52 protein-coding genes and 1 riboswitch (2 of these 53 cut by a window edge) are annotated in these 57517 nt (G+C 70.6%); of the genes, 17 read left to right on the top strand and 35 right to left on the bottom strand.

What is annotated here, in order from left to right; all coding sequences use genetic code 11:
• Positions 1-810: the 3' portion of a cation diffusion facilitator family transporter gene (locus B5D66_RS04735; protein WP_078760545.1), read on the top strand. The gene continues 147 nt to the left of window position 1, outside the view; 810 of the gene's 957 nt are visible here — the last part of the coding sequence; the start codon falls outside the window, past its left edge; the stop codon is at positions 808-810.
• A gap of 28 nt (positions 811-838) precedes the next feature.
• Here B5D66_RS04735 and B5D66_RS04730 read toward each other — a convergent pair whose 3' ends face one another.
• The 5 genes from B5D66_RS04730 to B5D66_RS04710 form a co-directional block, all read right to left on the bottom strand.
• On the bottom strand, positions 839-1141 hold the full coding sequence (locus tag B5D66_RS04730; protein ID WP_078760353.1) for a hypothetical protein: 303 nt from the start codon (positions 1139-1141) through the stop codon (positions 839-841).
• Between the two features lie 169 nt (positions 1142-1310).
• Entirely contained in the window at positions 1311-1901 is a 591-nt protein-coding gene (locus B5D66_RS04725) for a GTP-binding protein (protein WP_078760352.1), read from the bottom strand.
• 34 nt (positions 1902-1935) lie between these two features.
• On the bottom strand, positions 1936-2430 hold the full coding sequence (locus tag B5D66_RS04720; RefSeq protein WP_394330028.1) for a DUF742 domain-containing protein: 495 nt from the start codon (positions 2428-2430) through the stop codon (positions 1936-1938).
• A gap of 23 nt (positions 2431-2453) precedes the next feature.
• A complete protein-coding gene (locus B5D66_RS04715; RefSeq protein ID WP_078760350.1) occupies positions 2454-2855 on the bottom strand; it encodes a roadblock/LC7 domain-containing protein in 402 nt (133 codons plus the stop codon).
• 223 nt (positions 2856-3078) lie between these two features.
• On the bottom strand, positions 3079-6204 hold the full coding sequence (locus B5D66_RS04710) for a sensor histidine kinase (protein ID WP_078760349.1): 3126 nt from the start codon (positions 6202-6204) through the stop codon (positions 3079-3081).
• Positions 6205-6683: 479 nt separating this feature from the next.
• On the opposite strand from B5D66_RS04710, the gene B5D66_RS04705 reads away from it, so the two are divergent.
• Positions 6684-7889, top strand: coding sequence for a M15 family metallopeptidase (locus B5D66_RS04705; RefSeq protein ID WP_235000748.1), 1206 nt, complete (start codon positions 6684-6686; stop codon positions 7887-7889).
• A gap of 51 nt (positions 7890-7940) precedes the next feature.
• Here B5D66_RS04705 and B5D66_RS25930 read toward each other — a convergent pair whose 3' ends face one another.
• From B5D66_RS25930 to B5D66_RS04650, 11 genes are all read right to left on the bottom strand, one after another.
• Entirely contained in the window at positions 7941-8144 is a 204-nt protein-coding gene (locus B5D66_RS25930) for a dihydrofolate reductase family protein (protein WP_235000746.1), read from the bottom strand.
• 27 nt (positions 8145-8171) lie between these two features.
• Positions 8172-8462, bottom strand: coding sequence for a dihydrofolate reductase family protein (locus B5D66_RS25925; RefSeq protein ID WP_235000744.1), 291 nt, complete (start codon positions 8460-8462; stop codon positions 8172-8174).
• A 49-nt stretch (positions 8463-8511) separates the two neighbouring features.
• Positions 8512-9243, bottom strand: a complete 732-nt coding sequence (locus B5D66_RS04695) for a hypothetical protein (protein ID WP_327307852.1) — start codon at positions 9241-9243, stop codon at positions 8512-8514.
• A 431-nt stretch (positions 9244-9674) separates the two neighbouring features.
• On the bottom strand, positions 9675-10694 hold the full coding sequence (locus B5D66_RS04685) for a LacI family DNA-binding transcriptional regulator (RefSeq protein WP_078760347.1): 1020 nt from the start codon (positions 10692-10694) through the stop codon (positions 9675-9677).
• A gap of 99 nt (positions 10695-10793) precedes the next feature.
• Positions 10794-12260, bottom strand: a complete 1467-nt coding sequence (locus B5D66_RS04680) for a GH1 family beta-glucosidase (protein ID WP_078760346.1) — start codon at positions 12258-12260, stop codon at positions 10794-10796.
• Positions 12257-13171 (bottom strand): carbohydrate ABC transporter permease, encoded by a 915-nt coding sequence (locus B5D66_RS04675; RefSeq protein WP_078760345.1) that lies wholly within the window; start codon positions 13169-13171, stop codon positions 12257-12259. Before B5D66_RS04675 ends, B5D66_RS04680 begins: the two co-directional genes overlap by 4 nt.
• Positions 13168-14175, bottom strand: coding sequence for a carbohydrate ABC transporter permease (locus tag B5D66_RS04670; protein WP_432936123.1), 1008 nt, complete (start codon positions 14173-14175; stop codon positions 13168-13170). The genes B5D66_RS04675 and B5D66_RS04670 overlap by 4 nt, the downstream gene beginning before the upstream one ends.
• Before the next feature lie 128 nt (positions 14176-14303).
• Entirely contained in the window at positions 14304-15599 is a 1296-nt protein-coding gene (locus B5D66_RS04665) for an extracellular solute-binding protein (RefSeq protein WP_078760344.1), read from the bottom strand.
• Between the two features lie 254 nt (positions 15600-15853).
• Positions 15854-16708 carry a MetQ/NlpA family ABC transporter substrate-binding protein gene (locus B5D66_RS04660; protein WP_078760343.1) on the bottom strand — a complete coding sequence of 285 codons (855 nt, stop codon included), beginning with the start codon at positions 16706-16708 and terminating at the stop codon, positions 15854-15856.
• Between the two features lie 40 nt (positions 16709-16748).
• The gene (locus B5D66_RS04655; RefSeq protein ID WP_078760342.1) at positions 16749-17429 is read right to left on the bottom strand and encodes a methionine ABC transporter permease; all 681 of its coding nucleotides are present in this window, start codon (positions 17427-17429) and stop codon (positions 16749-16751) included.
• Positions 17426-18382, bottom strand: a complete 957-nt coding sequence (locus B5D66_RS04650) for a methionine ABC transporter ATP-binding protein (protein ID WP_078760341.1) — start codon at positions 18380-18382, stop codon at positions 17426-17428. The genes B5D66_RS04655 and B5D66_RS04650 overlap by 4 nt, the downstream gene beginning before the upstream one ends.
• Before the next feature lie 703 nt (positions 18383-19085).
• Here B5D66_RS04650 and B5D66_RS04645 point away from each other — a divergent pair.
• Entirely contained in the window at positions 19086-20120 is a 1035-nt protein-coding gene (locus B5D66_RS04645; protein WP_078760340.1) for a coiled-coil domain-containing protein, read from the top strand.
• Between the two features lie 128 nt (positions 20121-20248).
• Here B5D66_RS04645 and B5D66_RS04640 read toward each other — a convergent pair whose 3' ends face one another.
• Both B5D66_RS04640 and B5D66_RS25645 read right to left on the bottom strand, forming a co-directional pair.
• The gene (locus tag B5D66_RS04640; RefSeq protein WP_078760339.1) at positions 20249-20680 is read right to left on the bottom strand and encodes a PPOX class F420-dependent oxidoreductase; all 432 of its coding nucleotides are present in this window, start codon (positions 20678-20680) and stop codon (positions 20249-20251) included.
• 251 nt (positions 20681-20931) lie between these two features.
• Positions 20932-21105: a hypothetical protein gene (locus B5D66_RS25645; protein ID WP_200813517.1), complete on the bottom strand. Its 174-nt coding sequence runs from the start codon at positions 21103-21105 to the stop codon at positions 20932-20934.
• A 548-nt stretch (positions 21106-21653) separates the two neighbouring features.
• Here B5D66_RS25645 and B5D66_RS04635 point away from each other — a divergent pair.
• Positions 21654-22742: a hypothetical protein gene (locus tag B5D66_RS04635; RefSeq protein WP_235000793.1), complete on the top strand. Its 1089-nt coding sequence runs from the start codon at positions 21654-21656 to the stop codon at positions 22740-22742.
• A 307-nt stretch (positions 22743-23049) separates the two neighbouring features.
• Positions 23050-24006, top strand: a complete 957-nt coding sequence (locus B5D66_RS04630; protein WP_078760338.1) for a carbohydrate kinase family protein — start codon at positions 23050-23052, stop codon at positions 24004-24006.
• A 342-nt stretch (positions 24007-24348) separates the two neighbouring features.
• Here the strand turns inward: B5D66_RS04630 and metE are convergent, their stop codons facing one another.
• The gene (metE, locus tag B5D66_RS04625) at positions 24349-26625 is read right to left on the bottom strand and encodes a 5-methyltetrahydropteroyltriglutamate--homocysteine S-methyltransferase (RefSeq protein WP_078760337.1); all 2277 of its coding nucleotides are present in this window, start codon (positions 26623-26625) and stop codon (positions 24349-24351) included.
• Positions 26626-26796: 171 nt separating this feature from the next.
• A riboswitch (cobalamin riboswitch) is annotated at positions 26797-27023 on the bottom strand.
• Between the two features lie 356 nt (positions 27024-27379).
• On the opposite strand from metE, the gene B5D66_RS04620 reads away from it, so the two are divergent.
• From B5D66_RS04620 to B5D66_RS04610, 3 genes are all read left to right on the top strand, one after another.
• The gene (locus B5D66_RS04620) at positions 27380-28945 is read left to right on the top strand and encodes a polysaccharide deacetylase family protein (RefSeq protein ID WP_078760336.1); all 1566 of its coding nucleotides are present in this window, start codon (positions 27380-27382) and stop codon (positions 28943-28945) included.
• 91 nt (positions 28946-29036) lie between these two features.
• Positions 29037-29573, top strand: a complete 537-nt coding sequence (locus B5D66_RS04615) for a hypothetical protein (protein ID WP_144389965.1) — start codon at positions 29037-29039, stop codon at positions 29571-29573.
• 114 nt (positions 29574-29687) lie between these two features.
• Positions 29688-30302 (top strand): DUF6461 domain-containing protein, encoded by a 615-nt coding sequence (locus tag B5D66_RS04610; protein ID WP_078760540.1) that lies wholly within the window; start codon positions 29688-29690, stop codon positions 30300-30302.
• Positions 30303-30384: 82 nt separating this feature from the next.
• On the opposite strand, the gene B5D66_RS04605 is transcribed toward B5D66_RS04610, so the two are convergent.
• The 11 genes from B5D66_RS04605 to B5D66_RS04555 form a co-directional block, all read right to left on the bottom strand.
• A complete protein-coding gene (locus B5D66_RS04605) occupies positions 30385-31533 on the bottom strand; it encodes a quinone-dependent dihydroorotate dehydrogenase (protein ID WP_078760334.1) in 1149 nt (382 codons plus the stop codon).
• A complete protein-coding gene (locus B5D66_RS04600; RefSeq protein ID WP_078760333.1) occupies positions 31530-32453 on the bottom strand; it encodes a proteasome assembly chaperone family protein in 924 nt (307 codons plus the stop codon). Before B5D66_RS04600 ends, B5D66_RS04605 begins: the two co-directional genes overlap by 4 nt.
• 347 nt (positions 32454-32800) lie before the next feature.
• The gene (locus B5D66_RS04595; protein WP_078760332.1) at positions 32801-33454 is read right to left on the bottom strand and encodes a GNAT family protein; all 654 of its coding nucleotides are present in this window, start codon (positions 33452-33454) and stop codon (positions 32801-32803) included.
• Positions 33455-33467: 13 nt separating this feature from the next.
• Positions 33468-33977, bottom strand: a complete 510-nt coding sequence (locus B5D66_RS25920) for a DUF4913 domain-containing protein (protein WP_235000742.1) — start codon at positions 33975-33977, stop codon at positions 33468-33470.
• The gene (locus B5D66_RS04585) at positions 33974-35710 is read right to left on the bottom strand and encodes a type IV secretory system conjugative DNA transfer family protein (protein ID WP_078760331.1); all 1737 of its coding nucleotides are present in this window, start codon (positions 35708-35710) and stop codon (positions 33974-33976) included. The genes B5D66_RS25920 and B5D66_RS04585 overlap by 4 nt, the downstream gene beginning before the upstream one ends.
• Position 35711: 1 nt before the next feature.
• On the bottom strand, positions 35712-37274 hold the full coding sequence (locus tag B5D66_RS04580) for an ATP-binding protein (protein ID WP_078760330.1): 1563 nt from the start codon (positions 37272-37274) through the stop codon (positions 35712-35714).
• Positions 37275-37281: 7 nt separating this feature from the next.
• Positions 37282-38784 (bottom strand): SCO6880 family protein, encoded by a 1503-nt coding sequence (locus tag B5D66_RS04575; protein ID WP_235000740.1) that lies wholly within the window; start codon positions 38782-38784, stop codon positions 37282-37284.
• Positions 38771-40327 carry a TrbL/VirB6 family protein gene (locus B5D66_RS04570; RefSeq protein ID WP_144389964.1) on the bottom strand — a complete coding sequence of 519 codons (1557 nt, stop codon included), beginning with the start codon at positions 40325-40327 and terminating at the stop codon, positions 38771-38773. Before B5D66_RS04570 ends, B5D66_RS04575 begins: the two co-directional genes overlap by 14 nt.
• A gap of 76 nt (positions 40328-40403) precedes the next feature.
• The gene (locus B5D66_RS04565) at positions 40404-41210 is read right to left on the bottom strand and encodes a DUF8175 domain-containg protein (protein WP_078760327.1); all 807 of its coding nucleotides are present in this window, start codon (positions 41208-41210) and stop codon (positions 40404-40406) included.
• Between the two features lie 34 nt (positions 41211-41244).
• Positions 41245-41553 carry a hypothetical protein gene (locus B5D66_RS04560; protein ID WP_078760326.1) on the bottom strand — a complete coding sequence of 103 codons (309 nt, stop codon included), beginning with the start codon at positions 41551-41553 and terminating at the stop codon, positions 41245-41247.
• A gap of 27 nt (positions 41554-41580) precedes the next feature.
• A complete protein-coding gene (locus B5D66_RS04555; protein ID WP_235000738.1) occupies positions 41581-42204 on the bottom strand; it encodes a DUF6668 family protein in 624 nt (207 codons plus the stop codon).
• A gap of 270 nt (positions 42205-42474) precedes the next feature.
• Here B5D66_RS04555 and B5D66_RS04550 point away from each other — a divergent pair, with 270 nt between their 5' ends.
• The 5 genes from B5D66_RS04550 to B5D66_RS04525 all read left to right on the top strand — a co-directional run bounded on the left by B5D66_RS04550 (position 42475) and on the right by B5D66_RS04525 (position 47968).
• Entirely contained in the window at positions 42475-43551 is a 1077-nt protein-coding gene (locus B5D66_RS04550; protein WP_078760324.1) for a VldE C-terminal domain-containing protein, read from the top strand.
• Between the two features lie 6 nt (positions 43552-43557).
• Positions 43558-45006 carry a MinD/ParA family ATP-binding protein gene (locus tag B5D66_RS04545; RefSeq protein WP_078760323.1) on the top strand — a complete coding sequence of 483 codons (1449 nt, stop codon included), beginning with the start codon at positions 43558-43560 and terminating at the stop codon, positions 45004-45006.
• Positions 45007-45105: 99 nt separating this feature from the next.
• Positions 45106-45504, top strand: coding sequence for a type II toxin-antitoxin system Phd/YefM family antitoxin (locus B5D66_RS04540; RefSeq protein WP_078760322.1), 399 nt, complete (start codon positions 45106-45108; stop codon positions 45502-45504).
• A complete protein-coding gene (locus tag B5D66_RS04535; protein ID WP_078760321.1) occupies positions 45494-46717 on the top strand; it encodes a zeta toxin family protein in 1224 nt (407 codons plus the stop codon). Before B5D66_RS04540 ends, B5D66_RS04535 begins: the two co-directional genes overlap by 11 nt.
• Before the next feature lie 891 nt (positions 46718-47608).
• A complete protein-coding gene (locus tag B5D66_RS04525) occupies positions 47609-47968 on the top strand; it encodes a hypothetical protein (protein WP_144389963.1) in 360 nt (119 codons plus the stop codon).
• A 103-nt stretch (positions 47969-48071) separates the two neighbouring features.
• On the opposite strand, the gene B5D66_RS04520 is transcribed toward B5D66_RS04525, so the two are convergent.
• From B5D66_RS04520 to B5D66_RS04510, 3 genes are all read right to left on the bottom strand, one after another.
• A complete protein-coding gene (locus B5D66_RS04520; RefSeq protein WP_078760318.1) occupies positions 48072-49832 on the bottom strand; it encodes an ABC-ATPase domain-containing protein in 1761 nt (586 codons plus the stop codon).
• A gap of 106 nt (positions 49833-49938) precedes the next feature.
• Positions 49939-51084 (bottom strand): ADP-ribosylglycohydrolase family protein, encoded by a 1146-nt coding sequence (locus B5D66_RS04515; RefSeq protein ID WP_078760317.1) that lies wholly within the window; start codon positions 51082-51084, stop codon positions 49939-49941.
• Positions 51085-51342: 258 nt separating this feature from the next.
• Complete coding sequence (locus B5D66_RS04510; protein WP_078760316.1) at positions 51343-51792, bottom strand: Lrp/AsnC family transcriptional regulator; 450 nt, start codon at positions 51790-51792, stop codon at positions 51343-51345.
• A gap of 132 nt (positions 51793-51924) precedes the next feature.
• Between B5D66_RS04510 and B5D66_RS04505 the strand changes: the two genes are divergently transcribed.
• The 3 genes from B5D66_RS04505 to B5D66_RS26270 are packed head-to-tail and all read left to right on the top strand — an operon-like array spanning position 51925 to position 55408.
• The gene (locus B5D66_RS04505) at positions 51925-53016 is read left to right on the top strand and encodes a thiamine pyrophosphate-dependent dehydrogenase E1 component subunit alpha (RefSeq protein ID WP_078760315.1); all 1092 of its coding nucleotides are present in this window, start codon (positions 51925-51927) and stop codon (positions 53014-53016) included.
• 2 nt (positions 53017-53018) lie between these two features.
• Positions 53019-54077, top strand: a complete 1059-nt coding sequence (locus B5D66_RS04500) for an alpha-ketoacid dehydrogenase subunit beta (protein WP_078760314.1) — start codon at positions 53019-53021, stop codon at positions 54075-54077.
• On the top strand, positions 54074-55408 hold the full coding sequence (locus tag B5D66_RS26270; protein WP_078760538.1) for a dihydrolipoamide acetyltransferase family protein: 1335 nt from the start codon (positions 54074-54076) through the stop codon (positions 55406-55408). The genes B5D66_RS04500 and B5D66_RS26270 overlap by 4 nt, the downstream gene beginning before the upstream one ends.
• A gap of 57 nt (positions 55409-55465) precedes the next feature.
• Here the strand turns inward: B5D66_RS26270 and B5D66_RS04490 are convergent, their stop codons facing one another.
• Together B5D66_RS04490 and B5D66_RS04485 are read right to left on the bottom strand one after the other, a co-directional pair.
• On the bottom strand, positions 55466-56398 hold the full coding sequence (locus B5D66_RS04490) for a hypothetical protein (protein ID WP_078760313.1): 933 nt from the start codon (positions 56396-56398) through the stop codon (positions 55466-55468).
• 545 nt (positions 56399-56943) lie between these two features.
• Positions 56944-57129 carry a hypothetical protein gene (locus B5D66_RS04485; protein WP_078760312.1) on the bottom strand — a complete coding sequence of 62 codons (186 nt, stop codon included), beginning with the start codon at positions 57127-57129 and terminating at the stop codon, positions 56944-56946.
• A gap of 25 nt (positions 57130-57154) precedes the next feature.
• Here B5D66_RS04485 and B5D66_RS04480 point away from each other — a divergent pair, with 25 nt between their 5' ends.
• On the top strand, positions 57155-57517 hold the 5' portion of the coding sequence (locus B5D66_RS04480; protein WP_078760311.1) for a CGNR zinc finger domain-containing protein. The gene runs 153 nt beyond the window's last position; the window shows 363 of its 516 coding nt (coding positions 1-363); the start codon lies at positions 57155-57157; its stop codon lies off the right edge, out of view.

Here is a 57517-nt window from a genome sequence, read left to right as displayed (position 1 = left end):
CAGGTCCTGCTCCTCGTCGGCGGCCGGCGGGCCCGGCGGCGGGCCACCCCGGAGCATCCCTTCGGCTACGGCCGCGAGCGCTACGTCTACGCCTTCCTCGTCTCGATCGTGCTGTTCGCCCTGGGCGGCCTGTTCGCGTTGTACGAGGCCTGGCACAAGATCAGAGATCCCCACCCGATCACCTCATGGCACTGGGTCCCCATCGTGGTGTTGCTGGTCGCCATGGCGATGGAGGCGACCGCGCTGCGCACGGCGGTCAAGGAGTCCAACGCGGTGCGCGGGGACACCGGCTGGGTGGGGTTCGTACGCCGCTCCAAGGCGCCGGAGCTGCCGGTGATCCTCCTTGAGGACACCGGCGCGCTCCTCGGCCTGGTGTTCGCGCTCGCCGGGGTCACGTTGACGCTGATCACCGGGAACGGCGTGTGGGACGGCCTGGGGACCGCCATGATCGGCCTCCTCCTCGTGGCCATCGCGGTGGTCCTCGCGGTGGAGATGAAGAGCCTGCTGATCGGGGAGGCGGCGAGCGGGGAGCACGTCCGGTTGATCCAGGAGGCCATCGAGACGGGCGCGGACGTGGAGGGGGTCATCCACATGCGCACCATGCACCTGGGCCCCGAGGAACTGCTCGTGGCCGCCAAGATCGCGATCGACGTCGAGGACTCGGCGGTCCAGGTGGCCACGGCGATCGATTCGGCCGAGCGCCGGATACGCGCGGCCGTGCCGATCGCCCGGCTGATCTACCTGGAACCCGACGTACGGCGTTACACCCTCCCGAACGGATCGGGCCCCTCGCCGGCTGGAACGACCTGAGGGAACGGCTCCCCGGCCACTCCCGCGCTCAGGGCTCGGACCGGGACCGGGGCGCGGGCACCGTGGGCGCGCCGTCCCCGGCGGCCGCGGAGTCGTCCTGCCAGTCCAGGAGCAGGTAGGTGGTGTCGAAGTCGCGTCCGCGCCACTGTTCCAGGGACAGGTACAGGCAGTCGTCGGGCTCGTCGGAGAGCGGGATCGTGAACTGGTAGCAGCCGAAGTCGCGCAGGACCTCGCGCAGGGACCTGGCCCGGCGGCGGCGGACACCGGCCGTGTCGGCCTGCCACGCCTCGGGCCGGGAGAGGTCGGTCTCGCGTACGATTCCCCGGATCATGAGTCCCCCCTTCGGCAGGCGCGCCGACCCACGCGAGGCCGGCCTCACGATCGTTGTCCCCGCTCGGGGCGGGCCCCACTCCTCGACCCGGCGGCCGGGCGAACAAGGAACGCGCCGCCTCGCCGATGTCGGCGAGACGGCGCGTACGCGGTCTCCTGGCGCGTGGCCGTCACCGCCAGGAGCTCTGTCCTCCGGTCGAGGTCGGCTGCCCCGCGCTCGCGGCGTCCCCGACGGTGATGGCGTGCTCCACCAGGGTGATGAGCGTCGCCTTCGTGGAGGTGCGGTCACGCGCGTCCACCTGCACGATCGGGATGTTCTCGTTGAGCGTGAGGGCGTCACGGACCTCGGAGGCCGTGTGCGGGTAGTAGCCGTCGAAGCCGTTGATGGCCACGATGAACGGCAGCCGCGCCTCCTCGAAGTAGTCGATGGCCGGGAAGCAGTCGGCCAGCCGGCGGGTGTCGACCAGGACGACGGCGCCGATCGCGCCCTTGACGAGGTCGTCCCACATGAACCAGAAGCGGTGCTGGCCCGGCGTGCCGAACAGGTAGAGGATGAGGTCGGAGTCCAGTGAGACGCGGCCGAAGTCCATCGCCACCGTGGTGGTCTGCTTGTCCGGCGTCTTGGCGAGGTCATCGACCCCGACGCTGGCGCTGGTCATGACGGCTTCGGTGGTCAGCGGCACGATCTCGGAGACGGAGCCCACGAACGTGGTCTTGCCGACGCCGAACCCTCCGGCGACGACGATCTTGACCGACGTCATCGCACTCGCCACAGCACCGCCCTCATCGGCCGCGCTAGAGCTTGCGAAGTCCACTGAGCACCCTTTCAAGCAGGTTGGTGTTGGGCCGGCTGTCGGTGTTGAGCGACGATCTGATCTGGACCAGCCCCTGCTCCGACATGTCCGCCACGAGCACCCGAGCGACACCTAGCGGAATCCGCAGCAGTGCGGAGATCTCCGCGACGGAGCGCCATTCCCGGCACAGATCGCTGATTGCCTGGCATTCGGGGGTCAGGGTCCCGAACTCGTTGCGAGCGGTCGCAGTCGTGGAGATCAGCGCCTCCAGCGGCAGCTGCGACCGCGGTTTGGTACGCCCCCGCGTCACAGCGTAGGGGCGTACGAGCGAACTCGGCGCGCTGTTGGCGGCCGGCCACTGCTGTCGGTCTTGTGGTTGCTGGCCGTGCCGCGGAGCGTCGGCGCCCGACACACCGTCCGTCAGCGCCCGGGAGGCGCCGGCGGGCTGGTGTCCGAACCATGAGGTGCTCCCGGCATCCCTACCGTGAGGTGCCACCACTTCCTCCTGTCGGTGGTGGTTCAGTGGACGCCCGAAGTGCGCGCCGCCGGGGTCAGCGCCCGGCCGGCTCGCTCCACGAGAAGGGTCATCTCGTAGCCGATGAGGCCGAGGTCACACTCCGCCGCGGCGAGGACCGCCAAGCACGAACCATCACTGATCGCCATGATCATCAACAGACCGCGCTCCATCTCCACGACGGTCTGAGCGACCGCGCCGCCCTCGAAGACCCGGGCAGCCCCCTGCGTGAGGCTGGACAGCCCCGAGGCGATCGCCGCGAGCTGGTCGGCGCGGTCCGTGGGAAAGCCCGCGGACGCCGCGAGCGGCAGTCCGTCGGACGACACCACGATCGCGTGCGCGACGTCAGGCACACGGTTAGCGAAGTCAGTGATCAGCCAGTTGAGCTCGTTCACCGGTTGACTCATCTGCTCTCCTGTCGGTCCCAGCCTTCGCATCGGCCGTCGGGGGTGGAGCCGGCCAAAAGCCAAGATTTCATCGTTATCGACTTTATTGCGAGTGAATGTCCAAGAAGTGCGGATGATGCTAATTCATGGCTCATCCGTGATCTACGGCGCCCCCGCCGGCACGGTCCACGGGCCGGCCCCCGGACCATGTCCGGGGAGCGTCTCCCATCGATCCTGGCGACCACTACTTCTCCTTGGACGACTGCTGTTCTCCGGCAATGTTGCGGCCCTGACGGACCCCCTGCTGGAAGCTGGAGAACCTGCTGCGGACCCGCTCGGCGGAACGTGTCGGGATCTGCTTGAAGTTCTCCGGCTGGGGAGCCGTACCGGGAACAAGGTTTGCCTTGGGAACGCGTTTTGGCAAGCCCGCGGACGTCAAGCCACCGGCGACGGGCTCGCTGGCGCTCTTGGCGGCCTTCCATCCGGTGTCGGCCTCCGAGCGCCACTCGTCCTCGGGACGTCCCGAGGAGGGCGCAGCCGGCGGCTCGGGAGCGCTCATCGGCTCGGCCTTGGCTCCGGCCGGCACGCCCGCGCTGTTGGGCGGCGTTCCCAGGCCGATCGGCCCGGTCTCGGGGGCGGTGACGGCCGGACGCACCGTGCGACGGCGGAACCAGTTCGACTCGATCGAGTCGAAGATCGGCAGCGGGCCGCTGTTGTTGTCCGGGGCGGGCGGGACCACGGTCCCGTGGCTTGAGCCGCTGCCGTAGCGCTTCGACAGGTAGGCCGTGGAGCCGTACCCCTCACGGGAGTCCTGTCCGGGCGGGGTGGCCGGCGGCTGGACCTGGTAGGGCTGCGGCGTGGCCGCCTGCTCCTTCCAGGGCCGGGACTCCTCCAGCGGCTGCTGCGGGGAGGACTGGGGCTGCTCCCGCCACAGCGGCTGCTCCTCGACCGGGCGCGGCGTGGCCGCCGGGGGCTCGACCGGACGCTCGGGCTGGAGGGGCTGCGGGGCCTGCGCCGTGGGCTCGGGCCGGGCCGGCTGCGGGGACTGCGCGGGACGCTCGGGCTCGGCAGGCTTCTTCCAGGCGTCGTTCCACAGGTCCTGGCCGCTCGGCGGGTGCTCCTCACGTGCCCGGCCGGCCTGCGCCGGGTCGGGACGCTTGGGCAGGGTCTCGCGCCGGTCCTGTTCCCACAGGGGCCGCTCCTCGCCGGCCGGGGTCTGCCACGCCTCGGCGGGGTCGGAGGGCGCGGGAGCCGAGGCGAAGGCCGCCGTCGCCTCGGCGTAGGTGTCGGGGACGCCGGCGCGCCCGCCGCCCAACGCCGGCGGGGTCGGGTCGACCGGGGTGATCAACAGGTCGGCCGGCAAGACGATCAGCGCGGTGATACCCCCGTTGTGGGCGGGGCGCAGGCGCACCTGGATGCCGTGCCGGTTGGCCAGGCGACTGACGACGAACAGACCCATTCGGCGGGAGACCGCGACGTCGATGACAGGGGGCTCGGCCAGCCGCTGGTTGGTCGCCTCGATCTCGTCGGGCGACATCCCGATGCCGCTGTCGGTCACCTCGACCATCACCTCACCGCCGTCAAGGGCGCGGGCGGTGACCGAGACCTGGGTGTCGTGGGAGGAGAAGGAGGTCGCGTTCTCGACCAGCTCGGCCACGAGGTGGATGACGTCGTTGACCGGCCGGCCCAGGACGGAGATGTGCGAGGGGGCGCGGACGTTGACCCGCTCGTACTGCTCGACCTCGGAGATCGCACCGCGCAAAACGTCCACCAGCGGGATGGGCTGGGCCCACTTGCGGGTGTTGTCCTGACCGGACAGGACGAGCAGGTTCTCGTTGTTGCGGCGCATGCGCGTCGCCAGGTGGTCGAGCTGGAACAGGTCGGCGAGACGGTCGGCGTCCTGCTCGCTCTGCTCCAGACCGTCGATCAGGCGGATCTGCCGTTCGACCAGCGTCTGGCTACGGCGTGAAAGGTTGACGAACATCGAGTTGACGTTGCTGCGCAGCGCGGCCTCGTCGGCGGCCAACCGCAGGGCCACGCGGTGGACCTCGTCGAAGGAGCGCGCCACCTCGCCGATCTCGTCGCTGGAAGCCACGTCGATCGGGGTGATGCGGATGTCGTCGACATCGGCGTTGGTCTCACGCATCCGGTGGATCGCCTCGGGAAGGTCCTGTTCGGCGATCCGCATGGCGCCCTCACGCAGCCGCCGCAGGGGACGGACCATGGAACGGGCGACGAGCATGGTGATGACGATGACCGCGGCGATGACCGCCAGAATCACCAGCGAGTCGAAGATCGCCCGGTTGAGCGCGTTCCCCTTGAGGTCGGCGGCCTGTTGACGGGTGTCGGCGGCGATCTGGGACTCGACCTGCTGCATGAGCCCCAGCGACTCGGTGGAGACCTCCTGGTACTCGGCGGCGCTGTCGCCGGAGGTCAGGCCGGTCAGCTGCTGGTCGGTGTTGGTGCGGATCATCACCCGCAGCCGCATGGTGGCCATGCGGCTGACCTCCAGGCCGGTGAAGGTGTCGTCGTAGATCTTGCGCTGCTCGATCGTCGCGCTGGACTGGAAGTTCTGGAGGTTGTTGTCGTAGCGCGCCCGGGCGCCCTCGATGGACTCCTGGATACCGCCGGACATCGACCCGCGCATCAGGGAGTACAGCATCAGCGAGGACTCGTGGGAGAGCTGGTCGCGCGCCCGGCTGAGTTCGGCGAGGGTGCGGGCGCTCTCGCGCAGCGAGGTGTTGTCGGTTCCTTCGGCGATCGTCTCGGTGAAGCCGACGAGGGTGTTGTTGAGCTGACGGTACTTCGTGACCGCGGGGAGGACCGAGATACGGGTCTCACTCACCTCGTCGCGGATCGTGGACAGGTTCTCCAGGTTCGTCAACATCGCCTGGAGCCGGTTGGAGATCAGCTCGGTGCCGGGGTCTCCAAGCTCGTTGGCGCCGTTGCGCACCTCGTTGACCGCCTGGTCGACGACTTTCTGCTGGTCCTCCAGTTGTTTACCGAGCTCGGGCGAGCGTTCGGCGGGGTTGGGATCGTCGGCGATGTAGGCCGCCGTCAGCAACCGTTCCCGGCCGAGCTCGTTACCAAGCGTGACGACCGTCTCAGTGAGCGCGGCCATACTCTCGATCCGCTCGTGGGTGAGCGTTCCGGAGACGTTCTCCGAGATGCGCAACCCACCGAGCAGCACCGCGACCGCGGTGGGGAGGACGATGAGCGCGACGAGGCGGGATCGCACGCGCCAGTTGCGCGGCGCCCACCAACGGGCCGGACGCTCCGACTGCTCCTCGTCTCCGCCGGCGTGTTCCGCCTGTTCGGGGAGCTCGTCGTGGGCCGAATCGGCTCCAATTCCCGTCGCTCGTGTCGACACGGACCCTCGCAACCTTTCGTGTTACCGCCTCGGGCAACGGACATGGACTCCCTGAGCACGATCCACCCGGCCTGCGTGTGGAGGCCTGAGGGATGCCGGGGACGGCCGATCGGCCTGCCGCACACGGCGATCCGGCGCCGAGAAGGGGGGAAGCTTTCTTCGCCAGGACCCGACTCATGGGGGGGAGAGGCGTCGTCCACCATTAAACCGAAACGGGGGACGTGAGATCGATAGCGTATCAATCCGTCCGGACGTCCGGGATACCTCGATTATCCCTAATGCCGGACTCGATCTGACGATGGATTATTCATCCTCCCTGCTATCCGGTCCAGCACTCTCCCGCATCAGTGAGGTCACGATCCCCCCACCGCTCCGTCCCGCTCTTCGATAACTTTTCGGACACACCCTGAGCTCCCTGTCAACCGATTCCCCGAAGTGGCATTCTGTGTCCGCACACGCACGTTTCGGGGGGAGCGTCTGTGAGGCACGGTGAACGCGCGCGCCCATTCCAGGGCGGATACGGGGGCGTCCGCGCTGCGGCGGTGGTGCTCCTGGGGGCCTGGCTGGCGATCGCGGGGGCCACCCCGACCGCCGCCGGAACACCTCCCGGGCCGGCCAGGCTCGGAGACGACCTGGACGACGGCCCTGGACCACAGGACTCCGTCGGGGCGCTCAAGAGCCGGATCGCGGCGGTACAGGCCCGGCTGGACGACCTTCAGAGCGCGGCGGACCAGGCCATCCTCGACTACCACGGGGAACTGGACCGTCTGGACGAGGCCGAGAAGGCCTATGACAGCGCCCGGAGCAAGGCGGCCAACGCGGGGGAACGCCGTGAGGCGGCGCGCCGCGACGCGGCCCGCTACGCCGCCTCCGCCTACATGGGCGCCGACCTGAGCATGGCGACCGCGTGGGTCTCCCCTGACGGCCCCCAGGAGGTCGCCGACCGCAGCGGCTACCTCCGCCTGCTGGCCGACCGACGGAACGATGTCGTGGACCGGGCGACCGCCTCCAGCACCGCGGCCGACGCGATCGAGGAGCACGCAGCGCAGACCCGCGACAAACAGCGCGAGGCCGCCGACGCCGCCGCAGCGGCCAAGGACAGGGCCCTGGCCGCGGTGCGCGAGCAGGAGGAGTCGATGGAGTCGATCCTGGCCGAGCAGACCGAACTGGAGAACCGGCTCGCCTCCGTCAGCGACGACGCCGGGCAGGAGCGCAAGCGCAGGGCCGCGCTACAACAGGCCCGCGACGCGGCGGAGGGGAGCTCCACCGACGCCGCGTGCGACGGCACCGCCGCCGCCGGCTACGCCAACGGCCAGATCCCCGAGTGGGCGCTGTGCCCGTTGCCCCAGCCGGGTGAACGTCTACGCGCCGACGCCGCCGTCGCCTTCATCGAACTCGACGGCGCGTTCCGCGAGCGGTTCGGGCGTCCGATGTGCGTCACCGACTCCTACCGGCCGCTGGCGGAACAGGTGGCGCTGTTCCACCAGATGCAGGCCGGGATGGCCGCCCGCCCCGGGACCAGCACCCACGGGCTGGGCCTGGCCGTCGACCTGTGCGGCGGGGTCAACGTCCACGGGTCGGTGGAGTACGACTGGATGATGTCCGTCGCGCCCGACTACGGATGGCACAACCCCGCATGGGCGCAGAACGGCTTCGAACCCTGGCACTGGGAGTACCTTCCCTGAGCCCGCGTCCAGGCCGGCTCCCGCGCCATCAGGTGGGAGCCGGCCGCCCGGTCAGCGTGAGACGACGCGGTAGCGCAGGTCCGCGCGTCCGCCCGAGGCGGTGAGCGAAATCGGCTCCAGATGCACCCGCCGGCCGCCGGGAACCTGGAAGAGCCGGATCCCGTCGCCCAGCATGATCGGTGCGACCTGGACGAGGACCTCGTCGACGAGCCCCTCCTCGAAGCACTGCCGAACGGTGTCGGCCCCCGTCACCATGCGGCGGCGAGTGCCCGCTCGACCGCCTCACGGACACCACAGGTGGAAGGTGACCGGGGAGTCCGGCGCGGCCTGGGCGGGTGCCCGATGGGTGAGGACGAACTGGGGCCCCTCCCAGGCGCCCTCGTAGATCTCCTGGGCGTCGCGCAGCCCCACCTCGTAGGTGCGACGGCCGGCGAGCACCGCGCCCGTGGCCCGCATGACCTCGTCGGCGGCCTCGTTCGGCTCCAGGCCGGCGAAGACCCAGTCCATCGCGTCCTCGGGCCCGGCGATGAAGCCGTCCAGGGACATCGTGACGTGGACCAGGACCTTCCCCATGGCCTCATGCCTCTTTCACTCGCGATGGTGGCCGGCCGACGGGGACGGATCAGGCCGCGGCCCCCACCCGGATCTCGAACTCGCCGAGCGTTCCCCCGTCAACGTGGAACTCCTCGCCGGATTCCAGCGGACGGCTCGCAGCGGGCAGGGCGATGGCGATATCGCCCTCGAGCTCCTCGGTCCAGGCGAGCTTACCGTCGAGGGCGGCCGAGGCCACCTCCTCCCCCTCGACCGTCGCCGTGACCGTCAGGTCGGAACCGTCGAACTCGTCGTGGGTGACGATGGCCGGCCCCAGCGTCAGACCGACCGGCTCACCGGTGGAGGACAGCCACAGACAGGCGAGGGTGTATCCCGCGTGCAGTCCCCGCCCCCCGAACAGGGCGGCGACCCCGACCTCGGCCACCAGCGCCCCCACCCCCGCGGGCACCATGATCCCGTCGTCCGTACCGCGGACCAGGTCGGGCGTGATCGCGCACGCCTCGCCGGAGGCCCGGCGCACCATGACGGGGCCGGCCGGCAGGTAGGGCGCGCACAGACGTGTCTCGAACTCCACGATGATCTCGACCGGGGAGGCCAGGGCGCGTTGGAAGGCGTCGGCGAGCGCGTCACGGCTCTCGGCCAGCAGCTCGGGCACGGTCTCCTCACCCGGGTAGCCGAACACGCAGCCGTCGTCGACGACCCCCGGCCGCTCCGCTCCCCCACTGGGGGACAGATAGGTGACCCAGCGCATGAACTCCCCTCCCATGGTGGTCGCGTCGACGAGGCGACCGCTCGGATTCACGGTATCCCGGCGACGAAGGTGGCCTGGCGGCGCGGCTCAGCGCGATCCGGCCGCCGGCGCGTCCAACGGGTTGTGCTCCCGGCCGGTCCCGCCGCACATGCGGCACTCCTCCTCGACCCGGACCCAACCGATCACCCCGTCGGCATCGCGGAGCGGACGTTCGGGACGCCACCGTCTGGTACCGGCGCAGAAACGGCAGGGCCGGCCGGCGCCGGCGCACCATTCACATCCGTCCACCCCGCACCGCTGCCGCGTGCGCCCCACCCGCATCCGCCCCGTTTCCACGTCACGCCGTCGCGCACCGCCGGGCGCGCCCGCCCCGTCCTGTTCCCTCCCGTGCCATGGCATCAGGGAAGGACCGGATTCAGCGTCGCACAGCAGGTGAGGCGGCGTCCAGAGGGTGCCGCGGCCCTACGCCCCGGTAGCCTTCGTCAGGTGGAATCGCGCACGACCAGGTAGGCGTCGAGGATGACCCCGCCCGGTTCGCGCACCTCCCCGGCGAGGCCGTCGGTGAGGATGCGGGCCATCTCCCGTCCCATCCGCTCGATCGGCTGGTGGACCGACGTCAGGGGCGGGTCGGAGTGCAGGGCGAGGTCGGAGTCGTCGTAGCCGATGATGGCGATGTCCTCGGGGACGCGCATACCGGCCTCCTTGACCACCCGCAGCGCGCCGAGCGCCATGAGGTCGGAGGCGGCGAACACCGCGTCGGGACGGGCGGCCAGAAGCTCCCGCATGGCCGCCTCGCCCCCCTCGTAGCTGAAGTCGCCGTAGGCCAGGAGGGCGGGATCGACCCTTCTCCCCACCTCCTCGAGCGCGCCGCGGTAGCCGCGGAGCCGGTCGATGCCGGCGACCATGTCCTGCGGCCCGGCGATGGTGGCCACGCGCTCGCGTCCCCCCTCGACGAGGTACAGGGTCGCCGCGCGGGCGCCGCCGACGTTGTCGGTGTCGACGAAGTGGACGGCCCTCGGCTCGGCGTCCAGTGGCCGCCCGCCGTGCACGTAGGGCACCCCCGCGCGTTCCAGCAGCCCGGGCAGCGGGTCGTCGCTGTGCAGCGACACCGACAGCACACCGTCGACGTGGTGGCCGGTGAGGTACTCGGCCAGGCGTTCGTGTTCGGCCGCGGTCCGGGCCGTGGCCAGGAGCAGCTGCAACCCCCGGTCGTTGAGGACGGAGCTGACGCCACGGACGATGCCCGCGAAGAAGGGCTGGGCGAACAGCCGGTCATCACGCTCGGAGACGACCAGCGCGATCGTGTCGGTGCGCTGGGTGACCAGGGTCCGCGCGGCCTTGTTGGGCACATACCCCAGCTCCCGCACCGCCCTGAGCACCGATTCGCGGGTGGCCTTGCTGACCTGCTGCGAACCGTTGATGACACGGGAGACCGTCCCCCGGCCCACCCCGGCCCGCTCGGCCACCATCTCCAGCGTCGGCCGCTGCCGACGAACGCTCATCTGCCGTCCTCCCATTTCGGGCGCACACACACGGCCGCCCCTCCTCCTCCACCAATAGTGGTACACGAAGGGGCGGCGATGTCCGGTTTCGGGGAAGGTTCAGGACTCCCTGAGCAGTCCTCCCCTGCGGATCACATCGGAGTACCACAGGGCGCTGTCCTTGAGCGTGCGCCGCTGGGTCTCGTAGTCGACGTGGACGATCCCGAACCGCTTGGAGTATCCCCAGGCCCACTCGAAGTTGTCCATGAGCGACCACACGAAATAGCCGCGCATGGGCACGCCGGCCTCGATCGCCCGGTGCACCTCGCGCAGGTGCGCGTCGATGTAGGCGGTGCGCTCGTGGTCGTGCACGCCGCCGTCCTCGGTGATCACGTCCTCGAAGGCCGCCCCGTTCTCGCAGACATAGAGGTCGACGCCCGGGGCCTCGGCGGCCAGGCGGGTCATCACCGCGTACAGGCCCTCGGGCTCGATCTCCCATCCCATCGCGGTGGTGGGCAGTCCCCTGCGGACGAACGCCATGGGAACGTCGCCGAGCCGCATCGCGTTGTCGCCGTCGTCCAGCGTCGCGGGGTCCACCCGGGCGGGGTCGCCCGACACCCACTGGGGGTTGTAGAAGTTGATCCCGAGCATGTCCAGTGGGGTGGAGATCACAGCGAGATCGCCGTCACGGACGAACCCGAAATCGGTGATGGAGGCCAGCCCCTCGACGATGTCCTCGGGGTAGGCGCCGTGGAACAGCGGGTCGGTGAAGATCCGGTTGCGCAGTCCGTCGGCGAAACGGGCCGCAGCCTGGTCGGCCGGGCTGTCGGTGTCGGGCCACATGACCGTCTGGTTGTGCGCCAGGCCCAGTCGCGGGACACGGTCGAACTGCCCGGCCTGCTCGCGGATCGCCGCGACCGCCAGGCCGTGGCCGAGCAGCAGGTGGTGGGCGGCGGCCAGGGCCGCGGCCGGATCGGTGCGGCCGGGCGCGTGGACGCCCTCGCCGTAGCCGAGGAAGGAGGCGCACCACGGCTCGTTGAGGGTGTTCCAGTTGGTGACCCGGTCGCCGAGCGTGCCGTGGACCACGGCGGCGTACTCGGCGAAGCGCAGCGCGGTGTCGCGCACGGGCCAACCGCCGTCGTCCTCCAGCTGCTGGGGCAGGTCCCAGTGGTACAGCGTCGGCCAGGGGTCGATGCCCGCCGCGAGGAGCTCGTCGACCAGCCGGTCGTAGAAGTCCAGGCCGGCCCGGTTGATCCCGCCCTTACCGTCGGGCTGGATGCGCGGCCAGGCCACGGAGAAACGGTAGGCGCCCAGGCCGAGTTCGCGCATGAGCGCGACGTCCTCGACGTAACGCCGGTAGTGGTCGGTCCCCGGCTCCCCGGTGTCGCCGCCGATGACCTTGCCGGGCGTCGCCGAGAAGGTGTCCCAGATGCTCGTTCCGCGCCCATCGGCGGTGGTCGAGCCTTCGACCTGGAAGGACGCCGTCGCCGCGCCCCAGACGAAGCCCTCGGGGAAGCGGACCTCGGTCGCCTCCCCCGCCTTGGGGGCGGGAGCCGGGGACTGCGTGGATGAAGGAGAAGGGTTCACGCTTTGATCGCACCTTCCATGATCCGGCCGACGAGCTGACGGCCGAAGACGATGAACAGGATGAGCAGCGGGAGGGTCGCGAACGTCGATCCCATGAACATCAGCGAGAAGTCACGAGAGTAGGCCGAGACGTTGAGCTGGTTGATGGAGACCTGGACGGTCGGGTTGTCGGCGTTGAGCGCGGCGAGCGGCCAGACGAACTCGTTCCAGGTGGTCATGAAGGTCAGCAACCCCAGGACGATCATCGCCGGGCGCAGGGCGGGCAGCACGACGTTCCAGTACATCCGGAACGTGGAGCAGCCGTCGATGCGCGCCGCCTCCAACAGCTCGTCGGGGACCGTCTGCTCGACGTACTGGCGCATCATGAACACGCCGAAGCCGCTGACCAGGAACGGCACGATGACCGACTGCAACTCGCCCCGCCAGCCCAGCCAGTCCATGAGCATGAGCAGGGGGATGATGCCGACCTGCACCGGGACCGCCATCGTCACCACGACGGCGACGGTGAAGGCGCCGCGCCCCTTGAACCTCAGCTTGGCCAGGGCGAAGCCGGCCAGCGAGCAGAAGAAGACGACCGCCACGGCGACCGTGGTCGAGGCGATCAGCGAGTTGGTCAGACCGGTCGTGAAGTTCGCGGTGGTGTTGGCGAACAGGCGCTCCATGTTCAGGATGAAGTTCCCGCCCGGCAGCAGCGTGGGCGGGCGCTGGGAGGCGGCCGAGGTGTCGCGGGTGGCCACGACGAACATCCACCACAGTGGGAAGACCGAGAGCAGGACCGTGATGATCAGCGCGATGTAGGTCAGCGGGGTGGCCTCGCGCATCGTCCCCCCGCCCTTGCGCTTGCGGGTACGGCGCGGGGAGCCTGCGGCGGGACCGCCGGGTCTCGTTGTCGTCAGGGAGGTGGCGGTCATGACGCACTCCGAATCCGGCTGCTCAACAGGGCGTTGACGATCGAGAAGAGCACGACCAACAGGAACAACGCCCAGGAGATGGCGGCACCGTAACCGTAGTTGCCGTAGCGCATGGCCTCCTGGAATACCAGCATCATCACCGTCTGGAACTGTCCCTGTGTGCCGCCGGCCATCGTCCCGTCGGTACCGAACACCGAGGGTTCGGTGAACAGCTGGAGCTGCCCGATGGTGGAGATGATGACCGTGAAGATGATGGTGGGACGCAACATCGGGATGGTGATCTGCCAGAACTGGCGCATCCGGCTGGCGCCGTCGAGCGCCGCCGCCTCATAGACGTCCTTGGGGACGGCCTGCATCGCGGCGAGGTAGATCAGCGCGTTGTAACCCACCCACCGCCAGTCGATCATGATGGCGATGGCCACCCAGGAGGCGTACTTCTCACCCCGCCAGTCGATCGGGTCGATCCCGAGGAATCCGAGACCGTAGTTGATGAGGCCGTACTGGGTGCCGAAGAGCTGGCTGAACACGATCGCGACAGCGGCGATCGAGGTGATGTAGGGCAGGATCAGCACCATGCGGAACATGGTCCGCCCGCGCAGCCTGCGGTTCAGGGTGTCGGCCAGGAAGAGCGCGATGAGCAGCTGCGGCACGACCGCGATGAGGAAGATGCCGAGGGTGTTGTAGAGCGCGTTCCAGAACTTGGCGTCACCCATCAACCGGGCGTAGTTGTCCAGGCCGACGAAGCCCTCGTTGCCGCCGATGAGGCTCCACTCGTGCAGGGAGACCCACACCGTGTAGAGCAGCGGGAAGAGCCCGAAGATCGCGAACAGGATGAAGAACGGGGCGATGAAAAGGTAGGGCGACGCCTTGGTGTCCAGCTTCGTCCACAGGAACCGGCGTTCCTCCGTTCCCTTCGGGCTGCCCGGTGCCGCGGCACCGCGGCTCCCGCCCGTGGGGGGGACCGCGGGTGGCGGGGCGCCACCGCGCTTGAGAGGAGTGGTCACGTCGCGCGCTCCTTCGAAGAATTCCGTATGCGTTGAGGAGGGTGATGAGGGCGGCCCGACCCGGCGCGGCCGGGCACCGGGGAGGGGGTGCCGGCCGGCCGGGCGGGCCGCGTGGTCAGGTCGGGAGGTCAGCTCTCGCCGGTGGCCCGCTTGGCCGCCTCGACGGCGGTGTTCCACGCCTCGTCGGGGGTGGCCTGTCCCTGCTCCACCGACTCCTGGGCGGCGCGGAAGGCGTCACCGATGGCCTGGTTGTCCGGGCCGAAGTAGACGGGCTCCAGCTCCTTGGCGCTGGCGCCGTAGATCTGGCCGACCGGGGCGTTGTTGAAGTACTCGCGCTCGAACTCCTGGACCTCGGGGCTGTCGATCGCCTCGGGCGAGGAGGGCAGGACGTTGGCGGAGTTCCAGGCCTCGAGCTGTCCCTCGGGGGAGGTCAGGAACTTGGCCAGCTCGGCGGCCATCTCCGGGTGCTCGCTCTGCGTCGGGACCGCCAGCCAGGAACCGCCCCAGTTACCGCGCCCCTCGGGGACCGCGGCGACGTCCCACTTGTTGGCGCCGGAGGTGCCCGCGGTGCTCTCGATGTGGCCGAGCATCCAGGCCGGGCAGGGCAGCGTCGCGAAGGCGTTGCTCTGGATCGCGGCGTTCCACTCGTCGGACCACATCGGCAGGCTGGCGGACAGCCCCTCCTCGGCCATGCGGGTGACGAGGTCCCACGACTCGCGGATCGTGGGGTTGGTCTCGACGACGAGGTTGCCCTCGGTGTCCTGGAAGGTGTGCTCGCCGCCCTGGACGGTCAGCACGCTGAAGTAGGGGGTGATCGTCGAGACGAAGTCGGCGCCGGTCTCGGCCTCCTTGAACTCCAGGCCGGTCTCGATGAAGTCGTCCCAGGTGGGCCAGAGCTCGGCGACCTCTTCGCGGTCGGTGGGCAGGCCGGCCTCCTCGAACAGGTCGATGTTGAAGCACATGCCCATGCTGCCGATGTCGGTGCCCAGGCCGACGAGCTTGCCCTCGGTGTCCTTGCCCTGCTCCCACTTCCAGGCGAGGAAGTTGCCCTCCAGCTCCTCGGCGCCGTACTCGCGCAGGTCGACGAACTTGTCGGACTGCTGGAGGAACTGGACGGCGTTGCCCTCCTCCAGCGCGACGACGTCGCCCGCTCCGCTGCCCGCGGCGATGTTCTGCTGGAGCTGCGGGGTGTACTCGGCGAGGTCGGTGATGTTGCGTTCTTCGATCGTGACGTTGGGGTGCTCCGCTTCGAACTGCTTGTACAGCTCGTCGTAGCCGAAGACCCCGTAGGTGTCGACGACGAGAGTGATCTCGCCGTTGGCGTCGGCGGAGTCACCGCCGCCACAGGCGGTCGTGAGGAGGAGTGCACCGACCCCGGCCGCCGCGGCGGCGGCCTGGAAGGGGCGACGTCGGAAGGTTTGCATCTGCGGACCCTTCTCCGGCAGGAAAGTCAACGACGGGGCGTCCCGTACCCCCCATATGGGAGCGCTCCCACAAGAGAAGCCCTTCCGTGTGGTCTACGTCAATCCCCCGACATGACGGCGAAACATAACCGTTACCCCGATCACACCGCCTCGTCCCACCCCCACGACGCCGAAAGGGCCGTGGCCCCGCGTCTTCACGCGGGGCCACGGCCCTCGACTCGGCGTCCCTCCCGGCCCCGAGGGGCCGGACGACGTCAGGCCTGGTTCTCCACCGGGAACACCACGCCCTGCCAGGTCTCCTCGATGTAGGAGACGACCTCGTCGCTGTGCAGCAGCTCCGCCAGCTTGGTGACCGCGGGGTCGTCCTGGTCCTCGGCCCGCACGACCAGGCCGTTGGCGTAGTTCTCGACGTAGTCGGCGCCGCCGTCGGGCTCCCAGGCCAGCGTGTTGGCCTCCGTCGCCAGATCGGCCTCGATCGCGTAGTTACCGTTGACCACGGCGGCGTCCACGTCACCCAGGGACCGCGGGAGCTGGGCCGCCTCCAACGGGGTGACCTTGATGTCCTTGGGGTTGTCGGCGATGTCCTTCTCGGTCGCCAGCGCGCCGGCCTCGGGATCCACCGTGATCAGACCCTCGGCCTCCAGGGTGGTCAGAGCGCGGTCGAGGTTGGCGGCGTCGTTGGGCACCGCGATCTCGGCCCCCTCGGGAATGTCGGCCACGTCCTCCACCTTCGTGGAGTACAGCCCCAGGCGCTCGACGTGGACGTCGCTGACGTAGACCAGCTCGTCGTCGGGGTTGGCCGCCTGCCACTCGCCGAGGAAGACGCGGTGCTGGAAGTAGTTCGCGTCGAGCGCGCCCTCGGCGAGCTGCGGGTTGGGCTGGTTGTAGTCGGCGATCTCCACGATCTCCAGGTTCAGCCCGGCCTCCTCGGCCAGGTTCTCCTGGACGAAGCCCAGGATGTCGCCGTGGGGGACCGGGTTGACGCCGATCCGCAGCGTGGTCAGATCGCTGTCGCCCTCCTGCTGGGCCGCGTTCTCGCTCGGGCTGCCGCACGCGGCGAGGGTGGTGGTCAAGGTCGCGGCTGCGAGGATCGCCCAGGGCTTGCGCACGGTGTGCTCCTTGTCGTTGCAGTGATGTCGGAACGGGCTCTCAGCGGTGGGACATCCGCCGCACGAGCACGTCACCGAGGCTCTGGATGAGCTGGACGACGATGACGAGGAAGACCACGGTCGCCCACAGGTAGTAGTCGTCGAAGCGCTGGTAGCCGTAGCGGATCGCGATGTCACCCAGACCACCGCCGCCGATCGCGCCGGCCATCGCCGAGTAGGAGATGAGCGCGACGATCGTCATGACCAGTCCGGCGATCAGTCCCGGCAGCGCCTCGGGGAGCAGCACCTTGGCCACGATCGTCAGCCGTCGCGCGCCCATGGCGTGGGACGCCTCGATGACGCCCCGGTCGACCTCGCGCAACGCCGTCTCGACCAGGCGGGCGAAGAACGGGATCGCCCCGATGCTCAACGGCACGATGGCGGCCGTCGGCCCCAGCGTGGTGCCGGTGAGGAACCGGGTCAACGACAGCACCGCCACCATCAGCACGATGAACGGCAACGAGCGACCGATGTTGACGATCGCGCCCAGGACCGCCTTGACCGCGGGGGCCGGGGTCAACCCGCCCCGGTCGGTCATGACGAGCAGCACCCCCAGCGGCAGGCCGAACAGGACCGTGAACAGCGTGGCCCACAGGACCATGTAGAGCGTGTCCAGGGTGCCCAGCCACAGCACGGGCCACATGTCCGGCCAGCGCTCGGCGAGTTCGTGGATCCAGCTCATCGGGTCGACTCCTCCACCAACAGCCCCTTGTCCTTGAGATAGGCCAGGGCCGCAGCGCGGTTGGCGCCCTGGATGCCGACGTTGAGCCGGCCCACCGACTGGCCCGAGACGGTCTCGACCGCGCCGCCGAGGACGTTGACGTCAACGTCGAACCTGCGGGTCAGTTCCGACATCAGCGGCTCGTCGAACTGCCGCGGATAGGTGATGGTGACGACGCCGGGGGCGTCGGCGGGCGGCAGTGGGAACAGGGACCGGGCGAGCAGCGACCCCGGTGTGGCGAGCAGGTCGAGGACCTTGCCGGACTCGCGGAACACGCCCTGCTCCATGATCGCGGCGGAGTCGCAGATCCGCTTGATCACGTCCATCTCGTGCGTGATGAGCAGGATGGTCAGGCCGAGTTCGCGGTTGAGGTCGCGCAGCAGTTCGAGGATGGACTCGGTGGTCGCCGGGTCCAGCGCCGAGGTGGCCTCGTCCGACAGCAGGACCTTGGGACTCGACGCCAGCGCCCGCGCGATCCCCACCCGCTGCTTCTGGCCACCGGACAGCTGTGCCGGGTAGGCGCGGGCCTTCTCCTGGAGGCCGACGAGTTCGAGGAGCTCGCCGACACGGCGGCGGCGCTCGGCGCGGCCCACCCCGGCGATCTCCAGCGGGAAGGCCACGTTGGCCGCGACCGTGCGCGAGGACAACAGGGCGAAGTGCTGGTGCACCATGCCGATCCCGCGCCGCGCCGCGCGCAACCGGGCCCCGCTCAGGGAGGTGAGGTCCTCGCCGTCGACGGCGACCGTTCCCGCGGTGGGGCGTTCCAGCAGGTTGACGCAGCGCAGCAGGGTGCTCTTGCCGGCACCGCTCTGGCCCACGACGCCATAGATCTCGCCTTGACGGACGTGCAGGTCGACGCCGTCAAGCGCGAGCACCTCGCGGTCTTTCAACCGGTAGACCTTGCGCAGGCCCACAGCGTTTATCACTGGGTCTTCCTCGTTAAGTTTCCGGATGGGTGCAGGGTCCGCCACGGCCCGGGACCACGCGGGGACCGGCCGCACGGCGCGGGGTCGCGCCGGGGCTGGGCGGCGGGGCCGCCGCGGGGAACGCGCCCGGGGGCGCGGGATCTCACGGAGGCCGGGGCTCAGCCGCGCATCAGGCAACACCCGCCGGCGGAACGGTGGCAGGACAGGTACCGCCGCCCGCGCGTCGTCGCGACGCAGGGGTGCGCACCGCTCATCCGTTCACCATCCACGTAACTAGACAACCATTCCCGCCGTGTCCACATTGCGGTGGAGCGGGTTACCTCCGCCACAAAACCCACTATAACAGTAGGAAAATGTGATCCGAGTCTCCCTAGCTGAACAGGCCGCATGGGCCATGACACAGATCACCCGAAACGTCCGCTTTCCCCTTGCCGGACACCTAGACTCGTCCGCGAGTGCCCGACCCTCCCCATCCCCGGGCGTGATATTGGCATCGCGATTGGCAAGAGAGTCAATTTTTCCTAAAGTGCTCGACGTCCGGCCACGAGCTTCCTCGGCCCCGCCCTCCGGGACGTCCCCGTCCTCGGACGGAGCCGACCACACGACGCGGCCCGCGGCAGCGAGCAGACCCCGCTCCCGGGAAGGCCAGTGCCCTCTCCCGGGAGTCCTGCGCCTATCGAGGAGCGAGAGAGTGCAGCCCGACCGTTCGACCGGCGACGACTACGCCGACTTCTGGGCGCCCGATCCGCCTTGCCCGTCCCGCAGCGCCCTCGCGCGCCCGCGCCTCGGCGCGGCGTCACTGCGCCGCTCGGGGGTCGCCATCGCGGCCTTCGCCCTGGTGGCACCGTTGACCCTGTCCCCCGCTCCCGCCCTGGCGGTGGCGCCCGCGCCGGCGCCGGCCGAGGACCTCGACAGCCTCCTCGCCCGGGCCGACTCCCTGAGCGAGGAGTACAACGGCGAGCTGCGGGACATGGAAGGCGTCATCGCCGAGGCCCAGGAGGCCGAGGAGCGCGCGGACTCGACCCAGGAACAGGTCGACGAGGCGCGCGACGAGGTCCGCCGGCTCGCCATCGCCACCTACACCGGCGGCGGCCTGGAGCCGGCCATGACCCTGTTCGTCGAGGACGACCCCCAGGACATCATCGACCGCGCGGTGATGGTCGACCACCTCGCCACCAGCAACCGCGACAAGATCACGCAGCTCGAAGAGGCCGTCGCGCAGGACCGCGAGGCGCAGGAGGCCGCGCAGGCCAAGGTCGAACAGGTCGAGGCCGACCTCGCGGCGCTGGAGGAGCGCCGCGAGGAGGTCCAGGCGATGATCGCCGACTACCCGGTGCAGCAGATGGGGGGTCCCGACAACCTCACGCCGCGCACCCGCCAGATGAAGGAACTCATCATCGAGGAGTTCGGGGAGAACCGGGAACACGGCGGCGTCGGCTGCTATCGGCCCAACGGGGGCTGGGTGGTCGGCGAACACCCCAAGGGCCGGGCCTGCGACTTCATGGTCGACGCCAACGGGCAGATGCCCTCGCAGGAGCAGATCGACCACGGCTACGCCATCGCCGAGTGGGCGCAGGAGAACGCCGACCGGCTCGGGATCATGTACATCATCTACCGGCAGAAGATCTGGGACATCCGGCGCGGTGACGAGGGCTGGCGCGACATGGCCGACCGCGGCAGCATCACCGAGAACCACTTCGACCACGTGCACATCTCGATGTTCTGACGGGCGCGCGGCCCGCTCCGCCACGGTGAGGCGCCGTCACCGTCGCGTCCCGGCCCTTGGCGCCCCACCGCGTCGAAGCTCCGCGGCCCGCGTTCGCCGGTCTGATCCCGCGTGGACCGGCTCCGCCCTCAGCGGAGCCGCTCGCCGTAGACGTGCTCGACGGCCATCGTCATGAGCACCCTGCGCTCGGACACCATCACCGACCGGTACTCCGCCCAGTCGGGGTGCTCCCCGGCCGCGCGCCGGTAGTACTCGACCAGCGCCTCGACCTCAGGGCCGTGGGGGTCGCCGCCCGGCCCGGTGAGCGTCACCGTGCCCTCGGCGGTGGCCCACGCCCACCCATCGGAGCGCGTCACCTCGATCGCGGCCCGCGGGTCGCGTCGCAGGTTGGCCGTCTTGGCGCGCCCCTCGGTCATCGACACGTAGACGGTGTCGGTCCGCGGGTCGTAGAAGGGGCTCACCGGGGAGAGCTGCGGCCGACCGTCCGACTTGATGGTCGCGAGGACGCCGAGTCGGCTCTCGGCGAGCAGCTCACGCGGGTTGAACGGCGCGTCGGTCATATCGTGATCCCCATCTCGTCGGAGGCCGTGGTCGTTCCCAAGGTACGCCGCTCTCTCGGTGCCCACCCGGCATTCCACGGTTCGCCGGCGAGACGGGCCGAGCACCGCCCCGGGCAGGCCGCCGCGGGGCCGGCCTCGGGCCTGCGGGAACGCGGACGGCCGGCGCCGTGCGGCGATGGCCGGCGGCGGTCGATGGGAGTGGAAGCCCGTCCGTAGGGCTCCGCCCCGCCCTCCCGCCGCGGGCTCGGGAGTCAGCCCCCCAGACCGGAGAACACCGGCGCGTACATCACCGTCATGCACCCGGCCATGACGGCCAGCACCACCGCGATCGCGACGACGAAGACGGCCCAGGCGAGCGGTCCCCGCCGGGGCGGCTCGGCCCGCGCGTCCTCGTCACGTCCAGCCGAAGAAGACGGAGACGACATCAGCGCACCCTCCTGTCCGGTCGCCGGGCTCCCCTGCCCACCGCTCGCCGGCAACTCTAGGCGCCGCCCGGCGGCCCCGCCGGGCTCTCGGCCGCCTTTCCCGCCACGATTCGCCAAAAAGGCGTGGCCATCGGTCCCGCCCGGGTTTCGATCCGGCAACGATCGCGGCCGCGCCTTCCCCCGCCGGGGTTCCCCGGGAGCGCCGCAGGCAGCACAGTCCAGCTACAAAAGAGTGACGATCCGCCTGCTTCCTCCCTTGATGTCTGCCCTCCAGCCCCCGTCTCGGGCTAGGATTTCAGCTCTCGCGTCCCCCGCGGAACCGGCCGCCTCCCACGTCAACGGCCCGTTCCCCGGACGTGACGCCGGAGGTCTTGTCCGCTTCCTCACCCCCAAGACGCGGCCACCGGAAACGTCACCGACGACGCGTAAGCTTCCGGTGCCCCGCGGACGGCCGGCAGGAGTGCGCCGGGCAAGTCATCCAGTTGGAACCATGGGGCGTTCACGTGCGTCCCAGGACGGAACACAACGCAGCGGGCGCGAGGGGAGCCATGAGCGACAACGGACCCTACACACAGCCACCGCAGTACCCCGGTGGTGACTCAGACTCCGGCGGACAGCCGGGCCACTACGGTGGCGGTTACGGCGGAGCCGGCCAGCAGGGCGAGCCCGGTGGCGGCCAGCCCCAGTACCCGAGCGGCCCCTACCCGTCGTCCCCCTATGGCGACAGTGGCGGCCAGCCCGCCTACCAGGGCGGCCCCTACGGCCAGCAGCCCGGCGCCCCGCAGTTCCAGCAGCCCCACGAACAGCAGATGTTCCAGGGCGGGCAGCCGCCTTATGGCCCCGGTGGCCCCGGGGGTCCCGGCATGGGGATGCCCGGTTACCCGCCGCAGCCGCCCGCCCCGCGCAAGAGCAACGCCGGGCTGTGGATCGTCATCGGCGGTGGCGCGGTCATCCTGATCCTCGTCGTCGCGGTCGTGGTGATGCTGATGCGTAACGGCTCCAGCGAACCCGCGCCCTCGGCCGGTGGCGGCGACGCCGGCACCTCGCAGGAGCAGGAGCAGCAGAGCGGCCAGGAGCAGGAGGGCGGCGACGAGGGCGGCACCACCAGCGCCGCGGGCGAGCCGCCTTACACGCTCACCGAGGACCCCTGCACGGCCATCACCGAGGAGAAGGCCGCGGAGATCGGCGCCACGGACCCGAGCAAGTACCTCAGCGACAACAACTCCTCCTGCACCTGGAGCGTCCTCGGCGAGGACGGCACCTACGGCACCCTCCAGGTCGACTACTCGGTGCCCTACGGTGCCTCCGACTCGGTCGAGGGCGCCAAGGAGGACTTCCAGTTCAACCTCGACTACGCCACCGACGAGACGAGCGACATCCTGCCGACCAAGGTGCTGGAGCAGCAGGACGTCAACCTCGGTGACGAGGCGAAGCTGATCTTCAGCGAGCAGGAGTCCTTCGGCAACCAATCCGTGGCGACCCTGCTCATCCGCGAGGACAACATGAACCTGGAGATCATCTACACGATGAGCCCGGACATCATGTCCGAGGGCGCTCCCGCGCCGTTGGAGTTCTCCGACGTCGAGGGGCTGATGCCCGAGCTCGGCAAGCAGGCCCTCAACCTCGTGGGAAGCTGACGCCGACCTGTCCCGAAGGGGCGCGTGGATCCTCCACGCGCCCCTTCGCGCGTCCGCTCCCTCTCGGGGCGGGCGCGTTGTCCGAGTGGCGCGCTAAGGCCATACTCCCAACGGGAAGCGGCCCGCTTCCCTCCGGCGCGGCCGGACCCGCCGACGGGACCGAGGAGGACGTCCGCGTGGCATGCGAGAGCCTCGCGCCCTCTCGGCGCCGCAACGCCGTCGGCTCCTCCCCTACGGCGGGGCCCGGACCGTTCCGGACGCGCCTGACAGGCGCGTCCTCCCCTCTACCCCTCGGAAAGGACCTGCCTTGATCACCGTCGTCGGCGAGGCCCTGATCGATCTCATCAGCGCCGAGAGCGGAACCTACCGTGCCGCGCCAGGTGGCGCGCCGACCAACACCGCTGTCGCGCTGGCCCGGCTCGGAACCCCGGCGTCCCTGCTGGCCCGGATCGGCTCCGACCGTTTCGGCCGCCGGCTGCGCGGCTACATCACGTCGTGTGGCGTGGACGGGCGCGACCTGGTCAGCGCCTCCGAGCCGTCCACCCTGGCCATCGCCGACATCGACGAGGCGGGACACGCCGAGTACGGCTTCTACGTGAACGGCACCGCCGACTGGCAGTGGCGTCCCGAGGAGCTGCCCGATCCCGTCGCGGACGACGTGACGGCGCTGCACGTCGGCTCGCTGGCGCTGGCCCTGGCCCCCGGCTCGGCGGTGCTGGAGAAGTGGATCGCCCGGCAGCGCGAGCGGGTGACCGTGAGCTATGACCCCAACATCCGCCCCGCCCTCGCCGGTGACCCCGCGACCGAGCGTGAGCGGGTGGAGCGCCAGATCGCGCTGGCCGACATCGTCAAGGCCAGCGACGAGGACGTCAGGTGGCTGTACCCGGGACGTTCCGTCGAAGAGACGGCCCGCTTCTGGGCGGGGCTGGGGCCCCGTCTGGTGTTCGTGACACGGGGCGGGGAGGGCACCGTCGCGCTGCGCGGCGGGGCCGACCCGCTCCTGTTGGTGCGCACACCGCCCGCGGTGAAGGTGGCCGACACCGTGGGCGCGGGGGACGCCTTCGCCGCGGGGGTCTTGGACGCGCTCGACCGCAACGGCGTCCTGGGCGCCGCCGGGCGGGACCGGCTGGCCTCGTTGGACGCACAGGCGCTCGCGGCGTGCCTGGACCACGCCCACTGGGTCTCGGGACGGGTGTGCGAGCGCGTGGGCGCCGATCCGGGTCCCCTCGACCCGCCGCAGGTCCGTTTCCCCGCCACCGCCTGAGCCCGTCGTCTCCCGGGCCGGGCGCCCCCGTCGGGGAGACCACGACGGCGGGGGACGGCGCGGGCGGGGCCCGCTCCGGGTCGAACGGGCTGTGCTCCACGCGGCCGGGGCCGGTTCCCGGCCGCGACGGGCGCGGCGCCGAAGCACCGGACGGCCAAGGGTGGACGTCCTCGGCCGTGCCCGGGACGTCGACGGGACGGCCGGCTCCACAGGCCCGGGACGGTGACGCCGGCCGCGCGAGGACGCGCCGCGCCCCGCCCCCTCATGGGCGGCGGACCCGGCCGTGCGGCCGGGTCCGCCGGGGCACGGGGCGGGGCCTTCCCGGAGAAGGCCCCGCCCGGCTCACCCGGCCAGCTCGGCCCGGATCCTGCGGGCCGCCTCGACCATGGCGCGCAACGCCGGCTCGACCTCGGCGTAGCCGCGTGTCTTCAGCCCGCAGTCGGGGTTGACCCACAGCCGTTCCGGCTCGGTGTGCTCCAGCGCCGCGCGCAGCGCCTGCTCGATCTCCGCCACCGTCGGGACGCGCGGGGAGTGGATGTCATAGACCCCCGGACCGATCCCCCGGTCGAACCCCGCGCCGGCGAGGTCGGCCGCCGGGGACGCCTGGGAACGGGCCGCCTCGATGCTGGTCACGTCCGCGTCCAAGGCGTCGATCACCGGGGCGATCGCGCTGAACTCCGAGTAGCACATGTGCGAGTGAATACGGGTGCCGGCGGTGGCCCCCGAGGTGGCCAACCGGAACGCCCCCACCGCCCAGGCGGTGTAGGCGGCGTGGTCGCGTCCGCGCAGCGGCAGCAGCTCCCGCAGCGCCGCCTCGTCGACCTGGATGTGGCGGATCCCGGCACGCTCCAGGTCGGAGATCTCGTCACGGAGGGCCAGGGCGACCTGGCGGGCGGTCTCGGCGAGCGGCTGGTCGGTGCGCACGAACGACCAGGCCAGCATGGTGACCGGCCCGGTGAGCATCCCCTTGACCGGCCGGTCCGTGCGGGACTGGGCGTAGGTGGTCCACTCCACGGTCATCGGGGCGGGCCGGGCGACGTCGCCGTAGAGGATCGGCGGGCGGACACAGCGCGAACCGTAGGACTGCACCCACCCGTGGTCGGTGACGGCGAAACCGTCGAGCCGCTCGGCGAAGTACTGCACCATGTCGTTGCGTTCGGGTTCGCCGTGGACGAGGACGTCCAGGCCGATGTCCTCCTGGAGGGCGATGACGCGGTCGATCTCGGCGCGCATCTCCCGCTCGTACTCCTGCGTCGTGATCCGTCCCGCCCGGTGGGCGGCGCGCGCCGCCCGGATCTCACCTGTCTGCGGGAAGGAGCCGATCGTCGTCGTGGGCAGAGGAGGCAGCGGGGCCCGGGCGCGCTCGCGCTGCCGGTAGGAGGGGCGGGCCGGAGCCTGCCCGAGCGCCTCCAGCCTGGCCCGCACCCGCTGGTCGGTGAAGGCCCGCGGGGCGCGCTCGCTCGACCGCTGCCGGGCCCCGGCCAGCTGCTCCTCGACGTCCTCCGCTCCGGCGAGGGCGCGGCCCAGCAGGACCACCTCGTCGAGCTTCTGCCGGGCGAAGGCCAACCGGTCGCGCACCGACGGGTCCAGGCCGGTCTCGACCTCCAGGTCGTAGGGGACGTGCAGGAGAGGGCAGGAGGTCCCCACCACGACCTCCCCCGCCAGGCCCAGCAGGGAGGCCAGCGTCGACAGGGCCGCCGGGATGTCGGCGCGCCAGACGTTGCGTCCGTCCACGACCCCGGCGACCAGGCTCTTTGCGCCCAGGCCGCCGACCTTGGACACGTCCTCGGCGTTGCCGCGCACCAGGTCCAGGGCGACCCCCTCGATGGGGGTCCGCTTGAGCGTCTCCAGCGCGCCCTCGCCGGCCGGCCCGTGGTAGACCGCGACGAGGATCCTCGGCCGTTGCGCCACCCCGCCCAGGCGCTCGTAGGCGTCCCCCAGTTCGCGCAGAACCTCCTGGCCGGCGTCGGTGGCCAGGATCGGTTCGTCGAGCTGGACCCACCCCGCACCCGCGGAGGCGAGCTCACCGAGCAGTTCGGCATAGCAGTCGAGCAGCCCGTCGAGCAGCTCCAGGGGCCGCCATCCCCGCGGGGCGTCAGGGGAGCCCTCGGACAGCAGGAGGAGGGTCAGCGGGCCGAGCAGCACCGGACGGGTCTCATAGCCGAGCCCACGCGCCTGGACGTACTCCGACAGGGGCTTACGCCCGGCCAGGCGCGGCCGGGTGGCCGGCGACAGCTCCGGCACCAGGTGGTGGTAGTTGGTGTCGAACCACTTCGTCATCCGCAACGGCGCCGCCTCATCGCAGCCCCGGGCCATGGCGAAGTAGCGCCGCAGCTCGGCGGAGCGGTCGTCGTCCCCCTCGGCGATCCGGGCGAAACGCGGCGCCACCAGGTCGAACATGACCGCGGTGTCGAGCACGTGGTCGTAGTAGGAGAAGGTGTTGGACGGAATGTGCTCGACGCCCGCCTCGCGCAGCGTCCGCCAGGTGGCGCCGCGCAGCCTGGCGGCCACGGTGTCGAGTTCGGCCGCGTCGATGTCCGCGGCCCAGTAGGACTCCAGGGCGCGCTTGAGCTCGCGCCGCGGCCCGATGCGGGGGTAGCCGAGAACGGTCGTCGTCATCGGGCACCCGCCCCGACGGACACGTTCAGGTCCTCGCGCATGGTCTTCTCTCCCTCGTCGAAGCCGTCGTCCTTCGGCCACGAGGGTGCGCGAACGCGCGGGCGGGGCCCACGCGGCCACCGTCCGTCGTCGTCCGGCCCTCCCTCGGGGCCTCGGACAGCCGTGGTCGCGGCGCGACCACGGGCGGTGGCAGGTCTTCGGACTCGCGGGCACGGCGTGACGCGGCGCGTCACGTCTCCTACTGGCCGTCGCTTCCCCGACGCCGTGGCGTCCAGTGCTCGAAAAACGGCGTTCGTTCCCACATACCGCTGCGGGGCAGTCCCGGATTCGCACCGGGTTCCCTCTTGCGACACGCACGACCCGAGGCCGCGCGTGAACCGACCGCACCGGGAGTATAGGCCGTCCCCTGCAGACCGCCTCGACCGCGGAGGCGGTGGGCCGATCGGCCGTGTCCGCTTGTGGCCGACACGTGATCGAGATGGCATTTTCGGCCCCCGCCCCGCCTCGCCTCCGCGAACCGGCATGTCAGAGGCTGTTTCAAGCACCGAACACCTGAAAGCGGACCCGATGCGGTCGTGTTATTACTCGATTGGGTGAGACGCCACGGCCTCGGTGGTTCTAGCCTCATCAGGGGGACCGTGTCCATATCGACATAGAAGATAGGGAACCGTCCCACCCCACCCGTGCGACAAAGCAAGTCGAACCTCTTCGACTGTGAAAGACCATCCTTCCGTTGAAAGTCCCTGGTGAATCCATGCCCTCCAGCACCTCCCGCACCTTCCGAGGCACCGCCCGGCGCGGAGGCGCCCGCCTCGTGCGTGGCGTCGCCGCGGCCAGCGCGGCCGTCCTGTTGGCCGGAGCGTGCTCGTCCGGAAGCGAGGCCGAACACGCCTCCGGAACCCAGGAGGACCCTCGCGAGCCCGCGACCGGGGAGCCCGGTGAACTGACCGTCGTCGACCCGGCGCTGGTCGTCGACCTCGGTGAGGAGAAGAGCAGCGAGGATGACGGGGTCGCCGTCGAGGTCGCCTACCCGACCGTCCCCAACGCCGCCCCGTTGACCGAGCACCTCGCCGCGGCCACCGCGCAGGAGGTCGACGACTTCCGGGCCGCCAACCCCGGAGCCAAGAGCATCGGCATCGACTGGGGGGTGACCGTGGCCGGCGACGACGTCGTCGGCATCCGGCTCGTCCAAGACGAGGAGGACTCCGAGGGGCCGCGCACCCTCTACTCCACCCACTGGTACGACGCCGCCAACGGACGTCCGGCCTACTCCACCCAGCTGATCGCCGGCCAGGAGGAACTCGACGCCCTCAACGACATCGTCCAGGAGAACCTCTCCGCCTCCGACGACGTCGACGTCTCCGCGCTCCACCCGATCCTGCGCCTGTACGACTCGATGGGGTTCAACGCCGACGGCGACCTGGTCGTGGAGTTCGACGAAGGTCAGGTCGCGCCCCCCGAAGACGGCCGCGTGTTCACCGTGGTCCGCAAGGACGACGTCGAACCGCTGCTGTCGGACTTCGGCCGGCGCGCGCAGGCCGCCGCCACCGTCGTCACCCCCGACTTCCGGATCGAGCGGCCGGCCCCCTCCCCCTCCGCCGACCCCGCCCCGAGCGCGGTGCCCGGCGTACTGCCCGCCCGCGACGACTCGGTGGACTGCTCGGCACCCGACTCCAAGTGTGTCGCGCTGACCTTCGACGACGGCCCCGGGGAGCGGACCCCCGAGCTGCTCGACGCGCTCGCCGAACACGACGCGCGGGCCACGTTCTTCCTCACCGGCGGCCCGGTCCGCGAACACCCCACCACCGTGCGCCGCCAATACGCCGAGGGGCACGAGGTGGCCAACCACACCGTGACCCACCCCGACCTGACCACGGTGTCGTCGGGGAAGGTGACCTCCGAGCTCGCCACCGTCAACGCCCTGATCCGGCGTGAGACCGGCTACGACGTCGACCTCATGCGTCCCCCCTACGGCGCGACGAACGACTCCGTCGCGGAGGTGAGCAAGGAGCTGGGGCTGGCCGAGATCATCTGGAGCGTCGACACCAACGACTGGAAGGACCGCAACGCCGACATCGTCGCCAAGCGCGCGGTCGAGAACGTCCAGCCCGGTTCGATCATCCTCATGCACGACATCCACTCCACGACGGTCGACGCGGTTCCCGAGATCCTGAAGCGGCTGGAGGAACAGGGGTACACGATGGTGACGGTCTCGCAGCTCCTCGGTGACACCGAGGCCGGCAAGTCCTACTTCGACGGCCACCCCGAGCCCGAGGAGCAGGAGGAGGCCCCCGATCCCAGCGCGTCACCGGACGCCTGACCCCCGCGCCCGAAGATGTGGCATGGATGACCCCGCGTGGGGGCGGTCCCGGATACGGAGCTGCCCCCATTCGCGCGTAAGGTGGTCGCTCGTGGGTGCGAGTAGTGACGTTGACGGCTGGAACCTGGGGCCGCCGCGGAAGGCCCTCGTGATGATGGGGGTCGCCGGGACCGGTACGAGGACCGTGGCGAGACTGCTCGCCCGCCATCTGACCGCCTCCTACATCGACGTCCGTGACATGGCCCCCGACCATCGGGAGCCCTTCCCGGGCCCGCTGTCCCGTTGGCTGTCGGAACGCCGCCGCGACGGCGTGTTCGCCGTCGCCACCTGTCCCGCGCTGACCCGCCGGCACCGTGACCTGCTGCGCTCGGGCGACCCGGGACTGTACTTCATCCACCTCTCCGCAGGCCGTGACCTGCTCGTGCGCCGCGTACGCCGACTGCGCGACGCCACGGCGGCCGCCCTGTTGGAGGCACAACTGGCCGAGCTGGAACCGCTGCACGACGACGAGGAGGGCGTGGTCATCGACGCCACCGCCACCCCCGCCGAACTGGTGCAGCGCATCCTCGCGGTGGTCTCCGCGCTCGTCCCCGCCCCCGAACATCCCGACCGACCAATGGTGACCTGAACAATGGGACGCTTAGCCGACCTCCTAGTGGGAACACGCCGGGTGAAGGCCGGAAGCGACGTGGACAACGCCGCCCACCGCAACGAGGCCCCCGACTGTCGAAGGGACGGGCCGATGTCCGCCGCACTTGCCCGTGACTATGCCTGGCTCCAAGAGACCCAGCCCGACCTCGCCGAGGCCTACTGCCTGTCCTACGTCAAGGGCGTGGGCAAGGCCGAGGCCCTGTGCCGGCTCGGCGCCGACGAGCGCCGGCTGCGCTCACTGCCCATCGCCGAGGCCGTGGAGGCCGGCCTGTGCTGCGAGGGCGCTCCCCCGATGACCGCGCACGCCCTCCAGGTGAACGGGTGGACCCTGCTGGTGGAGCCCACCGGGTGCCGCGCCACCCGGCCCGAGCGCTACCGGGCCCTGTCGGCCGGGACCGAACTCGTGTCGGTACGGGTCGTCATGGAGCACCGCTACGAGTTCCGCTGGGTCGCCGACGGCGTGCTGCGGACCTTCTTCGACGTCCGCTTCCCTGATGCGCGCAAGGGGACCGAGCCCGACGCCCTGCTGGCGGAGATGACCGCGGTGGGGATCGACACCGACGCGGAGGCGGTGCACCCCGATCCGGGCGCCGCGGCGTTGGCACTGGCCGAACGTGTCACCGGTGTGCGGGTCCGCCCCAGCCACTTCGCGGGGCCGCTGCTCGGCGCGGAGCTGGAGGGGTACGCGCCGCTCACCGCCCGCTGACCCCCGAGGAGACCCAACGGGCCGGTGCGCCACCCCGCGAAGGGTGGCGCACCGGCCCGTCTCCCGTCGTGGGAGGCCGATCTCAGCGGGCCGGCGCGCGGTCGCGGACCGCGAGGTCGACGTCGACCCCGACCGCGTCGGCGACCGAGGCGTAACCGGCCGCCCGCGCCAGCCGCGCCAGCCCCTTGTGGATGCGGCGCGGCCACAGCGGACCGCCGTAGATCAGCCCCGTGTAGCCCTGCACCAGGGTGGCCCCGGCCCGGATGCGCAGCCACGCGTCCACCGGGGTCTCCACCCCGCCGACCGCGATGAGCACGATACGGTCGCCCACCCGCGCGCGCAGCCGCTTGAGCACCTCCAGCGAGCGGTGCTTCAACGGGGCGCCCGACAGACCACCGGCGCCCGCCGCGTCGACCTGGGCGGGGTCGGTCCGCAGGCCCTCGCGCGCGATCGTGGTGTTGGTGGCGATGATGCCGTGCAGGCCGAGTTCCAGGGCGAGGTCGGCGACGGCGTCGATGTCGGCGTCGGCGAGGTCCGGCGCGATCTTCACCAGGAGCGGCAGCTCGGGGTGGCCGGCGTCGTCGAGCGTACGGCGCACCTCGGTCAGCAGCGGCCGCAGGTGCTCGACCGCCTGGAGATTGCGCAGCCCCGGGGTGTTGGGCGAACTGACGTTGACCACGAGGTAGTCCGCGACGTCGGCGAAACGGCGCGCGCTGGTGACGTAGTCGGCGATCGCCTCGTTCTCGGGGACCACCTTCGTCTTGCCGATGTTGGCGCCGATGACGTGCCGGCGTCCGTGGCGGGCGCGGTGGGCGCGCAGCCGTTCCGACACCACCGCCGAGCCCTCGTTGTTGAACCCCATCCGGTTGACGATCGCGCGGTCGGCGACGAGCCGGAACAGCCGCGGCTTGGGGTTGCCGGGCTGGGGGCGCGCGGTGACCGTGCCGACCTCGACGTGCCCGAAGCCGAGCGCGACGAGCCCGGCCACTCCGTGGGCGTTCTTGTCGAAACCCGCCGCCAAGCCGAGCGGGCCGGCGAACTCCCGGCCCAGCGCGTGGATCCGGAGTTCGGGGTCGCGGGGCCCCAGGACCCGGCGCATCGCCTCGGCGACCCCCGGGACGTTCGCCGAGGCGCGCAGCGCGGCGAAGCTGAGGTGGTGGGCCTGTTCGGCGTCCATGCGGCGCAGAACGGCGTGGAAGAGCAACTGGTAGAGCACGGGTCCGGCCGTCATCCTTCTGTGCCGCGGTCGCGTTCGGCGAGGTAGCGTTCGAGTTCCGCGCCGAGTTCGTCGGCGGTGGGCAGCTGCGACTCGTCCCCGGCGAGCAGGGGGTCGAGGTCGGCGGCGAGGTCGCGCGACGCGAGGAAGTCGTCGTACTGCCGTTCGAGGTTGTGGACCACCCGCTGGACCTCCTCCGACGCCTGGACCTGCTGTTCGATCTCGGCGTCGGTCTCGCTCGCGGCCTCTTCCAGGCGGCTGGTGGGAAGCGCCAGGCCCGTGGCCCCGGCGACGTACTCCAGCACCGACAGGGCCGCCCGCGGGTACTCCGACTGGGCCAGGTAGCTGGGGACGTGGACGGCGTACCCGATGAAGTCGTGGCCGGCCTCGCCCAGGCGGTACTCCAGCAGGGAGGCGGCGCTGCCCGGAACCTGCACGGTCCCCATCCACGGGGTGAAACCCGAGACCAGCTCGGCGCGGGTGGCGTGGGCCGTGACAGTGGCCGGGCGGGTGTGGGGGACCGCCATGGGGATGCCGTGGAAGCCCACCGTCAGGCTCACCGAGAAACGCTCGACGAGCTGGATGACGGCCTGGCTGAACGCCTCCCACTCCCGGTCGGGCTCCAGGCCGTTGAGGAGGAGGAAGGGCGTGCCCTCGCCGTCACGCAGGAGGTAGAGGGCGAGCTTGGGGTCGGCGTAACCGGTCCAGGCGTCCCGGTTGAACGTCATCACCGGACGGCGGGAGCGGTAGTCGAGGAGCCGGTCGATATCGAAGGTCGCGATTTCCTCGGCCTCGAAGTCCTCGAGCAGGCTTCCCACCGCCTGCCTGGCGGCGGCCCCCGCGTCCACGAAGCCGTCGAGGGCCACCAACATGACCGGCTCGGCGAGCTCGGGAGGATCGGGGCGAAGCTCGTAGAGATCAGCAGGATCTCGCACCTGGACGGCTCTCCATTCTCACGCCGGGTGATCTGGGGGCGGGGCCGCCCCGGGGCCCTCCCGGGAGGCGGCCGTGCGGGCCGGCGGACGTCGTACGCCGGGCCTTCGGATTCCTTCCCAGGATACCGACCTGCCAGGGGATGACCGTAAAGCTCGATTTCGCCCGCCTTGAGACACCACCGCCCGACCCCACGGGCGGGACGGGAGGGAACCGGACACGGCGGACTTCGACGACTCGCCTCACCAAGAGATCAGGACGGTGCTTTCCCGGATACGCCCCAGGCAGATTCAAGCCACACCTGCCAGCAACAGAGAGGTACGGGGAACAGCGGGATCGGGGGTTGAGATCACAACCCGAGGTCCTGTTCGGCCTGCTGGCCGGGGAGCTCCCTACCGCGTGGACCACGCGAGCGCCACCGCGCCCACCATCGTTGTACGGCGTCGTGCGGCGGCCGGGCGTTCATCGTGTCCACGACCATGTGGGTGTCGATGAGCTCAGGGTCGAGTCCTTCCCGCTCCATCCGCTGCTTCTCCCGATCGCGCCGTTCCGGCGAGTCATAGGTGGGCTTAGATTCGCCATCGATCTCGTTGGTGGACCTTTCCAGTCCCTCCCACACCTGTTGCCGCGTTAGGGTGCGCAGGTCAAGCCCATAACGGTCCAGGACCTCCTGGTGGATGGTGTCGTCGGCTTTCCGGGCTATCCGCTCTTGGTCGCGCCAGGTCACGGCCACCTCATGGACCTCGGCGATCTGGTCCGGGGTTGCGCGCTCCCACCATTGGGGGTCCTCGACCTGCTTCAGCTTCTCCTGGGCCTTCTTCCAGACCCGCCTGCGCAGGCGATGGAGCGCAAAAGCCCGGTCGGCCGCCACGGCTCCGCGAGCGAGGGTGTCGGTGATGAGGTCGAGTCGGCGGGCCAGCAGACGCCCGACCTGTTCCGCCCTGACCATCGCCTCGCGCAGGTTATGGGAGAGCGCTTCCTCGATGCCGTCGGATTCGGTCATGGTCGTCTCCAGGTCAACCGATGGTGCGGGCGTCGGTGAACAGGCCCGGCGGCGGCGGGTCATAGGGCAGGGGTTCGCCGGCCCGGTTCTCGTCGGTGGAGGCGGCGAAGGGACCATCGGGGTCGAAGAGGATGTTCATGTGGTAGTCAGCGTGGTCACGCCACCAACTACTGATCCCGGTCGCGCCATCCTGGCGCAGGTGTTCCCAGGATCGCCAAAGGCCGTCCAGGCGCGAGACTGCCTCTCCATTGCGCCACCACTGAGCCGACCAGCGCCGTGGCCCGCGCGGACCGACCTTGCGCCGGTACAGCGGCACGATGACCTCGCGCACGAACTCGTCCACCGATCCGTAACACAGGTCCTGTCCAACATCTCCAGCGTCGACCAGCACAGCATCGTCTACGCGGTCCGCCGCCCCCGCTGCGGCCACCTGCGAATCCTGTACCTCTTCGTCGTCTGGGGTGGAGATCAGTGCCATGAGCGCAGCAAGGTCGTCCTCGTAACTGCCAGATTCGGTGGTCACGACTGGCCTCCCGCCTCGTGTGCCGCGATGGACGCCTTGACGGCCTGGGCGTGAGGGCCGGCCATCCATGGCACGGTCCTGATCAGCGTGGGGGGTGCCCCCGAGGCGATGAGGACCGCGCGGCCTCGAGGCAGCGCGCCCAGGTCGGCCACGTCCATGGTGGTCTGGTTGGTGAGCTGACGGGTGGTGGAACGGCCGTCCCGACTGATGGAGGCCGAGACCGAGCGCCGGTCGTAGTCGCCGATGAGCTGGGATAGCTCCTGGAGGAAGGCGGTCTCGGAGACACCGCCGCCATAAACCTTGACGTTGGCGGCCGACCAGAGCTTGCGCATGCCCTCCTGACCCCACACCTCCACGCCCTGGGACCACGACTGCAGGATCGCCATGAGCACGATGCCGCGAGAGCCGTAGTGGGAGTACTGGTTGGGCAGCTCGGCCCATTTGCAAACGTTGGCAACCTCGTCCAGCACGCCCAGCAGCGGGGTGGGCAGGCGCCCGCCCGGGCTGGCCGACCCGATCTCCTCCGCCGCTTCAACAACGGCCACGGTCAGCGCGGTCACCAGTGGCCCGGCGGTTCCGGCACCCTCCTTGGACAGGCTGTAGAGGGTGTGACCGCCACGGGCGAAGGCATAGGGGTCGAAGTGGGGTCGGTCGTCGTCGGCCCCCTGACGGGTAATCCAGGGGGCGATACGGCGGTTGGTCAGGCAGGACGCCATCTGGGCGGCGGTACCGAAGACGCCAGCGCGTTGCTTGTCAGGGGCGTTGACGATCCCGGCGACACCGTCGGCCTGCAGGGGGAACCCATGGTCGGCGAGGATGGCGACGGCGGTGTCGTCAGTGGGGCGGGTCAGCCAGGTGTAGACGTCGGTGATGGGGCGATCGTCCAACGCGGCGGCCAGCAGCAGTCCGGCGAGCAGGTTCCTGCCCTCACCGTCGAAGTAGGCGTCAGCGCGCGCTCCGTTCTCGCGGCTGCCGGAGGCGAAGTGGCCGGCGAGCTGGGCGGCTTTGACCTCGTCGGTGACGTAGGACAGCGGATTCCACCACCAGGTCGGCTCCTCACGGGCGATCTGCTGGGGGTCGAACACCCAGGGGGTGTTGCCGGTGATCTCGGCGCGCACGTCGCGGGTGGCGTCGGTGGCGTCTCGCTTGTTGGAGGTGACCAGCACCGAGGAGGTGGCGGGGGCGGCCAGGATGGCCGGAATCGCCCGCGAGGTCGTTTTGCCGGTGCGCGGTCCCCAGATATCGATGTGCATGTCCTCCCAGGAGCCGTACAACATGCGCCCGTCGGCGACGACGCGCCCGATCGGCACGCCGGGGGCGCCAGTGACGCCGAGCCGGCGCGCGGTGGCCGCGGCCCCCTGTTCGGTCAGCGCGGCCAGTTCGTCCCCGGAGCCCATGTAGACGGCGGCCCGGTCCACCCGGCTGGACCTGCGCTTGCGGCGCCGGCGCCACCACACGACGAGACCGACTGTCCCGAGCAGGAAAAGCACCTCGGCGACGACAACGACGGTGGTGCCGTCGGTCCAGACGGTCTCCCCGGTGGCCAGGGCCACGGCGAGCGTGGCGGGGTTGAGGGGTGGATGCTGCGGATTGGAGGCCAAGAGGTCGGCCAGGTGGATCGCGCACCAGGCCCCGCCCACGACCAAGGTGAGCAGAACCAGGGCGGCAGCCCCGAGGAGAGTCTCGGCGCTGACGGTCGAAGGCTGGACGCCACGGCGTCTGGTCGAGGGCATGTCACGTCCCTTCCGAAGTGCCGATGCGGGAGGCGCTGTGCCACAGCTTGTTGGTGTCGTTGATGGCGACCTCGGCCGCGGTCAGGCCGACGTGGACGGGGATGCCGGGCCGGCCGCCGACCTTGATGAGGAACTTGCCGCGCCCCGGGGGCGCGGCCTCGCGTCCGGCGGTGGCGTCCCAAGCGGGTGGGTCCTGCCAGCTGGACAGCAGTCGCTGCTCAGCGCGTGACATCCGCACCGCGCTGTTGAGCATGGGCATCTCCGCCTCGGGCAGGCCTCCGCAGATGACCATGCCGGACCGTTCCACGAACCCACGCGCCTTAGCGCGGTCCTCCTCGCTGGCCAACGCCATCAGGTCACTCATGGTGTGGGAGACCATGGCCATGCCGACGCCGCGTTGGCGGTTGAGGCGGGTGAGGGCGTCGACCCGGTCGACGATGCCACGGCCGGCGCGCAGCGCCCGCCACAACTCGTCCAGGACGACGAAGTAGTGGCGACGCGGGGCCAGCCCAGCGTCAGCCAGGGCATGGGACACTCCGACCGCGCCGAACCCGGTGGACCAGCAGGCCAGCAGCACGGCGGCCTGCAGGTCGATCTCGGAGTCGTCGATGGAGGAGACGTCGAAGACGACGGGCCGGTCCAGCTTCATCGGGTTGGAGGTGGGGGCGGCGAAGATCTCCCCCAGCCGTCCGCCACCGACCAGGCCGATGAGAGAGGCCTCCAGGTGATCGGTGATCTCGCGGTAGCGGTCCAGGGATCCACGGTCCAGCGCGACCTGACGCACCTCCTCGGGAGCGTCCTGAATGACCTTGAGCAGGTCGGCCAGCACCGGGACGCCCTCGTGGCGCTCGTCCAGCACCTTCAGCGCGCGGTCGAGGATGGTCTCCTCGCGGTCACTGGGCGGCGCGGAACGGATGATGGTGAGCAGGGCCGAGACCATGGTCAGACGCCGGCCGTGGGCGTCGGCCACTACCCGGGAGCGGGCCGTACCGGTGAGGCGTTCGGCGGCCGTACGGGCCTCACCTGGGTCGAGCACGTTGAGGTGGCCGCGACCCCGGCCGAGGCTGATGACCTGCCCGCCCAGCGCCTCGATGAGATCGACGTAGTCGGGTTTGAGGTCGCCCAGGACGAGTGGCTGGACCCCATAGCCGGCCAGTCCCAGCACCATCCGCCGCACGATCGTGGACTTGCCCAGACCGGGCAGGCCCAGCACGAACGCGCTGGGGTTGGAGATGAGGTTGGCGCGCTGGAACCACGAGATCGGGTCGCAGCACAAGGTCGCCCCGGAGAGCAGGTTACGACCAATGGGCACCCCGATCATGGGGGCTCCCGCGCCAACAGCGAACGGCCACAGACCGCAGACCTGCACGCTCGTGCCACGGTATTCGTCGGCCATCTGCACCAGCAGCGAGGCGCCGCCGCCGCGGCCGTTCCAGCCACGCGGTCCGGGCCGCCGTGGTCCCGGCTCCACCTTCTTCGTCTTCTTCGCCGTCTTCTGCGGCTGCTCTGGCCGGGCCTCGGCGGCCGGCTGCGCGGAGGGCGCGCGCTTCCTCGTCTTGAACATGGGACTCCTAGAACTGGTCGCGCAGCTCGGCGGGGACACGCAGGTGCCGTGGCAGCACCAGACCCAACGGCAGCGACGCGGCGAACGCTGCGTCCTGGGAGCCGTAGGCCGGCCGCAGCCGCAGCCGGGCGGTGGCGGCCAGGTTGTCCACGGCGGCCTTGGCCTCGGGCAGCCGCGCCGGATCCGTGACGGTCGCGGTCACCACGATCCCGAAGTTGATCAGCGCGGCGCCGATGGCTTCCTCGTTCGCGGTGGCCTGTGCCTGGCGGGTGGCCACCAGGTCACGGGCTGCGGGCCGGTGAGTGGAGGTCGCGCGGAACTGCGCGGCGCGCAGGTCGGCCTCCACCACCGCGGCGGCCCGCGCCGGATCCAGGGGCCGGTACAGCAGCGACACCCGCTTGCGGTCAATGTCGCGGTGCGGCTTGAGCAGGCGTTCCAGCACCGAGGACTGCACGTTGCCGCGCGGAGCCGAGGTCATCGTCCAGCTCACCGACGTGCCGCTGTCGTGCCGATAGGTCTCCCACGTCGCCTCGGCCGCCGCCGGACCGACGTTGGCCCAGTCCATCTCGACGGCCTCACCGTTGGCGTGGGCCTCGTCCACGATCGTGGCGGCCGCAGGGTCGTAGGCGATGCGCACCACCTCGCACAGCTCGGCCGCCGACAGCGGACGGGCGGCTCCCGCCCCGGTCGCGGCCAGCGACCCGGTCAGCGCCGGCAGACGCGCGGCCAGGTCCCGTCCCACCTCCTCGGCGCTGCGCCGCCTGCCGTTAGTGCCCATCGCCTTGAAAGTGACGGCGATGTAGGCGCGCACCGCGGAGCTGCCGCGCGGATAGGTGGTCATCGTCTCGACGAGCATGCGCCGCGCGAGCTCGGGGGCATCGGGGTCGAGGTTGGCGGTAACCTCGCGCCGCAATCGGTGTCCGGTATCGGGCGCGGTCTCCACCGTCACCTGTGCGGCCTCCACCCCGGGCTCCTCCCCCAGGTTGGCCAGCCACTGGCCCCAACCGGCGACCCACTGGTCGATCTGTTCGGCGTCCACCAGCGCCGCCCCATCCGGGTCGGACCCGAACACCACGGTGAAGTGACCGGTGAAGGGCACGTGGATCAGCGCGAAACGCCGCCCATAGGAATCCTGGTGCTCGCTCAGCCGTGACGGCGCGGCCAACCCGGGAAGCTGGTGGGTGCCCCACCCCGCCCGGCCCAGCGGCCCCGACCGGTACAGGTGGGCGCCCGCGCTGCGGGCGTTGGCCCAACCGACCCGGGTGACGAACCGCGACAGCATGCTGCGCCCGTGGCGGTCCTTGACCAGCAGGACGAGCAGGATTGCCCCCAGCGCACCGCCAGAGACCAGACCCGCGAGCATGCCCGCGGCCATCACCACGAACACCGTGAACACCAGGCCGAACAGCAGCAGCATGGTGCCCATCGCGCCCAGTCCCATCAGACCGGGAGAGGACGGTCGCCGCCAGTTGCCGTAGGTGCGCGGTTTACGGACCTCACTTACTGCCATCGGGCTCCTCCACCGCCTCTGTCATCGTTCCCTTGGCTGTGTCGTAGGCCGCCTGTCCGGTCTCCACGACGGCCTCGGCCACCATGAGCCAGGGGTTGCCGGTGGCCGCGCTGCCCCCGGCGCTGCCGGACGCGGTCTCGGCCGCTGTCCCGGTGCCCGCGCTGTCGGTGTCGGCGCCACCGGTGTCCGCGCCGTCGGGGGTATCGCCCGTCCCCTGCCTCTTGCCGGTCTGGGACGGGTCGGCGCCGTCGGGAGAGGTCTCCTGGTGCGGTTCCTCCCCTTGTGACCCCTGCTGGTGGGGGACCGGATCGGCCCCGTTGGGAGACCCGCCGCTGGAAGAGCCGGATGTCTCTATGCTTTCGGAACTAATGCTGGAGAACTTCTTGACGGCACCGGAGGCCACCGCCCCGGCCATTCCCGCCACCGCGCCCGCCGCCGCGCCGGCGGCCCCGCCGCCACCACCGCCCATGGAGGCCATCGGCACCGTGAGCTTGATCAGCGCGGGCAGCGCCACCAACGCCATCACCATCAACGCGAGCCCCATCACCGATCTGGACAGAGTCTGGTCCAGTCCTCCTTCGTCGGAGGCGACGATCTCGAAGGCCACCGCGTAGATGATGGCCGCGGCCGGCTTGTACAGGATGAACGCGATGATCCAGGCACACGTCTTCTTGAACCAGGTGCGCCCCATCTCGGTGTTGGTGAACGACGCCGCCAACGGCAGGATCGCGGCCAGCACGACCAGCAGGCCGTCGCGGATCAGTATCAGCACCATCTGGATCAGGGAGACGATCATCGCGATCACTCCCAAGACGATGATGAGCATCACCCCCAGGCCCGACAATCTGCTCAACGCGAGCATCTGCAACACTCGCTCGCCGAAGTCCGCGTCAGAGGAGTCCAGGACCAACCACCGGGCGAAATCATCGGCTGCCTGCGTCGCCAGGGTGATCACCGCCAGACCGCATCCGCTCACCACCACCAGGGTGATCAGCGACTGCACCAGCGCCTTGCCGGCGTCGGCTCGCTGTTCCCAGGCCATCTTGGCTCCGCCGACGATGACCGACAGCACTACCGCGGCCCCGACATACCACCACAGATGGCGCTGCACGCTCTGCACTGGAGCGGATGCGTTGGCCGAAGGGCCGGCCTCCAGCAGCGCGCCGGCGATCGCCGAGGCCGACGCGATGAGCACGGTCGCCACCATGATGACGACGACCTTGCCGAGGTGTTCTCCCCCCTCACCTCGCCGGGTGCGCACCGCCATCATCGCGCCCGCCACCATCAGCGACAGCACGCACAACCCCAGCGAGATCCAGGTCACCCACCCAAGTACCGTCTCCAGTCCGGCCGCCGAGTCAGGAGGCGTCTCCGCCGTGACCACACCCGGCCCGACCTTCTCCGTGGCCTCTAGGTTCTCCGGGGTGGAGAAGAAGAGCCAGGACGTGCCCAACGCCGTGACGATCTGGGCGACCGCTTCGGCGATCGCCGCGGCGATGTCCTCCAACGTGCTGGTGAAGGCGTTGCTAACAGCGGAGGCCACACCCTGTCGGCCAATGCAAACGGGATCCAAGAAGAAGCACGAGCCGTCCTCCTCACCGTCCATGGGCAGCACCCGCCTATCCCACCTCTGCCGGAGGCAGGATGTAGCCGTCCAGAGAGTAGAGAGCCGCGACAGGGATGACCATCTCCCCGTTCTCCCGGGTGACGATCTTCCAATCCCCGTCCTCCCACCGGAAGTCCATCGGATAGGAGACCGTTCCTCCCGGAGAGCCCTGTATGACAAGAGCGATATCGACACGAGCACGGTCAGCGGCATAGGACAACAGCCGGACCCCGCCGATGTGGCCCACTACCCGTTCGCTTGGACCTGCCTCTTCCACCTTCGCCTTGAGCACCTCCTTTCCCGGCCCTTCTGCGTAGAGGTCGAGCAGGTCCAGATACAGCGATGGATCGCTGGTCATGGCGGTGTAGTTCATCGCGGCCAGGACGACGCCTTCGGGACTCTTGGCATAGCAATGCCGGAACCCGTTGTCCTCGACCACTCCCGGCCCGTGCGCCCTACTCGACGGCGCCTCCCTCATCCCCACGAACCCCCAGGAGGTGTCCTCGGGGAAACCCGTGAACTCGTCCTTCTCACTGGAACGCAGACCGCAGACGCTCTCACTGCCGTCAGAACGCTCCACGCCTCCCGGCGTCGCCTCCTCGGGATACTCCTCTTCCCCGACCGTCCCCTCTGCCGGGCCGCCCGAAGGCTCGATGGCCCCGCTTTCGGCGGACGTGTCGTTACCGGTGAGATTGATCGCCGTCACGACACCGCCCGCGGCCACGATCACCCCGACGGTGACCGCGGCCGCGATGAACGACCTCGACGCCAACGGACTCTTGCCCCCACCGCCGTCGGTGGGCCGCTCCTCATCGCTCACGGGTATTCCTTCCGATGTTCTGTGGCGGGGACGATCAGGAGGTGGCGCTGGCGTCCACCAAGAAGCCGATCAGGGACGTCGCAGCGGCGATCACGATCACACCGGTCAACACCATGACGATGCGGCCCATGTGCTCGCCGCCCTCGCCCCGCCGCGACTGGATCGCCATCGTGGCGCCCGCGATCATCAACCCAGCCACGCACACCGCCAGCGCCAGCCACTTCACCCAGCCCAAGATGGTGGTGAAACCGGCGCCGACGGGAGGCGCTTCACCGCTACCGGGGTCTGGAATGACCGCCGACATCGGCAGGACCTCGACAGCGGAGGCGAACAACTCGGTCATCTGTGTGCTTTCTTTCTCTCGATAAATTCAGGATGCGGAAGACGAGAAAAGGGCCGTGGTCTGCGCCAATAGACGTCGCACGGCATGCGGGGTGTTGTGCGGGCCGGCCGGTTCCATTCGCCACGCCTCCACCCAGGGGACATGCCAGACCCTGGGGACGCCACCGGCCACGAGCGCCGCCAGGTCCCGCAACGGTTTCGGTAGCCGACCTGGCGCATCAGCGACCAGCGCCAACCCGAGCAGGCGTACATCGGGCTGTCCCCCGGCCCACTCAATGGCGGCCTGCCGGGCCCGCTCCAGGCCGTGGTGGTGGGTGCGGGCCACCAGCACCACGGCGTGCTGATGACCGGAACCGGCTATGGGCCACGCACCGCCGGCAGCACGTCCACCGTCGCTGAGTGCGGCGAGCGTGCTCTCCCCGGCACCTCCGTGCACGCCCATCCACCACAGCGCCGGTGGTCCCGACGCGTTGTGTCTCGGCAACGCGGGGCCTGGGGCGGCGGGAACGAACGGTTGAGGCGCCTGCGGCCCACTCGGCGGCCCGACCTGGGACGACACGTCCAGCTCATGCGCCGCATCGACCTCAGCCGCCACGGTGGAGGGCTGTTCCAAGGGCACGGGAGCGGCGCTCAGCCACGGGTTGTCGTCCACGGCGATCTCTTCCTATTTCGCGCACCACAAAGAAGCACGAGGCAAAGACACGGGGAGCGCAATAGTAGCGCACTCATCTCATGGAGTCGTTTGACCTAAAACTCGAATAGGATCACGCGAATGGTAGGATCCCTCCAATATGCCCCTGGTCACATGGGGTGGCGTCCGATAATTACGGTGCGCTATTTTCGGATCCCCACGCCTTGACAGCGGCCGGAGAAAGACAACTCCGGCCGCCTTCGGTGATGCCCGAGAAGAAGGAAGAGGAATATGCCTGGAGGCGCGGGGGGAAAAGCCCTCCTCATTGGCTGCCTCCCCCTTCTCCTGCTCAGCGGCTGCCTGGCCACCCTCACCGTGGCGGTCCTGCCCGGCGGCTCCTGCACCCCCACCACAAGCGTGGCCGTGAAGGAGGGCGACCTCCCCACTGGCCCCATCGGAAAGGCCGGCTGGGGCGGCGAGCAGCTCGTCAACGCCGCCATCATCATGAACGTCGCCGCCGACATGGGATTGTCGCTGCGTGATCAGACCATCGGTGTCATGACCGCGATGGGCGAGTCCTCGCTGCGCGTCATCGACCACGGCGACTCCGCCGGACCCGATTCACGTGGCCTGTTCCAGCAGCGTGACAACGGCGCTTGGGGCAGCTACGAGGATCGCATGGACCCGGCGCGCAGCGCCAGGATGTTCTTCGAGCAGCTGGAGAAGGTCGACGGCCGCGACGACATGGAACCCACCCTGGCCGCCCACGAGGTGCAGCGCAACGCCGATCCCTATCACTACGCCCCCTACTGGGAAGACGCCTCCGACGTCGTCGAGGCCCTCTCCGGTGTCGCGACCGATATGATCCCCGTCAACGCCCAGCAGTGCGCCGACCTTGGCTCGGGCGGCGACCCAAGGATCAGCGAGGACTGCGCTCCCGTCTCCAACGGCATCCACGTCTCGGCCTGCCGAGCCTACGCAGCGCTGGTCGCCGAGTTCGGCCAGTTCTGGGATCCGCTGGGCGGGGTGGGCTGCTACGACCCCCGGCACTGGGACAACGGGCGCGGCGATCACCCGGTCGGCCAGGCCTGCGACTACCACGTCTCCCGCCCCGGCACCTATCCGAGCCAGGCCATGGACGCCCGCGCGATCGAGGTCGTGCAGTGGATCATGGCCCACCACGAGGTCCTCGACGTCAAGTACATCATCTACGACGAACACATCTGGAACCCCTCCCGCGACCCCTACGGTCCGTGGGAAGAGGTCAAGCGCGACCACCTCAGCGCCGCGGCCGCGGGCGTCGTCGCCGCCCACGTCGACCACATCCATCTGTCCACGGGCCCCTGGCACAACTACAAGGGAAGGTAGAGGCCGGTGAACCCCTCCTCGATCACCGCCGTCGTCCAGGCCGACGGCACCGGCACCCTCACCGTCGACGGCCACTCCCACGCCGTAACCGCGCCCGACGTCGACCAGGCGCGCACCCGCATCATCCAGATGGTGGCCGCCCACGCCGCGTCCGCCGGCCGCCCCCTCCCCATCACCACCAGCGACCCCGACGGCCGCAGCTGGCACCTGCTGATCCACCCCGATGGCCGGGTCCGGCCGCTACCGCCCGAGAACCCGACCGCCCACACAACGGATCCGGCCGGGCCCGTTCCCCTTCCGACTCCCCCAGCACGTCGGGAACACCCGGCCCGCCCCGCACCGATCCCGCCCGAAACGCCGGATGCGGCAAAGCACCCCGTAGACGCGGCCCCTGGCGAGCTCGCCCGCCCCTTGACCGCCATGGCAGCACTGGCCCACCCGGCCCACCCGGCGTCGGCCCCACCTGAAGTCCCCGGCACGATGGAACAGCCTGTTCGTCCCCGGGAGAACTCCGCCCGACACGCCCCGCCTCCGACCGCAGCGCCACAGGAGGGCCCGGCCAACCCCATACCCGCGCTTTCCGGAAACCCGGACGCGCCGCTCCACCCGGCGAAGCCTTCGGCCGAAGCGGCTCCCCCGGTCGCCAGGACCCCCCTCCGTCCCGTCTCGACATCCGCCGCCCCGCTCCCCGAGACGGCGGCCCCCGACCGAGACTCCTCCCAAGCCTGGGAGGAGGCGATCGCCGAGCACAACCTGATGCTGGCCCGACGCATCGCGGTGATCTCCCTCAAGGGAGGCGTGGGCAAGACGACCACCACCGTGGGACTCGGCACCGCACTGGCCCAGCAGCACAGCGAACGGGTCATCGCGGTGGACGCCAACCACTACGGCACCCTCGCCGACCGGTTCCCGACCCGGGTGCGGCACTCCATGCGCGATCTGGCCCGCGACCGGGCCATCGAGAGCTTCGTGGCATTGCGCGGCTACCTCAACTCCAACCGTCAGCGTTTGCACGCCCTGGCCGGTGGCGGCGGGGTCGAGGACTATGAAACAGCCGCCCACCACGTCGAACGCTTCGCCGACACCGTGGTCACCGACTGCCGAACCGATCTCGACGACCCGGTTGTCAAGGCCGTCCTCGACCGCTCCACGCACTGTGTCATCGTGCTCGACCCGTCCGCCGACGCCGTCGCCGCCGGGCAGGCGACCCTGCGCTGGCTCTCCAGGGGCTATCCCACGCTGGCGGCCTCCTGCGTGATCGCGATCTGCCGACGCACCTCCCAGGCCCCGCGCCGCTCCGACGCCGAACGGCGCTTCGTCGAACAGGGACTGCCGGTCGTCACCATCCCCTTCGACCGCCACCTGCACAAGGGCGGAGTCATCGAACCGAACCGGCTCAGGCGCGCGACCCGCGCCGCCTACAGCCGGCTCGCGGCCCTCATTACCACCCGTTGAACCCCGTCCTGGAGGCACAGGATGTCTGTGGCAAACCTGTGGTGAGGTTTCTTCGGAAACCCCTTCCCTCACAACCTTAAGTAACTTAAGGTTGCTGGCATGGAAAACAGAGAAATCGGAATCGAAGAGGCCCGCAAGATCCTGGGCGACCTCGCCAGCGAGGCCGGCTACCTCGGCCGATCCATCATCCTGACCCGCAAGGGCAAGCCCATCGCCCGCATCGCACCCCTGAAGGAGACCTCCGAAGACCCACGCTTCGCGAATATGCCTGACGCCATCATCGCCGATCTCCTGCACGACACTGCAGCCTCGGTAGCTGCCGCTTACACCCGACTCGGGAGAGCTGCGCAGACCGCCGAAGCAAAAGCTACAGCCAAGGAGAAAGCGAAGGAGGCATGGCTAATCAAGAGGCGTACTTTGTCCCGCGGGGAGATGATCAGCGAAATTCAGCACCTTAATTCCGTACTCGACAAGCTGAAAACCGAATATGACGTCTGAAACTCCTTACGAAGTCAAGCCTGAACAACTACAAGAGATATTTCACGAGGACATCAAAGACCTTGTCTTCGCCGGAATTGGACGTACCCACAAGCCGACCCTTGTGTTACTGGGCGGACAACTCGCCGCAGGCAAGTCCACCGCGACCAAAAGAATCATCAAGTACCACGGGGATGACATCGCCCCGGTCACTCCGGATAATTTCCGAAAATTCCACCCTCACTACAGCAAGATCCAGCAAGAGCGCCCCCTGGATATGGCGGCGCTCACCAATGAGGCGATGCACCGCTGGAACGAGATGACCCAGCAGCACGCGCACGCCCATGGCTACAGCCTGATCCTCGAGGGGACCTTCGCCCATCCCTCCAGGGTGATGGGGGTCGTCGAGCGGTTCGCCCAAGCCCCTGAACCGGGTGCCCACGAGGGTTTTCGAATCGAGGCGGTCGCGATGGCGGTGTCTGAGTACCGCAGCCGCCTCGACATGGTGAAGCGCTACCTCTCCGAGCCGCCGGAAGAGGGCCGCTGGGCCGACGCCGAGTCCCACGACCGGATCTATGGGATGGTCCCGCAGACGCTGGACACGCTGGAGGCGAGTCCACACGTGGACCGGATCGTCGTCACCGACCGGTCGGGAACCATCTACTACGAGAACGAGCGCGGCGACGACGGCCGATGGTCGCGTCCGCCCCGGGCGGGCGAGGCTTTGAAAGAGGCACGCAGCGAAGGGGAGGTGCCCTTCAGTCGCGTCGAGGCCTCAGAGTGGCTGGCCTCCTATTGGGAAAACGCCGAGCAGCTGATCGAACGGGGCGAGCTCGGTCCGGTCACCGCGGGGACGATGCTGGCCCTGCACTCCGACGCCGACCTGGTCGCCCCCATCGCCTACAACGGGGACAAAGAGGCACTCGATCTACACCAGCGTTGGCAGACCGTGCAGAAGGTGGTCTTCCAAGCCGGCCTGCGGGGCGTCGACAACGTCGACCTGCCCCAGAGTCCATTGAAGTTCCTGGAAGCCGGCGCCGAGGACAAGGCCCGTTTCCTCGCCGCGTTCACGCAATCACCGGACAAACGAGTGGGGTCGGCTGCGGATCTCACCACCACGGAGACGGTGCGCCGCGCCCAACACGGGCTCGCACCACCCAACACATCCCCGGCACCTCCCCAGCAGCCCGATCCCCGCCGCCGTTCCGATCCGGGTTCGGGGATCGAACGCTGATCCCTCGCTTCCTGATCTCGCGCGGGTGGGCGCAGGTGACCGGCGGGAAAGCCGATCGGTCATCATCACGACGATTCGGCCGCTTCATCGCCCTCGGGATCTGATCGGCACGGGGTGCCATCGGGGACTCCATCGGTCACGCCCAGACCATGAAGCGGCCTTTCACCGTCTTCTTCGCTCCCGTTCTGGCAGACGGCCGGCCATCGGCCACTGAGGGCATCGCCGAACGAACCCACTACCACCACGAGCGGACCGCCAACACGGGAAACTGCGGTCCCGCCGGCGAGGCCGGCCCCCGCCTCGTGGAGGGGGACCCACCGCCCGTACTGCCCCTGGGATCCTCCCGTGGAACCGCCCCGCGCGAACGCGCCTGAGGCCGTCATCACCGTCCTTCCGCGTGACACCCCGGCCTCGTGTCCGCCGTCACCCTCCTGGGCCGTGTCGTGACCGGGGACTACGGCGCGCCGACCGGGCCGGTTGTGGGACGCGCATGCGCGCCTCCGCCCTCATAGGGCGACGTCACGTCCACTCGGCCTTCTCCGTTCGCCGGTCTGGTCGTCCGGTTCCACTGGCGGCGACGACTGTTCGTTCCCGGTCGGCGTTCCCGCACGGCCGGCCCCGGACGGTGAGCCACCCAAGTGGTATCCCCAACCGAATTCAGCGATATATCCAGAAAATGCGTATCTTGCCGCCAAAGGCGGGTTTATCTATCTTGTTTTCCGAGTGAATGGATAAATGATCCGCAAGAGCGGAAGGAGCGTCCCCGGACCGTGGGACGCCTCCCGGAAATCCCGTGTATCGTCATCCCCATAGACGGAAACGGCCCTGGTGGGTGCGCCAACACCTGCCCAGGGCCTGACTCTCCATTCCTCTAGCCCAGGAAGAAGAGCTGTGCGCGACTTTATCAGCCGCGTCATGACCGCGTTCGCGGTCACGCTGCCGGCCCTCGCCCACCCGCGCTCCGTCATCGTCACACTGGCGCCCGGCACCGTCGGCGCCCCACCGCAGGACCCTGGGGTGATCCCCGCCCGTCCACGGCGCACGGGCAGGGTACGCCCCTACTCGCGTTCGGCCGGCCCACCCCATGGTTTCGGCTCCCCGGAGTGGTGGGAGACCCACCGCGTCCCAGGCGTCCCCGCCCGCTCGACGACTTCCGTCCCCACCCGCCCCGCGCCACACCTCTCACCCCGCGTCCCTGACGGTCGGCACCGCCGGGGACGTCTCGGCGGGTCCTTCGGCGAGAACCCGTGAGGCCGGCAGCACCGCCCGGGCCGCACAAGGGCGAGGAAGAACGGCCCCGGCGGAGGAGAGAAGACGGGTCCGGGGATCGCCGGGCGTGCCGTCCCGGCCTCCCTCACTCGCGGTCGCGGAGAACCCGGCTGACGCGGAGCGTGCGCAACCGGTTGAGCGCGGCGGCGATCTCGTGGCGGCGCGGCAGGGCGTAGTCGCCCGCGTACCCGCGGCCGATCGCCTCGACCCCACCCGAGTCCAGGCGCTCCTCCAGCAGGTCGAGGGCCTCGCCGAGGCAGCGCCGGCCGTCGAGGATGCCGTCCTCGGCGAGGGTGCGCAGTGCCAGGCCGACACCGGTGATCTGACTCGGATCGACGAGCTGGGCGAGGTGGCGCACGTCGATGTCGGTCTCGCCGAAGGTGAGCACGTCCATGTCGCGCCGTTTGATCCGGTGGCGTCCGCGCACCTGGGCGTCGACCGAGCGGGGGTCGACCACGCGGCGGGCCGGCGGGTGGAAGCGGGCGTCGGTGCGCGGCCGGGCGAGTTCGCGGGCCTTCTCGGTGACGTCGTAGGGGCGGTACCCGTCGAGCATGACCACCTGGTCGGCCACGTCGAAGTAGTCGCCGCTGCCCCCCATGACCAGGACGGTGGACACCCCGTGCGCCCGGTGCAGCGGGCGGACCAGGTCGACGAAGGGGGTGAGAGGCTCGCGGTCGCCGTGGACCAGGGCCTGCATGCGCGCGTCGCGGATCATGAGGTTGGTGGCCGTGGTGTCCTCGTCGACCAGCAGGGTTCCCGCCCCGGCTTCGAGCGCCTCGGCGATGTTGGCGGCCTGCGAGGTGGAACCGGAGGCGTTGTCGGTGGAGAAGTCGCCGGTGTCGGCGCCGGTGGGCAGGTTGCGGACGAAGGCGCCGACGTCGGTGCGCTCGACCCTGCGCCCCTCCTCGGCGCGGATCTTCACCGCGTCGGCTCGGGTGACGACGAGTTCGCGTCCGTCGCCCGGGACATGGTCGTAGACCCCGCGTTCCAGCGCGTGCAACAGGGTGGACTTACCGTGGAACCCGCCGCCGACGATGAGGGTGATGCCCTCGGGCACCCCCAGGCCGCTCACCTGGCCCCGGTGCGGCAGCCGCACGGTCACCCGCAGGCTCTCGGGGGAGACGAAGGGGACGGGGTCGCCGCTCATGGGCAGGTCGCTGACCCCGCTGCGGCGCGGCAGCACCGAACCGTCGGCGACGAAGGCGACGAGGCCGAGCTCGGGCAGCATCGCGCGCAGGGCCACCGCGTCCTCGACGGTGTCGGCGAAAGAGGTGGCGTCGGCCGTGTCCAGCGCCTCCCAGCACAGGCCGTCGACGAGTTCGGGGACGCGCTCGCACAGCTCCCGTTCCGCGGCGTGGCCGTCGATGCGCCGCCCGTGTCCCGGCAGCTCCACCCCCATGCGCACGACGACCCCGCCGTCGTCGTCGATACGGCAGGCCGACCGGTCGAGGACCTCCTGCCCGCCGACGTCGACGCGCAGCCGCGCCCCCTTCAGCAGGCGGTGGGCGCGGCGCACCAGGTAGTCGGCCGTCGCGCGGCGCCGCACCGGGGAACGCCAGGCGTGGTCGGGCAGGCCCGCCACCTCGGCCGGGATGCGCACCGCGACCCGCGAGGGCGGCGCGTAGGGGTCGGCCTGGACCCGTTCGACGGTCAGGGTGTGGTCGTCGAAGTCCCAGTCGCCCGACAGCGCGCGGTAACGCCCGTAGGAGGCCCCGTCCATGCGTCGCAGCTCCTCGGAAAGCCGCCGGCTGTCACGGCGGCCACGGATCTGGGGCCGTTCGTGACCCCGCCCCGCGTCCGGGCGACCTCCGTGGCGGTGTCCCCGGCCTCCGTAGCCTGCGGGCATGGTGCTCCCCTCTCGTCGCGCGCCCGGCCTTTCCGGGTGCCCCTGCCCGGATGCTACGCGCCGAAGCGATGCGGGTCGGACGGCCGTCCACAGGGTGGCGCGGCGCCTAGCTCCCGGGGTAGCGGCTGCTCCAGCGGGTGTGGGGGCCATGGTCGCCGTGCAGCCGGCGCCCCGCGGTGAACTCCCACACGAAGTCGTCGGCCAGTTCCAGGATCGTGCCGCGTCCCTCGACCTCGAAGGCCAGCTCGGGCGGTAGCGCCGTCTCCCCGTGCAGCGCTCCGAGGATGTTGCCGCAGATCGCGCCGGTGGAGTCGCTGTCCCCGGAGTGGGTGACGGCCAGTGCGAGCGCGTCGGTGAACTCCTCGGGACCGGGGTGGACCAGTGCCGCGTAGACGGCGATGGCCAGGGCCTCCTCGGCGATCCAGCCGCCGCCCAGGCGCTCCACGGTCTCCGCGCACACCGGCAGGTCGCGGGCCGCCGCGCGGGCCGCGCGCAACGCCGCGCTCGTCTCCTCGTGACCGGGGCGCGTGACGAGTTCGGCGAGTGTCGCCTCCAGCGCCTCGTCCAATCCGTCGCCGGCGACCAGGCGCCGCACCAGTAGCGCCAGCGCCCCCGAGGCGAGCCGTCCCGTGGGGTGGCCGTGGGTGTAGCCGGCCGCCTCGGCCGCCCAGTCGAACACCGGCGGCTCCTGGGACCACGCCGGCGTGGCGAGCAGCCCGAACGGGGCCGAGCGCATGACCCCGCCACAGCCCTTGGAGTTGTTGGCGGCGGGGGTGCCGAAGGGGATCCGGCCGGCGCCGGCCCGCTCGTGGACCGCTTCGAGGGCGCTCAGGCAGGTGGTGCCGGGCGCGCGGCGGGCGTAGAGCCAGCGCTGTCCCTGGAGCAGACCGTCGCGCCGGCCCGTCGGCGCGTCGTGGAGCTGGGTGTCGAGCCAGCGCAGGTAGGCGTGGTGGACGGGGGCCGGCGTGAACCCCGTTCCACGGTCGGCGCGCACGCCGGCCCGGATCAGGCCCTCGACGGTGAAGAGCGTCATCTGGGTGTCGTCGGTGACGAGCCCATGGCGGGGTGTCCCGTCGGAGTGGTCGGCGACGTACTCGCGGACCCCCGCGGCCCCGTGTTCGGCGCGGATGCCCGCGAGGGTCATGAACTCCACCGGCGCCCCCAGCGCGTCGCCGATGGCGCCGCCGAGCAGGCAGCCCCGCACCCGTGACCGGTACCTCTCCGCCTGGTCGCGTTCCTTCTCCGTCGTCACGTCCCGTCCGCCTTTCCGCCGTTGTCGGGGGAATCATGATCCACCCGTCCGACATCGCGCGCATCCCCGCCGGGTAGGGCGGCGGAGCGTCCCGCCTCCCCGGCCATGGCGTTGCCGGCCGGTCAGCGGCGTGACGGGACCGGCCATCCAGGACGGTGGGCGTCGCCTCCGGTCGCTCCCGGGCCGACCGTCCGCGAGCGGCCGGTCGCGGGACGGATCCCGAAAGCGCCGCCCGTTCCCACGCCTCTGATACCGCGTCTAAGGGCGGTGCATCACCGGGGGTTCGTCGAGGATGAACATGGTGCGGGTGGAGTGGACCTCGGGAATGCGCTGGAGGCGTTCCAGGACGAGGGTGCGCAGGGCCGGGGCGTCGGCGACGCGGACGAGCAGGAGGAGGTCGGCGTCGCCGGAGACCAGCGCCGCGTGGTCGATCTCGGGGATGTGGCGCAGGTGGTCGCGGAACCGTTCCCAGGAGTGCTGTTCGATGCGCACCGACACATAGGCGGCCAGGCCGGCACCGCACTTCTCGGGGTCGATGACCACGGTGAACCCCCGGATCACCCCGTCGCGGCGGAGGCGGTCCAGGCGGGCGTAGGCGTTGGCGCGGGAGATGTGGGCCCGCTCGGCGAGCGCGCGGATCGACATGCGCCCGTCCCCGCGGAGCAGTTCGAGGAGGGTCCGGTCGACATCGTCGAGCCCGGCAGCCATGTGTCTCACCTCACACCGCTCACGGCGTCGCCGGCCGGACGTTCTACCCCTTTTTCCAACGGTCGGAGCAATCCGTCCACCCTTGCCGGGACAACATGGACACTATGGGGTGATCCACCTCATATTCAAGACATGAAGCGCCTCGATGACCGCATCGCGCCGCCGCTCCCCACCCTGGAGCCGATACGCCTGGTGGACCGGCACGGCCGGCGCGTCGCCGACCCGACCGTCTCCTGCCCCTCCCCCACGACCCTGACCTCGCTGCTGCGGGCCATGATCGTCGGCCGCCGCTTCGACCGCCAGGCCGGAGCCCTCGCCCGCCAGGGCCGGCTCGCCGTCTACCCCTCCTCCTACGGTCAGGAGGCCTGCCAGGTGGCGGGCGTCCTCGCCCTCGCCGAACAGGACTGGCTGTTTCCCACCTACCGGGACAGCGTCGCGCTGGTCACCCGCGGCGTGGACCCGGTCGAGACGCTGACCCTGCTCCGCGGCGACTGGCACAGCGGTTACGACCCGGGCCTGCACCGCTGCGCCCCCCAGTGCACGCCCCTGGCGACCAACGCCTCCCACGCGGTCGGGCTCACCTACGCCGCCCGCCACAAGGGCGAGGACGTGGCCGCCCTGGTCCTCATGGGCGACGGCGCGACCAGTGAGGGCGACGCCCACGAGGCGTACAACTTCGCCGCCGTGTGGAACACCCCGGTGGTCTTCCTGGTGCAGAACAACGGTTGGGCGATCAGCGTCCCGCTGCACCGCCAGAGTGCGGCGCCCACCCTCGCCCACAAGGCCGTCGGCTACGGGATGCGCGGCTACCACGTGGACGGCAACGACGCCGCGGCCGTGCACGCCGTGGTCGGCCGGGCCCTTGAGGAGGCGCGGGCGGGAGGCGGGCCGGCGATCGTCGAGGCGCGCACCTACCGGCTGGACGCCCACACCAACGCCGACGCCCCCCAGCGCTACCGGGACGACTCCGAGGTGGAGTACTGGAAGCAGCGCGACCCGATCGAGCGGCTGGAGACGCTGCTGCGCGCGGAGGGCCACGTGGACGACGACACGTTGGCGGGGTTCGCCGCCGAGGCCGAGCGGATGGCCGCCGACGTGCGCGAGCGCGTGGACGCCGCCCCCGACCCCGATCCCGACGAGTTGTTCGCGCACGTCTACGCCGCCCCGACGGCCCAGCTGGTCGAGCAGCGCCAGGCCCTGCGCGACGAGATCCGGGAGGGCTGAGAATGGCCGAGATCACGATGGCGCAGGCGCTCAACCGGGCGCTGCGCGACGCGCTGCACGACGATCCCAACGTCGTCGTCTACGGCGAGGACGTCGGCCCCTTGGGCGGCGTGTTCCGTGTCACCGACGGGCTGACCGCGCAGTTCGGCGAGGACCGCTGCTTCGACTCCCCCCTGGCCGAGTCCGGCATCGTCGGCACGGCCGTCGGCATGGCCTCCTACGGGCTGCGTCCGGTCGTGGAGATGCAGTTCGACGCCTTCGGCTACCCGGCGTTCGAACAGGTGGTCTCCCACGTGGCCAAGATGCGTAACCGGACCCGCGGCCGGATGAGCCTGCCGCTCGTCATCCGCATCCCCTACGGCGGCGGCATCGGCGGCGTCGAACACCACAGCGACTCCTCCGAGGCCTACTACGCGCACACGCCGGGTCTGCGGGTCATCACCCCGGGGACGCCGTCCGACGCCTACTCGATGCTGCGCGAGGCGATCGCCTGCCCCGACCCGGTGGTGTTCTTGGAGCCCAAGCGCCGCTACTGGGCGAAGGAGGAGGTGGAGACCCCGGTGCGGACCGCGCCGATGGACCGTGCCGTGGTCCGGCGGACGGGCTCCGACGTCACCCTCATCGCCTACGGCCCGATGGTGGCGACCGCGCTGGAGGCGGCCGAGGCCGCGCGCGAGGAGGGCCGTGACGTCGAGGTGGTGGACCTGCGCAGTCTCGCGCCGTTCGACGACGCGACCGTGACCGCGTCGGTGCGCAAGACGGGGCGGGCGCTGGTCGTGCACGAGGCGGCCACGTTCGCCGGGTACGGGGCGGAGGTGGCCGCCCGCGTCACCGAGCGCTGCTTCCACTATCTGGAGGCCCCGGTGCTGCGCGTCGGCGGCCTGGACATCCCCTATCCGCCGCCTCGCCTGGAGCACCACCACCTGCCCGACGTGGACCGCATCCTCGACGCGATCGCCCGGTTGCAGTGGGAGGCCGACTGGGTGGACCCCGACGCCGTCCCGTCGGGGGCGCGGCCCCCCGCGTCGGGGGCGCGGCGTGGCCGGGAGGTGCGGTCATGAGCCAGGGACCGTTCCGGGAGTTCGCGCTGCCCGACCTCGGCGAGGGGCTGACCGAGGCGGAGATCGTGCGTTGGCTGGTCGCGGTCGGCGACACCGTGACCGTGGACCAGCCGGTGGTCGAGGTGGAGACCGCCAAGGCGGTGGTGGAGGTGCCCTGTCCGTTCGCCGGCCGGGTCGGCGCCCTGCACGGGGCCGAGGGCGAGGTGATCCCCGTCGGGGCCCCGCTCATCGGCGTGGACACCGGGGCGCAGGGCACGGAGGGCGGTTTCGACGAGCCCGGTGTCGTCGTCCCCGCGGCGCGCCCGGCCGCGGAGGACGCCTCGGGCGGCTCCGGGGCGGTCCTGGTGGGCTACGGGCCCCGGGAGGAGACCCGCCGCCGCGGACGGACCCGGCGTCTCGACGCCGGCGGCGCGAGCCGGACAACGGCGTCCGGTCCGCGATCGTCCCCCGCGGCCCCCGGCCGCACCCCGGTGGTCTCCCCCCTGGTACGCCGCCTGGCCCGGGAGCACGGCTTGGACGTGGGGCTGATCGAGGGCACCGGCGGGGGCGGCCTGGTGTTGCGCCGTGACGTGGAGGCGGCGATCGTCGCCCGGCACGCGGCGGAGGTGGGGGCCGCGCCGCCCCGGCCGCGGCGGGCGGAGGGCGAGCGGATCGCGCTGCGCGGCGCGCAGCGCACGATGGCCGACCGGCTGTCCCGTTCCCGCCGCGAGATCCCCGAGGCGACGGTGTGGGTCGACGCCGATGCCTCCGCCCTGCTGGCGTTGCGCGACGATCTCAACGCGGCCGATCCCGATCGGCCGGTCGGTGTGCTGGGCCTGGTGGCGAGGTTCTGCGTTCTGGGCCTGGCGCGCTTCCCGTCGTTGAACGCCCAGTTCGACGGCGAACGCGGGGAGCTGGTGCGGTTCTCGCACGTGGCCCTGGGGTTCGCCGCGCAGACCCCGCGCGGCCTGGTGGTCCCGGTGGTGCCGGACGCCCACCTGCTGTCGGCGCGGGAGTTGTCGGCGGCGGTGCGGGAGCGGACGGCCGCGGCGCGCTCGGGGACGCTCACCCCCGGCCTGCTGACCGGGGGCACGTTCACCGTGAACAACTACGGCGTGTTCGGTGTGGACGGGTCAGCCGCGATCATCAACCACCCGGAGGTGGCGATCCTGGGGATGGGGCGGATCGTGAAGCGCCCGTGGGTGTCCGGGGACGAGCTCGTGGCGCGTCCGGTGGTCGAGCTGACCCTGGCCTTCGACCACCGGGCCTGTGACGGCGCCGAGGCCGGCGGGTTCCTGCGGTTCGTCGCCGATTGCGTGGAGCGGCCCCAGCTGCTGCTGGGCGACCTGTGAGACGGGTCGGGCCCGGGCACGCGTGACGCGCCCGGGCCCGATCGCCGTTCACTCCGCTCAGGCGCCCGCGGAGACGTCGCGCGCGGTCAGCCGGGCCAGGAGCGCCGGCTTGCGGTGACGTCCGTTGGGGCGGGCCGTCGCGGCCTTGCGCTTGGCGACGACCGCGGCCGCGGCGACCGCCGAGACGAGCACCACGCCGACCCCGCCGGAGACCATCGGGGTGCTGTCGGCGACGAGGGACATGCCGCCGGGGGTGGCGACCTCGCTCATCGCGTGGGTGACGGGGGCCTCGGTGGCCTCCTGCCCGTCCGGGGAGCCGCCATCGGCGGGCGGGGTCGCCTGGGCGTCCGCGGCCGCGGTCTGCTGCTCCTGCTCGGGCTCGGACTGCTCCTCGGCCTGGCCGGAGTCGGCCGCCTGCTGTTCGTCGGCCTGCTGTTCGTCGGCCTGCTCGGTCTCGGCCGCCTGCTGCTCGTCGGCCGACGCCTGCTCATCGGCGCTGCGCTCGTCGGCCGCGGGCTGCTCGGGCTCGGCCGCGGCGGGTGCCGCGGAGACCGCGCTCTCGCACTTGTTGCCCTCCTGGCCGAACGGGTGCGGCGCGCCGGGGGTGCCGTGGCCGTCGCCCCACTTGGTGATCGTGTACTCGACGTTGACGTGACCGAGGCCGCCCGCGTCCTCCACGACGAGGGTGGTGTCGTTCCAGGTGCCGCCGGTCAGCTCGGCGAACGTCTTGCCGTCCATGTCGAGCAGGACGTTGCAGTCGTGCGAGGGCACGCCGGGCCCCCGGTCGCCGATGAAGAATTCGGCCTTCTTGCCGTTGTAGGTGACGTACCCCTCGGTTCCGAGAGGCCAGCTGGGGCTGGCGAAAAGGCCCTTCTGCATGGGTTCGCCGGAGGCGGGGGCACCGGTGTCGCCGTTGATCCCGGAACCATCGTCCCAGAAGTAGGAAGCCTTGACTTCGCCGTGCTGGAGGGACTCTTGGGTGTTCTTCATAAGAAAAAGAAGGCGGTCGGGAGCAGAGGGTCGAGCCGAGACGGGGCAGGGGCCGCTGAGGAATGCGTGGACAGGCGATCCCCGGCTATGCGGGACCACACGTGACAGGATCGTCGGGCGTGTGGCTGCGGCGGGCCGGTGTTTCAGGGGCCGATTCTCCCGGGCTCCTTGGCACGGGGTCGCGTCGCCGCGCGGGTGAGAGTCTCGCTCTCCCGGACGCCGATCGCGTCCGGGGCTCGACATCGGTCCTACCTCCGCAAAGGGAGGGTCACGAACCAATCACGAAGGACTCTAACCCACAGAAAAGTAAAAAGGGCAAGCTCGAAAGGTAAAACCCATAAGGGACCTATTCAGCCCTTGATCATCCCTTGACGGTCACCTGGCGAATTTCCCGCGCACATAAGGGTTTTCGCAGGTCACAGGGGTATCCGGCGCCCCTCTGAAGCGATCCGGAACACAAGGGAAGATGAGGCCCGCCACACCTCCTGCGGCGTGGACCCTCCCGGTGTCGCCAGGAGAGTTCCACGCCCGGGTCACGGCGGACCTCAGTTGGGGCCGCTCCAGGGCAGACCGTCGTGGCCGGCCACGACGGCGAAGCGCGCCACGTCCACCCAGCGCCGCCCACAGGCGCACTGGCGGTAGCGCACGATCCCCTCGGAGGTGTAGTGGGCGGACTCGACCCGCGCGTCGACCGATTCACGGCCGCACGCGGCACACCGTTCACTCGTCATGTCCCCAGGGTGCTGTAATGGCCTTGTGCAGTTCAACACTTACGGAGGTACGGGTTCCTTCGTCGCCGCCGACCTCCTGAACGCGACCGACCACCACCACACCGCGCTCAGCGACATCCTGCGCCGCCACCAGATCACCCGGCCCGACATCGACGCCGAACAGGCCGGGCGCCTGCTCGCCTGGGTCGAACGCCTGCGGCCCGTCTTCGGCGAGACCGACCCACAGCGCCAGATCGACCTGGTCAACGCGCTGCTGCGGGACGCCGCCACCGGCGTCCAGGTCTCCATGCACGACGGGTCGCAACCCCATCTGCACTACGTCAGTCAGACCCGGGAGACCGTCACCCGGCTCAAGGCGACCACGGCCGGCGGCCTGGCCGTGGCCATC

The sequence above is a fragment of the Marinactinospora thermotolerans DSM 45154 genome, from assembly GCF_900167435.1.
Taxonomy (GTDB): Bacteria; Actinomycetota; Actinomycetes; order Streptosporangiales; family Streptosporangiaceae; genus Marinactinospora; species Marinactinospora thermotolerans.
Note: the sequence above shows the minus strand (reverse complement) of the source record. Positions and strands in the feature narration are given on the sequence as shown.

What these genes read in the sequence shown, in the direction of transcription:
- B5D66_RS04485 (WP_078760312.1), bottom strand. Translation starts at nt 57,129, where the DNA reads ATGACGAGTGAACGGTGTGCCGCGTGCGGCCGTGAATCGGTCGACGCG.
- B5D66_RS04585 (WP_078760331.1), bottom strand. Translation starts at nt 35,710, where the DNA reads ATGCCCTCGACCAGACGCCGTGGCGTCCAGCCTTCGACCGTCAGCGCC.
- B5D66_RS04505 (WP_078760315.1), top strand. Translation starts at nt 51,925, where the DNA reads ATGAAGCGCCTCGATGACCGCATCGCGCCGCCGCTCCCCACCCTGGAG.
- B5D66_RS04550 (WP_078760324.1), top strand. Translation starts at nt 42,475, where the DNA reads ATGCCTGGAGGCGCGGGGGGAAAAGCCCTCCTCATTGGCTGCCTCCCC.
- B5D66_RS04675 (WP_078760345.1), bottom strand. Translation starts at nt 13,171, where the DNA reads ATGACCGCCACCTCCCTGACGACAACGAGACCCGGCGGTCCCGCCGCA.
- B5D66_RS04605 (WP_078760334.1), bottom strand. Translation starts at nt 31,533, where the DNA reads ATGACGGCCGGACCCGTGCTCTACCAGTTGCTCTTCCACGCCGTTCTG.
- B5D66_RS25930 (WP_235000746.1), bottom strand. Translation starts at nt 8,144, where the DNA reads ATGGTGACGGGGGCCGACACCGTTCGGCAGTGCTTCGAGGAGGGGCTC.
- B5D66_RS04510 (WP_078760316.1), bottom strand. Translation starts at nt 51,792, where the DNA reads ATGGCTGCCGGGCTCGACGATGTCGACCGGACCCTCCTCGAACTGCTC.
- B5D66_RS25925 (WP_235000744.1), bottom strand. Translation starts at nt 8,462, where the DNA reads ATGGGGAAGGTCCTGGTCCACGTCACGATGTCCCTGGACGGCTTCATC.
- metE (WP_078760337.1), bottom strand. Translation starts at nt 26,625, where the DNA reads ATGACGACGACCGTTCTCGGCTACCCCCGCATCGGGCCGCGGCGCGAG.
- B5D66_RS26270 (WP_078760538.1), top strand. Translation starts at nt 54,074, where the DNA reads ATGAGCCAGGGACCGTTCCGGGAGTTCGCGCTGCCCGACCTCGGCGAG.
- B5D66_RS04500 (WP_078760314.1), top strand. Translation starts at nt 53,019, where the DNA reads ATGGCCGAGATCACGATGGCGCAGGCGCTCAACCGGGCGCTGCGCGAC.
- B5D66_RS25645 (WP_200813517.1), bottom strand. Translation starts at nt 21,105, where the DNA reads ATGTCGTCTCCGTCTTCTTCGGCTGGACGTGACGAGGACGCGCGGGCC.
- B5D66_RS04535 (WP_078760321.1), top strand. Translation starts at nt 45,494, where the DNA reads ATGACGTCTGAAACTCCTTACGAAGTCAAGCCTGAACAACTACAAGAG.
- B5D66_RS04490 (WP_078760313.1), bottom strand. Translation starts at nt 56,398, where the DNA reads ATGAAGAACACCCAAGAGTCCCTCCAGCACGGCGAAGTCAAGGCTTCC.
- B5D66_RS04580 (WP_078760330.1), bottom strand. Translation starts at nt 37,274, where the DNA reads ATGTTCAAGACGAGGAAGCGCGCGCCCTCCGCGCAGCCGGCCGCCGAG.
- B5D66_RS04685 (WP_078760347.1), bottom strand. Translation starts at nt 10,694, where the DNA reads ATGAGCGTTCGTCGGCAGCGGCCGACGCTGGAGATGGTGGCCGAGCGG.
- B5D66_RS04655 (WP_078760342.1), bottom strand. Translation starts at nt 17,429, where the DNA reads ATGAGCTGGATCCACGAACTCGCCGAGCGCTGGCCGGACATGTGGCCC.
- B5D66_RS04635 (WP_235000793.1), top strand. Translation starts at nt 21,654, where the DNA reads ATGAGCGACAACGGACCCTACACACAGCCACCGCAGTACCCCGGTGGT.
- B5D66_RS04595 (WP_078760332.1), bottom strand. Translation starts at nt 33,454, where the DNA reads ATGACCGAATCCGACGGCATCGAGGAAGCGCTCTCCCATAACCTGCGC.
- B5D66_RS04730 (WP_078760353.1), bottom strand. Translation starts at nt 1,141, where the DNA reads ATGATCCGGGGAATCGTACGCGAGACCGACCTCTCCCGGCCCGAGGCG.
- B5D66_RS04540 (WP_078760322.1), top strand. Translation starts at nt 45,106, where the DNA reads ATGGAAAACAGAGAAATCGGAATCGAAGAGGCCCGCAAGATCCTGGGC.
- B5D66_RS04725 (WP_078760352.1), bottom strand. Translation starts at nt 1,901, where the DNA reads ATGACGTCGGTCAAGATCGTCGTCGCCGGAGGGTTCGGCGTCGGCAAG.
- B5D66_RS04665 (WP_078760344.1), bottom strand. Translation starts at nt 15,599, where the DNA reads ATGCAAACCTTCCGACGTCGCCCCTTCCAGGCCGCCGCCGCGGCGGCC.
- B5D66_RS04575 (WP_235000740.1), bottom strand. Translation starts at nt 38,784, where the DNA reads ATGGCAGTAAGTGAGGTCCGTAAACCGCGCACCTACGGCAACTGGCGG.
- B5D66_RS04560 (WP_078760326.1), bottom strand. Translation starts at nt 41,553, where the DNA reads ATGACCGAGTTGTTCGCCTCCGCTGTCGAGGTCCTGCCGATGTCGGCG.
- B5D66_RS04520 (WP_078760318.1), bottom strand. Translation starts at nt 49,832, where the DNA reads ATGCCCGCAGGCTACGGAGGCCGGGGACACCGCCACGGAGGTCGCCCG.
- B5D66_RS04640 (WP_078760339.1), bottom strand. Translation starts at nt 20,680, where the DNA reads ATGACCGACGCGCCGTTCAACCCGCGTGAGCTGCTCGCCGAGAGCCGA.
- B5D66_RS04620 (WP_078760336.1), top strand. Translation starts at nt 27,380, where the DNA reads ATGCCCTCCAGCACCTCCCGCACCTTCCGAGGCACCGCCCGGCGCGGA.
- B5D66_RS04610 (WP_078760540.1), top strand. Translation starts at nt 29,688, where the DNA reads ATGTCCGCCGCACTTGCCCGTGACTATGCCTGGCTCCAAGAGACCCAG.
- B5D66_RS04715 (WP_078760350.1), bottom strand. Translation starts at nt 2,855, where the DNA reads ATGAGTCAACCGGTGAACGAGCTCAACTGGCTGATCACTGACTTCGCT.